The organism is Marivirga sp., from assembly GCF_035704835.1.
GTDB lineage: Bacteria > Bacteroidota > Bacteroidia > Cytophagales > Cyclobacteriaceae > Marivirga.
Genome location: NZ_DASSWQ010000008.1, coordinates 1 through 45,971 on the forward strand (window position 1 = coordinate 1; position 45,971 = coordinate 45,971).

Consider the following 45,971-nt stretch of genomic DNA (forward strand, 5'->3'; position numbering starts at 1 on the left):
GCGGAATTCTAGCTCCCTTTTAAGAAGCTCAATCGTGGTGTTTTTAATTTGATTGTTCATAATGGTAAAAATTTTGTTTACCATTACAATTTAATCATACCTCATTTTACCGTTTCCTCAAAGAAACGGTTTAGTTCAACAATTGTATAAAGTAACAAAGGTTACTTTATACGCTAATATACTGCGAATAAAATAACAAAACTTACTTTATCCGCCATACACCTTTTTCACCTTGACCTCAGAAAATTATTTGAAATTAACATGCAGGTTTTGGCAATTGATGTACTGTAAATATATAGGATTTATTTCAAAATACATCCGAAAAACACAGGAGTTAGTCGAAATGCCTGACGATTGGTATACTAAATGAGTCCAAGCGGACGCTTGAACTATTACCTTAGGTTCAAAACCATTGAAACCAAATAATATTCTTTCCTAAAATTGATTTTTAAGTCCTAAAAAATATTATTCTGTCCTAATTTATTTTAAAACTTCCTAATTTGGTAAATGTAAGTCCTAAATTATATTTTTTGATTCCTAAGACTTAGGAAATAGTTTTTAATGTTTAGGAAGCAGTTTTATTATTTAGGGAGCGGTTTTAATGTTTAGACTTATTGAAATATCGACTGAAATAGCCTTTTCTTTTGTTGTCATTATTAGAAAAAACAAATTTGCCTGTTCTATAGACTTCATCCACCAATTCTTTCAAATGAATATAGGCTTTATCCCTCATGATTTTAAGATTCGATCTTTCTTTTTCCTCTCCCCTAGCTTTAGCTAATAAGAAACTTATTTCAGTAGCCTCATTTGCTGCTTGATCTAATTTGCTTTCATCAAAATTAATGGCTGTCAATAATGGTAAATTGGCTTTTCCAAGAGAGGATAAATCGCTTAAGTCTTGTATCATATCCGCATTTCTAGTGCCCTTTTTGATCTCCTCTACTTTATTTAACAACAATGGCTTTTCATGGAAGGCGAAAAGAAAACTACGTTCTAATTCAATTTTTAACTCCTTTGCTTGCTCACATTTTTTATCCCATTCTACTTCGGAAGGCACTTTGGCAAATCTATTATTGACCCATACTGATTGGGCATAACTCAAGGCACCCATTCGTTGGGTAAATTCCTCAAAATATTTTAAGCCTACCGCTTGTAATTTTTCTTGATCCGCTTTACTCCAACGATATAAATTTCTGGCTTCCTGCAAATAAACATCTATTGGCATTTTGGGAGCTTTGGCCTCAGCTAGTGGTATTGCTTCTATACGGTCTTTTAAACTTTCAAAGTCTTTTTTGGACATCTTGTTTTCTATTTGGTTGACAATTTTTAAATCAGAAAATTAATACCCACATAAGTATATGTCAAGAAATTCAATTGCTTTTTAGTAGGTGAGCTCAAATGCTTGAAATGCAAACGCTATTTCGAAATTCATGAAAATACAGTGTTATAAAAACAAAATACCCGCAAGGTTTAGGAAACCTTGCGGGTATTAAATATAACTAAGCCCAAAATAAATATCTCAGCTATTAGCTCACGAATTCAAATTGTTACAACGATTTAAATTTCTGGCAGTCCACCATGCGTAGCATGGCGGGAACTGGGAAAAAAAAGTCTCATGCAACTCTTGAAACGCTTTAGTTAAATCAACTTAACTAGAAGAATTTATTTCAACCCGGCCCGTTCCAATAAAGCCTCAATTTTAGGTTCTCTGCCTCTGAATCTTTTGTATAATTCCATCGGGTGCTCGCTTCCTCCTTTTGAAAGGATATTGTTTTTAAAGGATTGTGCGACTTCTTTATTGAAAATGCCTTTTTCTTTGAACAATGAGAAAGCATCTGCATCCAACACTTCTGCCCATTTGTAGCTGTAATAACCTGAGGCATAGCCACCGGAAAAAATATGTCCGAATTGGGTGCTCATCAAAGTGCCTTCTACTTTTGGGAATAAATTTGTTTTTGCCATGGCTTTTTCTTCAAAGTCGGCTACATCTTCAATATTTTGTGCTTCTTTTCTGTCTAAACTGAAATACCCCATATCCAATAATGCTAAACTGACTTGCCTTACGGTGGCATAGGCTTCATGATAAGTACTGCTGGCTTTTATTTTTTCAACATACTCCTGTGGAATTTTTTCGCCAGTCTCATAATGTTTAGCAAATAAATCGAGGCATTCTTTTTCATAACACCAGTTTTCAAATATCTGTGACGGGAGTTCTACAAAATCCCAGTAAACATTGGCTCCGGACAAGCTGCCATAGCGGCTGTTCCCTAACATGGCGTGCAGAGCATGACCAAATTCATGAAATAAAGTGGTGACTTCATTGAACGTCAAAAGGCTTGGGTTGCCTGGTGAAGAGGGTGTGAAATTGCAAACATTAGAAACCAATGGTCTATTCTCTTTTCCGTTTTTTCGGTATTGATCCCGATAAGTGGTCATCCAGGCGCCTCCTCTCTTTCCTTCTCTGGGATGGAAATCCGCATAGAAAATGGCTAGGTGCTCCCCTGAAATTGTGCTTACTTCATAAGTAGTCACGTCTTCATGATAAAGCGGAATATTTTTGACTTCCTTAAATCGAATATCATATAATTTTTCAGCTGATTGGAATACGCCATCCAGCACATTTTCTAATTTGAAATAAGGTCTTAGCAGCTCATAGTCAATGGCGTATTTTTTCTTTTTCAGTTTTTCAGAATAATAGGCCCAGTCCCAACGCTGCAAATCAATTTCTTCGCCTAGTTTTTTCACGAAGGCTTTTACTTCGGCTACTTCTTCTTTAGCTTTTGGTAAGGCTTGTTGTAAAAGGTCATCCAAAAAAGCTTGCACTTTATCCTTACTTTCCGCCATTCTTTCTTCCAGCACATAATCTGCGTAAGTGCCATAGCCCAAAAGACTGACTTTCTCACTTCTAAGATTTACGATTTCCTGAATGATGACTTTATTATCTCGCTCATCATTTTTATTGGCTTTGGACATATACGCTTTGTAAAGCTTCTCCCTCAATGAACGATTATCTGCATTTTCCATAAAGGGAACAAAGCTTGGTGCTTGAAGGGTAAAGACCCATTTCCCTTCTTTTCCTTTGCTTAGAGCGGTGGCAGCTGCTTGTCTGATGGCAGAATCAGGTAAACCACTTAAGTCTTTTTCATCCGAAATCACTAATTCATAATCGTTCGTTTCAGCCAGCACATTTTCACCAAAAGTAAGGCTGAGCTGGGATAGCTTTTTGGTGATTTCTTTAAATCGGGCTTTCCCTTTAATATTCAAGTCCGCACCGTTTCTAATAAAGGCTTTATAGGTTTTAGTCAACAGCATTTCTTGTTCATTGTCGAGACCTAGCTTTTCTTTTTGTTTATAAACGTTTTTTACGCGCTCAAATAAATCAGCATTTTGCCAGATGTCATTACCAAATTCAGATAAGATGGGAGAAGCCTCTCTGGCTACTTCTTGAATTTTTTTATTGGTTTCCGCACTATTGAGGTTGAATAATATGGAAGTCACCGAGCTCAATTTTTTGCCCGCAAATTCCATGGTTTCCAAAGTATTTTCGAAAGTAGGTGCTGAACTTTGCGAAGTGATGTCCTCAATTTCTTGCCTGGCTTCTTTAATGGCTGCTTCTATAGCTGGCATAAAATGCTCGGACTTAATTTTATCAAATGGAGGAGTTTGAAAAGGGGTATCAAAGTTTTTTAATAATGGGTTATCCATGGAAAATTTTTCTTGTTAGAATTTCGAATACAAACTTAAGTTGTTTATTACGGAATTGGGGGATGAGAAGATTACTAAAATGAAAAAGCCTTTTATTCATTTCGTAGATTTATTGTTGCTTTATGATTACTGTTTATGCCTTGAGTTTAAATTTTATTCTTTTTTCCACTATACAACAAAACTAGTCCGCAGGCATCCTTGACGCCTTAGTAATCTCGCAAAGTCTCGTAGACGCAAAGTTTTCGCAAAGAAAATATTTTGCTATTTCATTTAAAGTTCAATTCTGAGCCAAAGGCTAACCATCCTTTGGTTGGGAAGACCACGCAGACTTTATAAAAAAGATATCGGCTAGAGCCTGACCAGCCTAAGGCTGGCTTCAACCCTCAAAGCCTTCTTTGGCCTACTTTTCCTGATAGACTAAAGTACAATGGGATTAATGGAGTTATAAAAAACCAAACCCGCAAGGTTTTGAATCTTGCGGGTTTCTATATTTTAAGCATGACTTAAGCTTATTCCTTATGCATCCATTCTTTTTTGGACATTAATTCACCCTCAGATTCTTCGTTGTCTGGGTCATCTACACAACAATCAACAGGGCAAACAGCCGCGCATTGTGGCTCTTCATGGAAGCCAGTGCATTCGGTACACTTACCAGTCACTATATAATAAAATTCATCAGAGATGGGTTCTTGCATCTCTTCTGCATTCACTTCAGTACCATCTATTAACTTTGCTTTTCCAGAAAGGGAAGTTCCTCCAGCCCAATTCCACTCCACTCCGCCTTCATATATTGCTGTATTAGGGCACTCAGGTTCGCAAGCACCACAATTAATACACTCATCTGTTATCATTATCGCCATAACTGAAAAATTTAGCTCTTATTCAAATTAGTTAGTATAACAACAAAGTTAGAGACAATAAGTTTACGGAGCAAAATATTTGATAAGCATTAAATTTAAATTACAGTAATTTAAATAAGTTCTATAATGAGAAATTCATTTAACTATTAAATCAATGTTATTCTTAAATATGGAATAGTTATTCTCAAAATCTATTTTCCTAAATAGCTAGACTGATAAAGTATATAATTCATCTTTTATAAAAAGTAAATGAAATAAATGGTTCCCATCTATTTTTAAAGTAAATTCAATTTAATTCCACCATTAATAACAAAGCCATCAACAGGAGCATAAATGTCACGAAATTGTGGATTATCTATACTGCCTCTGTAGATGGTATCAAAAGCAGTTTGCCTAGTATCGGTGAAATTTTCAAAGTTCAGGAAAACTGAAAACATTTTAGTAAATCTTTTTTCAGACATCAGACCGAAAATCCAATAAGGCTGTCCAGTTTCACCATCATTAAGCTTTTGTGAACTGAAATAATAAGCTTCCAAACCCAACCAAAAATTTCCATGTTTTTCATACATCAACACATTGTTTAATCTATGATTAGCAACTAATGGCATCTCAACTGTGCTATTACTACTGGTCCTATTAACATCTGCAAAAGTATAACCAGTAAAAAGCTTGAAATCTTCATAACCCCATTTTAAGTTTAATTCTATTCCTTTAGAATCGATAAAGCAATCAGACTGAACAAACTCAAATTGATTTTGAACTGGAACTAAATTTAAAGGATTTTGAATCTGGGTGTAGAAAAACAAAGCATTTGATGTCAATGATAATTTCTCTGTAAAGCTATAGCTATAATTCACATCGAAATTTGCTCCATAGGATCGCTCTGAAGTTAATTCCGACCTATTTAAAGGTCTTACATTTTGAAATTGTCTGGTCTCAGCTTCCTCAGAAAACACTGTTGGGGTTTTGTAACCTAAGCCACCTCCCAAGCGCAAGGTTAATTGATTACTGGGAGTATATATAATCCAACCTTAATCCACTTTCAACTGTAATATTTTCAGTAAAATCATAAGTGTTTTGTAAAAATATTCCTGTAGTAAATTCTTGGAAACTGTGGTCAAAAGCCAAACTATCCAGACTTTGGTCAAAATTTTCCGTCCATAAGTTTAAGCCCCCAATCCATTCGGAACTTTCTTTCACATAATTGAAATTCAACTCGCTAAAAGAAGAAAATTGGAGTCCTGAAAAATGGTAGTTAGGTATCGCTATTGCTCTGTCAAAATAACTTAAACTATTTTTAAATGAGGCTTTAAACTCATCTTCAAAAGAATGATCAATTATAATCTGGCTAGATATACGATCTGTTTCATTTAGTTCAAAATATGGATTATTAACATTCTCTCCATTTATAAAGGCAATATTTCCTCCCAGTCGCTCTTCTTTCACCATATTTAAACCAATTTCTACTGTGGTTTCCTCTCTAGGATAAATGAAAAGTTTGGGATTAAGGGTGAAACGATCAAATTCGGGTATAGCGGTTAATCCTATACCTGCTGGGTCATAGGCTGTTCCTTTATTATAGGATGCGAAAATAGTGGTACCCATTTTTTCATTTTTGTTAGCATAAAAACTACTAACATCCAATCCTAAGGCTGATGTCCCATTAAACATCATACTTAACTCAGGTTCACTTTTAGGATCCTTGGATATCAAGTTAACTAATCCGGCTATAGCACCTCCCCCATATAATGTTGAATTGGCACCTTTAATGACCTCTACCTGCTTTAAATCCAAAGGAGCTATTTGCATTAAGCTTAAACTACCCGAAAAACCAGAATAAAGAGGCAATCCATCACGTAGCAGCTGGGTATATTTTCCATCTAATCCCTGAATTCGAATACTTGAATTATAGCTAGTGGCTGATGTTTGCTGTGTTCTGATACCTGTACTTTCATTAAGCAACATTCTAATATCGCCCGGTTTCATATTCCCTTTCTCTGCAAGTTCTTCACCAGCAATCATCTCTATTCTAGTAGGAATATCATCAATAGTTCGGCTAGACCTAGTGGAACTGACCACTACCTCCTCCATTTCATCATGTCCGTGACGAAGCTTAAAGATTAATATATCGGATGAATCCTCCATGGGGAAGGTTAATTTTACGGATTGTGCTTCATAGCCCACGTAACTTATTTTAAATTCGTGCTGCCCAGACGGAATATCGTTTATTTCAGTTTTGCCAGTGGTATCCGTAATCCCACCCAACTTTAATTTATTCGCATAAATAGTGGCTCCTATTAATGGTTCCTCGCTTTCTTCATCTAACACTAAAGCGGTAAATTGAAATTGTGCTTGAACCTCCAACTTGCTGATTGTCAAAATCAATAAGCAAACAAAAATTATCTTTTTAAACATATTGAATACAGGTTAAACTAATAAATTGATTAAAACATTTTACAATGAAGTAAAATTGAATTCTAATTAGGATATCTGCATCGGGGGTTTTAAGAGCTTAAAGAGAAGCTCTTTTTTGTGGTAAACTTCGTGAAAAGGAGAGTACGTATCTAAATTTTCTAAATCATCATTTTGAAATATCACTGGAGCAATTATGATGATGTTACCTGAGCAATTTCCGCATTCAAAAAACGGAGAGCAAGGCGAATCTTCTTTATGCTCTTTGGATTTCACTCCCTCGCATTCAGTCAATTGATTATCTTCAATGCAATATTGCTCCTCATCACAGCAAAATACCATTGAGCTGTACAAGACAATATTGATTAAAAATATAAAACTGAATCGTTTCAAATTATACCTGTTAATTTCGTTTTAATGACTAAATAAACAAACTAAACTAGTTAAATTAAATAATCATAAAATTAAAAATAATCAATCAGATAAAATATTCACATGTAATTTTTATTCTATCAAGCTTTTCTTTTTAAAAAATTAGGAGGAAAATAAATTAACACATTAATAAAATAAAAATATTGAACCTGAATCATGTCCTAAGCTTTTTATAATTTTGTTCTATGGCACAACAATCCATTTCCCAAAATAAACTAATAAATCCACTTCAGCAGTACTTTGAAAAAATTGACTTAAGAACCGATTTTTTCAGAATAGAAATTGACTTTAAAAAGCTTTATGGCCAATACAATATCTATTTCAAGGAAATGGCAGAAGAAATGGAACTAGAATGGGAGCAGTTCTTAAAAGCAGATTTAAAATTTTCATTTGATTTACTACATCTTCAGCCAACAGATTATCATATATTCTTTGAACTTGAATATCATTTCAATCGCTACAGGCTCAAAACTTTAAGGAACAGTTTTTATCAGGAAATACCCTTCTTTGATTTACAAAAATGGAGAACCTTCTGCCGCTCTAAAGAAAAAGAAGCTTTCAAGGGCGGTTTAACCAATGAAATTTGGACTAATCCTATTTCAGAAAAATTATTAGGCAAAGCAGATGAACCAGGCTATTTCGGGGGAAATGGTAGTTCTGGATGGAAATTGCACGCCATTGCCAATTTCTGTTTAGATTTGTATTGCCATCAGCAAAAAATTAAATTTCTTAGATTAACTCCCTACGATAGCTTTATGTCAGCTGGAAAAATTGAATTATTAGGCAATTCCTTAAAGTTAAGGAAGCAAGAGCAATCCATTCAGCAAATGATGAGTCGTAAAATTGGATATGAAATTCCAGGCGCTAAAAATAAAGAGGAAATAATTGACAAATAAATTAACAATCTACCTTTAAATCGTTTATTGATTATATGAACAAATACCTGTTTTCCTCCTGTTTAATTTTCTTTTTATCCTTCCCTAAACTTTTATCGGGCCAATGTCTTGAGCAATCCACCGCTTATCAAGCGGGAGAGGAAATATGGTATGATGTCAAATATAATTGGGGCATAATATGGGTAGATGCTGGAGAAGTGATGTTTTCCGTGGAGGATGCCAAATGGGAAGGTTTTGATACGTATTGGTTCAAAGGCTATGGTCGCTCCATGCCCAAATGGGACTGGGTGTATGAAGTAAGAGATACTTTCGATGCCATTGGGACTCAAGAACAATTAAAACCTCTTTATTTCCACAGAAACACTAGCGAGGGAAGTTACAAAGTCAACAATAAATATTGGTATAATAAGGAAAAGGAAATTATAAAAGCTAAGGTTTATAATTCCGATGATAAGGAGAAAATAGAAAAAAATGTTCCTTATAATGACTGCATTTGGGATGTGCTTACGGCCATATACTATGCGCGAAATTTAGATTTTACAAGTTACGATAAGAATGAAAAAATTCCTTTCAACTTAATAGTAGATGGTAAAATCTATAACTTATATGTTAGATATCTGGGTAAGGAACAATTGGAAATGCCTGATGAAACAGTGTATAATACCATAAAATTCAGCGCTTTGTTGGTGGAAGGCACCATTTTCGATGGTGGCGAGGACATGACTGTCTGGGTTACAGATGATAAAAATAAAATCCCTTTAAAAGTGCAAGCTAAAATTCAGGTGGGTTGGGTAAAAGCCTTTCTAAAAAGCACAAAAGGACTGAAATATGGTGCAATTACTCCGCTCAATCCCTAAATTGCGTGTTGAATATGCAACAAGAAATTATTAACAATATTGCGGAAATATGCTATCAGCAAGGGATTGAGAAAGCCATTATTTCTCCTGGTAGTAGAAATGCCCCGTTAACTTTGGCATTTGCACGTCATTCAAAAATAGAATGCTTTTCTATAAGTGATGAACGGTCTGCAGCATTTATTGGAATGGGAATGGCGCAAGCTAGCCATAAACCAGTTGCTTTGATTTGCACTTCCGGCTCTGCTTCTCTTAATTATGCTCCTGCCATTGCAGAAGCCTTTTTTCAGGAAATCCCTTTGGTAGTCATCACGGCCGACCGACCACCTGAATGGATTGACCAGTGGGACGGACAAACGATTAGGCAGGAAAACATTTATGGAAAGCATGTCAAAAAGAGCTTTAATGTAGCAGTAGATTTATCACATCCTGATGCGCAGTGGCAAACTTACAGAATCATAAATGAAGCAGTGCTGAAAAGTAAAAATGGTGTAAAAGGTCCAATACACATAAATATTCCTTTCCGAGAACCATTCTATCCTGAGAAATCTGAAAATTGGAATTATGATTCAAATGTCAAGATTATAAAAAGTGTTTCTGGAGAAAAAATATTAGCAGAAAGCCAAATCAATGAACTCCAAACAGAATTAAAGCAAAAAGATAAAATAGCTTTCGTTTTAGGACAGGAAGATTACTCCGAAGAGTTTTTAATTTCACTTGACAAGGTTTCTCAAAAGTTAGAAATTCCCATTTTTGCAGATATTATTTCCAATGGACATGGACTTAAAAATGCTATTCATTTACCGGATAGTATTTGCATGAAGATGATGAAAGAAGTCAAAACAGAAGAAATTCCTGATTTGATTATCAGTTTTGGCAAAAGTATTATCTCCAAAAACCTGAAATTATTTTTACGAAAAAATGTAAAATCACAATGGCATGTGCGAAGTCATCATGCTTTTATAGCTGACCCTTTTCAGACTTTAGCTAAGCAAATTGAAGCTGAGCCTGTATCGTTTTTACAACACCTGAACAAGAACTCTTCTTCTAAATTCTTGAATTTGTGGCAGGAGAAAAATACAGAGGCAGAAAGCAAAACTAATAGTTTTTTAAGCGCTCAATCTTTCAGCGAATTTTCTGCTTTGCATGAATTGGTTCAAAATCTACCAAAAAATAGTCATTTGCATTTAGCCAATAGCTTGAGTGTGCGCTATGCGAATTTTATTGGATTGAAGCACAAAGAAGAAGTTAAGGTGTGGGGAAACAGAGGCACAAGTGGAATTGATGGTTCTACTAGTTCAGCCATTGGCCATTCCATAAGTCAAAAAGATAAAAATCATTTCCTTATCACAGGGGATGTAGCATTCTTTTATGACCGAAATGCATTTTGGCATAAATATCCTTATCCAAATTTGAAAATCATCCTGCTCAATAATCAAGGAGGTTCTATTTTCAGAATGATAAAAGGACCGAAAGAGCAGAAAGAATTGCAGGAGTTTTTCGAAACGGAGCAGAGGCTGAATGCCAAAAGTTTATGCAGTGAATTTGGGATAGCTCATTTTTCAGCTCATAATTCTGAAATCTTTAATACCATAAAGGATAAGTTTATGAAATATCCGCAATCAGCCATAATTGAAATTAAAACTGACGCTAAAACCAATCAAACAATATTTGAAGACTTTAAAAATCAATTAATATCATGAGTAAAATCAACTGGACAACCGTAAAAGAATATACTGACATCACCTACAAAAAAGCCAATCATGTGGCTAGAATTGCATTTAATCGCCCTGAAGTGCGTAATGCATTCAGACCAAAAACAACTGCAGAGCTTTTTGATGCTTTATTGCATGCCCGCGAAGATGATGATATCGGAGTCGTTTTATTATCAGCTGAAGGCCCTTCACCTAAGGATGGAAAATATGCCTTTTGCAGTGGCGGAGACCAAAAAGCCAGAGGAGAACAAGGTTATGTGGGAGATGATGGAGTTGCCCGTTTGAATATCCTGGAAGTACAAAGATTGATTCGCTTTATGCCTAAAGTGGTCATAGCAGTGGTTCCAGGATGGGCTGTGGGTGGCGGTCATAGTTTGCATGTAGTTTGCGATATGACCTTAGCCAGTAAAGAACATGCTATTTTTAAACAAACCGATGCGGATGTAACCAGTTTTGATGGTGGTTATGGCTCAGCCTATTTGGCAAAGATGGTCGGACAAAAAAGGGCTCGTGAGATTTTCTTTTTAGGTAGAAATTATTCTGCTCAAGAAGCTTTCGATATGGGAATGGTCAATGCTGTAGTTCCACATGAGGATTTGGAAGATACCGCATTCGATTGGGCTCAGGAAGTATTAGGAAAATCTCCACTATCTATCAGAATGTTGAAATTTGCATTCAATGCCACAGATGATGGTATGGTGGGTCAGCAAGTATTTGCTGGTGAAGCCACTAGGTTAGCCTATATGACTGAAGAAGCCAAAGAAGGTAGAAATGCATTTTTAGAAAAGAGAAAACCTAATTTTGAAAAGTTTAAAAGGGTAAGTAATTGATGAGATTTTAGATTTTAGAATTAAGATTCAAGAATTAAGATAAAAAGGTCTTGGCTTCGTAAGCCAAGACCTTTTTTATAACCTACTTTAATAGGTTCTAAAGCATTTAAATATAAAACATATTGGACAATTCGAATTCAAGCTAATTAACTTATTCTGTGCGTCATACCTGCGAAGGCAGGTATCTCATGATTTTTATCTTTGATTAAAATATCTATTTGAAAATAGCTTTTATACTAATAAAAAACATAGAATTTCTCTTGAAATAGATTATTGAAAATTTGTTTCAATAGGAAATATCCCTGCCTCCGCAGGGATTAGGTTCCGATTTACATTAACAATAAGAATAAACCATAATATAATTTAGATTTCAAGCTAATTTAAACAACTCCTTTACCCTCTTCAATAACTGCTTCTTTACTATCTGATTTCAAATTATACCAATCAATTTTTCGCGTAAAGTACATGGTCAATCCTAAAATGATTACTAATCCTAAGCTTCCAATTAAGAGAGAATAATCAGCTAATTGAAGGGTGACGTATACAAATCCATAAATACCTATTAAAGCCATAATTAGAATGATGATCAATTTCCTTGCTTTGATGATATAAAGAGCATAAAAGGAAATCATTCCTACTATCGCGAATGTGGAAATGACATAAGCCAAATTGAAATTGGAATGCTCTGATATAGAAACCAGTAATATATAAAATAAGCATAAAGCAAGACCAACTAAAATGTACTGAAAAGGGTGAATTCTTTTCTTATTGATGACTTCTACTAAAAAGAAGACCAAAAAGGTAAGCGCTATGGTCATCACAGAATATTTTGCTGAGCGTTGGGCTTTTTTATAATCATCTACTTCATTCAATAGATTGACTCCAAATGCAGAAGCATCAAGTTTATCTTTCATGCTTCTTCCCGACCAGCTTTGAGGATAGTTTCTATTCAGTTCCAAAACATTCCAAACCGCATTAAAACCAGCATCATTTACCTCTCTATTCTTGGGTAAGAAATTGCCTTTAAAACTTGGAGAAGACCATTCCGATTGCAGATTAACTTGCGTAGTCCCTCCTACCGGAATAAAGGTTAAATCCTGACTTCCTTGCAAAGCCACCGAAAAATTAAAGTCTATGTTTTTATCCTTTTGACGATTTATATCTTTAGGATATATGGTGATTCCGGAATTAATTAAATCTGTGATTTTACTACCTGATTCTACTTTTAGGCTTTCCTCACCCCATTTAAAATTGATATTATTCCCTATTCCTCTTAAATCAGAGAAACCTATAGTGAGAAAAGCTTTTTCATATTGAATTTCCTTTAAATGATTTTCATCAAAAGATAAATCCATATTAAATGTACCGTTCACCTTCAAATCTGAATCATAAACCACCACTTCATAAATTCCTCTATTCAAAATTTTGGGTTGAATATTACCATTAATATTAAGTTTTTCTGGTAAAACGTAATGATAAACTATGGATTCTATCATTTCTTCATCTTTTTCATATTCATATAAGAGCGGTATCGTCAAAATTGGGCCATTAATTTCTTGACTCTCCGCCCACTTACTACTGACTTCAGCTATAGCTTCTTGTTGCAATATTTGCCGATCCGTAATGACCTCATTGATCATGGCTGATGGTATCAACAATAGCAACATTAAAATTGTAATGGTTAAAAGCTTTAACATCACTGAATTCTTCAGCCAATTGCTCATTTTCTCGAATAAATTGTTTTCATTTTCCATATTTATATTATTTAAGAGTACTTTGTATTTCAAAGTATAAGCATAAAAAATTTTATTTATTATTTAGTAATTTTTCAATTGCATTTATGTGAGCCTTGAAAGCACGTTTACCAGACTCAGTAGCCTTATAAGTTGTATTGGGTTTTCTGTCCACAAAATCTTTTTCGAATGCTATATATTCTTTCTTTTCAAGATTCTTTAAATGGCTTGCTAAATTTCCATCAGTCACCCCCAATAAATCTTTCAAGGATATGAAATCTGTCTTATCATTTACCATTAAGACAGACATTATTCCCAAGCGCACTTTATTTTCAAATGCCTTATCAAGATTGTTAAGTATATTCTTCACGAGCCGTACTTCAAATGCATTCTTATTCCATATACTATATGCAAAAGTCCAAAGCCTAAAGCCCAAAAGAACAAACCATACTCTATAAAATATAGGCCAGTTAAGCCTAATATGACTTCAGCAATTCCTAGACTTCTGATATCATCCAAAGTGTAGTTACTGGCATTGATCAGAGCCAATCCATAAAAAATTAAGGTTAATGGCGCTAATATGCCGATAAATCCATTTAACATTAAGATTATGCATACAAATCCTCCAGTAAATAATGGGATAGCAAGATTAATAATTAATCTTTGAGATTGCTTGTTCCATAGCTTCTGGCCTTTCTTTTTGCTAGTTCTACGAGTAAGCATGACCACAGAACCTAGCGTCAAAACCAGTGTTGAAATAGCTAAAATTGTTATGTCCAATAATCCTTCAGAAGTTAAGCTAACCATCTTCAAGGTATAATAATCAGACGCTAAGAAAATATATTGATATGCTATAAAAGCTGATGCTAATGCAATTATACCAGCTATAACTCCTGAAATTCCACTGAGTGAAATAAACCGACTTGAGCGATCCATCATTTCACGAATTTCCTTTATGTCTTGAAGATACTTTTCTTGTTTCATCTCTTTACTTTGTAAATCAAAGTACATTGAATTAAATTAAAATAACAAGAAAATATAAAAATAAATTATAGCAGTAGGCCTATCCATTTCTTATCTCATCCCACCACTCTTGTCTGTTTTCTTTTCGTTCTTCCCTTCTTTCCTTTCTCTCCTTGCGTTTTTTACGTCTTTCTCTGTCCTTTTTACGTTTTGCTTTAGTCTCCCGAGTAATAACGTAATGAATAGAAACGGATGCTGGAAAATCAAACCAGTCTTCATTATTAATATGATAGGCTGGTTTGATATCAGCGGCTAATACTATGGGTAATGCTGGAATCTTCCATTCTATTCCACCCATTAAATCAAACCCATAAATTTTTCCATATTCTTTATGACTTCCTGCATGCATTCCAGCACCGAAAAATATATTAAAGCCTTCTCCTGTGATGGGTAAATGATATTTAGGTAAAACCGTAAATTGAAAAGAATTTGTTTTTAGGTCTGTGATTGCTTCTGCACTAAATCTAGGTAAGATTCTTTGCTTAACACTGATACCAAATCTAGCATCTCCTAATCTAACACCAACTGCCGTTCCGTACTTTTGAGCAGAAGCATAATGACTTATCAAAATAATAACCAGTACTAATTTAAAACGCATGATGGGTAAACGAAACTGCAGCATTCTTATTATCATTAAATATTTAACCAAATTATCATTTCAGATAAAGGAATCATTTGTTTAAAATTTGAGTGAAATTCAACATTTGACAAAAAAAAACCCACTTAACTATGAAGTGGGCTAGTAATTTATTGAATAACAGATTACTTATTCAAATTCGGAAGGATAGCATTTCACATCATTACATCTTTCACGAATCATTTCATAAGCTTTTAAATCTCCCAATTCACCTGCTTTGCTTAAATCGAGACAACCCGCAGAAAGTTGTCCATATTCAATTCGTAAAACACCTCTCAAATAGTAAGCATCTACATTATCTTTATCCTTTTCAATGATTTTTGTACAGTCATTAATGGCATCCTGATACGCTTCTAATTGCTGTTTAGCTTGACCTCTTTTATAATAAGCATCTAAATTATTCTCATTTAGTTCAATTGTTTTTGAATAGTCAGTAATGGCACCATAATAATCTTGCAGAAGATACTTTATGTTTCCTCTTTCAAAATAAGCCTCAGAAAAATCAGGCTTTGCTTCTATAGCTTTATTATAATCTTTCATAGCACCATGAACATCCGCGAATTTTTGTTTGATGTTTCCTCTCATATAATAGGCTTGGTGTGCCTCTTCATCAAGCTTTATTGCTTCGTTAAAGCTTACAATAGCCTCCATATATTCTTTCTCTTCAAATTTATTGATGCCATTTTCAATAAATTCGGACGCTTTTTTATTTTGAGCTGATACAAAAGAAATGGAAAAAACCATTGCAAAACTCAATACTAATAATTTTGATAATTGATTCATAATGAAGATTAATATGTTGAATGATGTTTAGTACAATAAGTTTGCCAATATTAAAAGTGCAATCAATGGTATTGTACTATTCAAATGTAAATATAAGTTTAAACAAATCATCAGCCAAAATCAAGCCGATCTTACATCTATTTATTTCTTCAGTGGAAAAATCATTTTGTAATCAGCTGATACTTTTCCTTTGCTAATATTCCCTAATTTTCCTTTCAAAATCCTCTTTTTGAAAGCAGAAACATGGTCTGTAAAAAGAATACCTTCAATATGATCATATTCATGTTGTATTACTCTAGCCACAAAACCATCAAACTCTTGCTCGTGTTCTTTCCAATTTTCATCAAAATATTTAATTCTGATTTTAGGTTTGCGATTCACATCCTCTCTGATGTTAGGAATGCTTAAACATCCTTCTTCAAAAGCCCATTCCTCCCCTACTTCATCCAAAATCTGAGGATTGATAAAGGCTTGTTTTACTTTTGGTTCATCTTCTTCATCATCGATAGGATCCGTATCAATTACAAATACTCTTAAGCTTTTACCTATTTGCGGAGCAGCAAGACCAACACCATTTGCATTGTACATGGTTTCAAACATGTCATCCACCAATGTTTTTACATCTATTTCATCTTTCTCAATATCTTTCCCCTTTGTTTTCAAAACAGGGTGACCATACGCTATTATAGGATAAATCATAATCTAATTTTCATCTAAGAATTGTTGTAAAATAATCGCTGCACTAATTTTATCTATATTACCTGATTTCTTATTTCTTTGTTTTCTTTTGGAACCAGAATGAATCATGGCTTGCATAGCTTCTTGTGAGCTAAAGCTTTCATCTTGCAAATGTAAGGGCATTGTTGGGAACTTCTTTCTAAAAAGATTAATAAATGCATCAACATGACGAGTAGCATCTGTTGCTTCTCCCTCTTCGTTGGTAGGATAGCCACATACTACGGCTTCCACCTCTTCTTTAGCGAAATATTCAGTTAAGTATTGAATCAGATCCTTAGAATGTATCATCTCTAAAGGTGAAGCTATTATCTTTAGCGGATCGGTTACCGCTAATCCAACTCTTTTGGTACCGTAATCAATTGCTAAAACTCTGGGCATTCAATTTAAACGAATAAGGGAATGAAACTTCTTTCTAACTGATTTTTCAAGCATTAATGCTTTGGGGAAAAGCACTTCATTTTCAATTTTAGCATGAATTTTTAATTTCTCTTCAAAACGTTCCAATTCTGAAAAAAGAACTTTCACATTCAAGGAAGAATCCTGATTTATAGGGTATTGATCCATCAAAAAACGAATACCTTTCATTTCATCATCATGAACCTCATGATCAATTGCAAATTTTTGCATATTAAAATTTGGATATTTATAAAAGAAACTCGATGGATTTTTCTTTTTGTCTTCTATTGCTTTCAGCTGGGAAATGTATTCAAAAAGTGTGTCTTCTTCTTCATAAATATGATGGACGAAATCCTCTACAAATAGCGGAAAAACATCCTTAATTTCTCTTTCAACCGATGCAAGGTGAGGCGTAATGCTCTCTAATTTATTTACCAATTTCACTAAAAATGGTAAATCTTTTTTAACAAATATAAAATGTGTATGCTTAAGATAAGTGATGACTAAATCAATGGGAAATGATAATAACCGGATATTCTCAATCTCTTCGTTCTGATTAATTTTTTCTAATTCAGAAACTACATATTTCAAATCAACCTTCTTAGATTTGCATACTTTTTCTAAGGAATCTTCTTCAAATTCATAGTATTCAATACCTAAATAATAAAGAACGGATGCGAATACGTAATTTTCTGCAACTAATTCCTTTATTTTCTTTTGAGAGTATTCCACTTTGACTAATTTAGGTGTTACAAAGGTAAATTAATTTTAAGGCTTTTCAATCCAACGATTTACTTAATTCCTGCGTTATTTGTTAAAATAAAAATATTTAAACGTGCACAACAATAAAAATAGTTCATTCCAAATTAAACTGCCCATCATCATTTTCTCAACTTTGGCTGCAGGAATATTGATTGGTGCCACAATGGCAAATCCATCTTCCAATAAAGATACTGTTTTAGAGGGAATTACAAGGATAAAAGAGATTCTTTTACAGGTTGACCAAAACTATGTTGAAGAAGTTGATACTGATAAGTTGGTGAATAGCGCGATTGAAGGAATCGTAAAAGAATTAGACCCGCATACTTCCTACATTCCAGCAAAGGATTTAGAAATGGTTTCTGCTGATTTGAAAGGCAACTTTGAAGGTATTGGTATTGAATTCAATATTTTCAATGACACTCTTTATGTTGTAGCACCTTTAAGTGGTGGACCGTCAGAGACTGCCGGTTTACAATCTGGAGACAAAATAATTGCTGTTGATGGTAAAAATATTGCTGGAATAGGCTTGACCAATAGACAGGTTCATGAAAACTTGAGAGGCGAAAAAGGAAGTGAAGTGAAATTAAAAGTTATGCGTTCTGGTTCGGATGAGCCTGTTGAGTATACCATTATAAGAGATAAAATTCCTCAATACTCTGTTGATGTGAGCTATATGGTAGATGATGAAATCGGATACATTAAAGTGAGTCGTTTTTCTGCTACTACCTATAATGAATTTATGGATGCTCTAAATAAATTAAAAGATCAAGGCTTACAAAAATTGATTGTGGATTTGCAGGATAATCCTGGAGGTTATATGGATAAGGCCATCAGCATGGCAGATGAGTTTTTGAAAGATAATGCTATGATTGTCTACACCAAAGGAAAAGAGAAAAGATATAACTCCGAAGCTAGGGCAATTAAAGATGGAAAATTTGAGGAAAACCCTTTAATTATATTAATAAATGAAGGGAGTGCTTCGGCTTCTGAAATTGTTTCTGGTGCCATACAAGATAATGACAGAGGCTTGATTGTGGGTAGAAGGTCATTCGGTAAAGGCTTGGTTCAAATGCCGATTCCCTTGAAAGATGGTTCAGAATTGAGATTGACCATTTCCAGATATTACACGCCTTCTGGAAGATCAATACAAAAGCCTTTTGGTGAAGATCCAGATGAATACAGAGATGAAATGAATTATAGATATGAGCATGGGGAATACTTTGTTGCGGATAGCATAGAATTTGATGACTCTTTGAGATATACCACTTCAAACGGTAGAATTGTATATGGTGGAGGGGGCATAATGCCAGATTATTTTGTTCCATTGGATACCTCTAAAACTTCTACTTTTCTGAATAGATTATTTTTGAGCAATACCCTAAGACAGTATACTTTCTACTATTATGAAAAAAATCAAAAAATGTTGGAGAACATGGGACTAGAGCGCTACATAGATAATTTTCAGGTAACTGATAAAATGCTAAAAGAACTAATTAGCATGTCCAAAAAAAATAATGTTGAGTTTGATGAAGAAGGTTTTAACAAATCTAAAGAATTAATAAAGTTGTACAGCAAGGCTTACATTGCTAGAAATATTTGGGATAATGAAGGCTTCTATCCTATTTTCAATAAGCAAAATGAAGTATTCATGGAAGCAATTAAGCTTTTTGATAGGGCTGAATCACTAGCTAAAAAATAACTTTTTAATCAAAATATTTAAATAATAGGAAGTATTAATTAACTACCATTTGTTTTTTTAGAAGATACATAATATGGCATACTACGTTAAAAAAGGGAACATACCCCCTAAAAGACATACACAATTCAGGCAGCCAGATGGAAGTTTGTATGCTGAAGAATTAGTAAGTTCTTTGGGATTTTCAGGTATTTATTCAAATCTGTATCATATTAATCCTCCAACGCGAGTAAAGGAGATCAAAAAATCTGTGGCTTATGGAACCAAGCCTGACAAAGATTTACCACTACAACAAATCCACTTAAATACTTCAGGAGTTAAGAATACAGGTAGTGATTTTCTTAATAGCCGTAAAATATTATTGATGAATGATGATGTTTCCATGGCGCTTTGCATGCCGAGCCGCCAAAGCATGGATTATTATTACAAAAATGCCGAAGCAGATGAGTTGTTATTCATTCACGATGGCAGCGGATATATGTATTCCCAGTTTGGCAAATTAAAAATCAAAGCGGGTGATTATGTAATGATTCCTAGAACTACCATTTATAAATTAGAGTGGGATACAAGTGAAATCAGGTATTTAACCATTGAATCTGCCAGTCCCATCGAAACGGTTAGCAGATACAGAAATGAATTAGGTCAGCTATTGGAACATTCTCCATATTGTGAGCGTGATATTCATCCCCCACAGGAATTGATTACGGAAGAGAGTAAAGGAGATTATCACGTAAAAATCAAAAAAGGCGGTTATATACATCATTATGTTTACGACCACAGTCCATTTGATTTGGTAGGCTGGGATGGATTTTTATATCCTTATACTTTATCTATCCATGATTTTGAGCCAATTACGGGAAGAATTCATCAGCCACCTCCCGTACATCAAACTTTTCAGGCAGCAGGTTATGTGATTTGTTCTTTTGTACCAAGGTTATTTGATTATCATCCAGATGCTATTCCAGCACCGTATAATCACAGCAATATTGATTCTGATGAGGTATTGTATTATGTGGAAGGAAACTTCATGAGTAGAAAAGGAATTGAAAGAGGCTCTTTTACACTTCACCCGGGAGGTTTGCCACATGGGCCACATCCTGGAACAGTAGAAAAAAGCATTGGAGCAAAAGAAACTGAAGAGCTGGCCGTAATGCTAGATACCTTCAGACCACTCTTTGTTACAGAAGAAGGTAAAGAATTTATGGATAAGAAATATCCCATGAGTTGGACGGAGTAATTTTACTTATAGCAATTTAAAAGAAAACCTTGCAGGCTCTATTTTTAGACCTGCAAGGTTTTTTTGTTCAATTGGAACCGAAACCACTGATTTGTGTTTTAATTTTTATCTATTTTTATTGACCAAAAACACTCATTTAGAAATCCATTCATGTACGCCATAGTTGATATTGAAACCACGGGAGGCTATGCAGCCAGAAATAGAATATGCGAAATAGCCATTATTTTGCATGATGGAGAAAAAGTGGTTAAAGAATATCAATCCTTAATTAATCCTGAGCGTCATATCCCACCACAACTTTCAGCAATTCATGGAATTAACGACCAAATGGTGGCAGAAGCTCCTAAATTCTATGAGGAAGCAAAAACCATTCATGAATTATTAGAAGGGAATATTTTTGTAGCGCATAGTGTAAATTTTGATTACTCATTCGTAAAAGCTGCCTTTCAGGATTTAGGCTATGAGCTGAATCTGAAAAAACTCTGCACAGTCCGTTTGAGCAGGAAAATATTTCCGGGATTGAAAAGCTATAGTCTTGGGAATATTTGCGAAAATAGAGGAATCAAAATTAATGACCGACATCGAGCCTTCGGAGATGCTATTGCAACAGCAGAACTTTTTACGCAATTGGTTCAGCACGATAAAGATGACATCATCGAAAAATCTTTAAAGAAAAATGCTTCTGTTGTCAATATTCCTGAAAATTTGGATAGAACAGTCTTTGAAGCTTTGCCTGAATCTCCCGGTGTATATTACTTTCTGAATCAGAAAAGCCAGATTTTATACGTAGGCAAAGCCAAAAATATTAAAAAGAGAGTGAGCAATCATTTTGGTGGCAGTAAACTAGAAGTAGCCAAACAAGCCTTTCAAAGTCAGATTCATCATGTAGATTATTATTTGACTGGAAATGAACTGATTGCGCTCCTGCATGAATCACATGAAATCAGGAAGAACTGGCCCAGATATAACAGAGCTCAAAAAACCAATAATCCAGGCTATTCCATTTATCTCTATGAAGACAGGCAAGGCTATAAAAGATTACAATTGGGCAGAAAACAAGCTGGAATGCAAAGTGTAATGCGTTTCCCAAATCATGCTTCTGGTTTTAGCTTCTTAAATGAAGTCAGTAAAAAACTAAAGATTTGTCCAAAGTTTGCAGGCATCCAATCAAGCCTGGGGACTTGCTTTGCTTATAGCTTGAACCTTTGTGAAGGAGCATGTGCTGGTGAAGAATCAGTGACTCAACATAATGAAAAAATTCAAGCTTTTATTGATTATTGCAAAGCTGAAAAAAGTGATTATATCTTGATTGGAGATGGTAGAAATATCAACGAATCTGCTTTTGTATTAGTAGAAGAAGGTTTTTACAAAGGCTTTGGCTTTTACCCTCAGGAAGATGCTATCGAACATTGGGAAGATTTCAGTAATTACCTGATTCAATATCCTGACCATCCAGAAATTTATAAGATTTTAAGTAGTGAGCATGCTACTAAGAATTATAAAAAAATTAAAAAGGAGGTTTTTTTGAAGAGGAAGGAGTCAGCTTGAAATACACTGGATTAAAACGCTTCGATTTCAAACACTATCATTAATTACCCAAAGAAAAAGGACTGAAATTTAATACAGGATATCATGAAGCTTTTATTTAGGACAAATCAATTTAACAAATAGGACACCCCCCTTCACCCCCCTCAAGGGGGGAGACGCATATAATTATTTTTGACATTTTAATTTGATAATGTTGTTACATCAAACAATTAAAAATAGTGATAAATTTTTTATATTCTACCGACTTAAATCTGTGAGATTGTCCCCTCGAGGGGACTACAGGGGTGTCGATTGCTAGTAATTATTATTTCGTTTCAGTGCATTAATCCCCGCCAGCTGACGGGTTAGGGGGCCTTAAACCTTCTTCATTTTAAACCTCTTCTTCAACTCTTCCATTTCTTCTCTGAATCGTTTATCCACTTGCATCATGTCATTTACTGACTGCACTGCATGGATAACGGTGGAATGGTCTCTGCCACCAAAGTGGTAACCAATTGATTTTAAGGAATGATTGGTGTGTTCCTTGCAGAAATACATAGAAACCTGACGGGCTATCACAATTTCTTTCTTTCTGGTTTTTGCTTTCAAATCATCAATTTTCACAGCGAAATGTTCTGCAATGGTTTTTTGAATAAAATCAATTCCTACTTCAGATTCAATGTCATGAACGATATTTTTCAATGTCTGCTTAGCCAACTCCAAATCAATTTCCTTTCGATTTAAAGAAGCATGAGCAATCAATGAAATCAATACGCCTTCTAATTCTCTGATGTTGGTATCAACTGAATAAGCTAAGTATTCAATCACATCTTCCGGAATGTGAATACCATCACTTTCCATTTTATTCTGGATAATAGCAATTCTAGTTTCCAAATCTGGCTGTTGCAAATCGGCAGTTAATCCCCATTTAAAACGGGAAAGCAATCTATCTTCCAATCCTTTCAAATCTCTTGGAGGACGGTCAGAAGTCATGATAATTTGCTTACCGTTCTGATGTAAATGGTTGAAAATATGGAAAAATATTTCCTGCGTTCTCTCTTTACCCCCTAAAAATTGAACATCATCAATGATTAAAGCATCAATATGTAAATAGTAGTTAGAGAAATCCTGAATTTTATTATTTCTTAAAGCATCTATAAATTGATTGGTAAATTTCTCGGAAGAAACATACAAAACGAATTTACCATTTAACGTATCTTTTATTTCATTCCCAATGGCTTGCACCAAATGGGTTTTTCCTAATCCTACCCCACCATAAATCATCAATGGATTGAAAGAAGTAATTCCTGGCTTTTTGGCCACTGCATATCCAGCCGACCTTGCCAAACGGTTACAATCCCCTTCAATAAAAGTATCGAAAGTATAGTTTGGGTTTAGCTGAGAATTTTGCTGACTTAAATCCACACCATTTAAAGCAAATGGATTTAAAGGCTGTTCTCTTTGTTGCTCTTTAGGTTTATTGGATTTGTTGTTATTGGGTAAATTGATGGTAAACGGTTTGTACTTATCATTTCCCTTGTCAACAATAACTGAATACTCTAATCTGCCCTCAGGTCCTAATTCCTGGTGAATGACTTTCCGCAAAATATGGACATAATGCTCCTCCAACCACTCATAAAAGAACTGACTAGGTACTTGAATCGTTAATACGTTATTTTCAAGCTTTATAGGGTCAATAGGGGAAAACCAAGTATTATAACTCTGCTCTCCAACACCCTCCTTTATGGAGTGAAGACAATTATTCCATACCGATTGACAGTCTTTAACCATTCACACTAATAATTGACGGATTGTTAATTTGAATCCCTGATTTTGTATCAGGGCTGACAAAAATGATAAAAAAATAGTGAAGAAAAAAATGCAATTTTACTTGACAAGCCGTTAAATACAATTCAGTCAATTTATGTTTGAAAAACAGTTGAAATTTCTTTAAAAAATTACATTTTATTATTTAAAACCTTTTCCTTCAACTGATTAAATTGATATAAGATGAGATGATTTCTAATTGCATCCACCATTTATAACTATTACGTTTACCGATAGCAGGAATTATATTAACTTTATGAATTGAAACGACAAAACTGGAAATGAGCGACACTAAATTATTTGAAGATTTTGAAAAAAGTTCTGCCATTGAATGGAAGAATCAAATCTTAAAAGAATTAAAAGATAAACCTTTTGAAAATCTGGTTAGCAAAACACCTGAAGGAATTTCGATTCAGCCCTTTTATCATAAAGATACTGCTGAGGATTCAGAATTAAACATCCAAAATTCAATTCAAAAGGTGAATGAGGCTTTACCACCTCGATATTGGGCAAATCAAGCTAAGGTTGTAGTAAAAAGCGAAAAAAATGCAAATCAAGCTGCCTTAGAAGCTTTAAATGGAGGTGCTGAAGGCATCATTTTCGTAATTGAAAAAGCTGATTTAAATCTAGACACTCTATTAAAAGAAATCCAGCCAGAATATTGCATGATTTCATTTGAATCCAATGAGCCTTTTTATTCTCTTATCTCCCAATATTTTAACTTCTTAAGCGCACACGATATTGACAGTCATAAAATAAGTGGCTTTTATCATTGTGATATTATTGAATGCAGCAATGCTGGTAAAATTGGTTTAAATGACAATGACTTTAAAAGTATAGCCGAATTAATCAGACATGCTGATGATTATCCCAATTTCAAGTCTTTATGCATCAGCAGCAATTTATTCCATAATTCAGGAGCGAATATCACCAATGAATCGGGATTATTGCTTTCCAAATCTGTAGAGTTTTTTGATAAGCTGACGGATTTGAAACTTGAGCTTAATCAAATTCTAAAATCCACAGTTTTCTCAATCGCAGTAGGAAGCAATTACTTTTTTGAAATCGCTAAATTAAAAGCTTTCAAACTGAACCTATTGAAAATTGCAGAAGCTTACAATAGTAAAGTAAAGGCTGATGATATTTTTATTCATTGCAACACCAGTTTCAGGAGTAAATCTGCATTGGATTTTAATGTAAATCTATTAAGAAACACCAATGAAGCCATGGCTTCAGTTTTAGGTGGATGCAATAGTTTATGGGTTCAGCCACATGATGAATCTGCAGGAAAACCACCGAGCAAGACCTTCAAAAGAATTGCTTTAAATATTTCCAATATTTTAAAAGAGGAATCTCATTTAGATAAAGTTGTTGATCCTACAAAAGGCAGCTATTACATAGAAAATTTAATTAAAGAGATTTCTTCATTATCCTGGAAGATATTTATTGAATTGGAGGAAGATGGTTCTTACAGTCATCATTTTGACAATGGAAATGTTCATCAAATAGTGGATACGGACGCTGGAAAAGCTGAACAAAACCTATGGGCTAGAAAAGATTTAATGATTGGTGCTAATACATATCAATTAATAGGCGAAAAAATCAGCGCTTATTTGGATACTGAAGAAAGCGGAAAAAGCCTGGAAGCCAAAAGACTGACTGCCACTATTGAGCACATGCGATATAGGGTGGAGAAATTGGTGGAAGAAAAAGGCGAAAAAGCCAGACCTTTGGCTCAAATCATTTTATTGGGAACTGACCCAGTGAGCAAAGCCAAATCGGATTTTGCCTACAGCTTTTTAGGAATAGCAGGAATTGGCATTTCATCTGAAGAATTCATTAATAAGTTAGATGGAAATATAAAATTAGATGATAATGCAAGCATCACTGTTTTATGTTACCCAGAAACACCTGAAAATTTAGAAGAGTATATTGCTAAACATAAAGGAATCCTGTTAGTAGCCGGACAAGAACCGAATGAAGCGGAATTGCAAAAAGCTGGCTTATATGGATGTATCAACCGAAAAGTTGATACCAAAAGATTTTTAGACCAATTATTAAAAGACTTAGGAATAGCGTTACTATGAAATGAGCATAAATTTTATACATCTCAACTTACTAACCTAAGATGAATAAAATTTGTAACGAATTCCATGTGGCCTATGAAAATAAACTAATACACATGAAACCTGATTTTTCAAAAATACAAAATATAAATTTAGATAAAGCGGATAGCACAGCTAACTCAAGACCAGAGTGGAAAACAGCTGAAAGCATAGTAGTTCCTCCTGTGATTGATGCCTCCACTATAGAAGGTGCTGAACATATTGGTTTTATTGCGGGAAAAGCTCCTTATTTAAGAGGTCCTTACAGTACGATGTATGTGCAAAGGCCCTGGACTATCCGTCAATACGCTGGATTTTCCACAGCGGAAGAATCTAATGAATTTTATAGAAAGAATTTAGCAGCAGGTCAAAAAGGACTTTCCGTAGCTTTTGACCTAGCCACTCACAGAGGTTATGATTCAGACCATCCAAGAGTTGAAGGAGATGTAGGGAAAGCAGGAGTAGCCATTGATAGTATTTTAGATATGAAATTGCTATTCGACCAAATTCCTTTAGATAAAATGTCTGTTTCTATGACCATGAACGGTGCTGTAATTCCGATTATGGCATTTTATATAGTGGCTGCAGAAGAGCAAGGAGTAAAACCTGAGCAACTATCAGGGACCATTCAAAATGACATTTTGAAGGAATTTATGGTAAGGAATACTTATATCTACCCGCCTGCCCCATCTGTTCGAATTATCTCAGATATTTTCGAATACAGCAGTAAAAACATGCCGAAATTTAATTCCATCAGTATCAGTGGATATCACATGCATGAAGCGGGTGCTACAGCAGATTTAGAATTAGCTTATACTTTAGCAGATGGATTGGAATACATCCGAGCCGGATTAAAATCAGGTTTGACCATTGATAAGTTTGCCCCTCGCCTATCCTTTTTCTGGGCAATTGGCATGAACCACTTTATGGAAATTGCCAAAATGAGAGCTGGAAGATTGCTTTGGGCGAAGATTGTAAAACAATTTAATCCTGAAAATCCGAAATCACTGGCTTTGAGAACACACAGTCAAACTTCCGGCTACAGCTTAACAGAGCAAGACCCATATAATAATGTTGCCAGAACCTATATTGAGGCAAAAGCAGCTGTTCTAGGGCATACTCAATCTTTGCACACCAATGCACTGGATGAAGCCATTGCTCTGCCAACAGATTTCTCAGCTCGAATTGCGCGGAATACTCAGCTATTTCTGCAAAATGAAACACAAATTACCAAGACCGTTGATCCTTGGGGAGGTTCCTATTATGTGGAATTTTTGACAGACCAGTTGGTGAAAAAGGCTTGGAAATTGATTGAGGAAGTTGAAGAAATGGGCGGTATGACTAAAGCCATTGAATCAGGACTTCCGAAAATGAGAATTGAAGAAGCTTCTGCCAGAAAGCAAGCTGGAATTGATTCAGGACGGGAAGTTATTGTGGGCATAAACCGCTATCAGACGGATGAAGAAAGTGATATTGAATTGCGTGAGGTTGATAATACTGCCGTTTTAAGATCTCAGGTCAAGCGACTTGAAAAGCTTAAAACTGATAGAAACAACTCTGAAGTACAAACTGCTCTTGATAATTTAGCAAAATGTGCCAAGTCAGGAAAAGGAAATTTATTGGAATTTGCAGTGGAAGCAGCCCGAAAAAGAGCTACATTAGGTGAAATCTCAGATGCTATGGAAAAATCATTTGGCAGACATAAAGCAACCATTCGCTCTATTCAAGGAGTCTATTCAGGTGAAGCAGGAAATAGCGATGACTTCAAAAAAGCACAAAAATTAGCGAATGATTTTGCGGAATTAGAAGGTAGAAGACCCAGGATTCTGATTGCCAAAATGGGGCAAGATGGACACGATAGAGGCGCTAAAGTAATTGCCACTAGCTTTGCCGACTTAGGTTTTGATGTGGACATAGGACCACTTTTTCAAACCCCTGAAGAGTCTGCCATGCAGGCAGCTGAAAACGATGTGCACATAGTAGGCGCATCAAGCTTAGCAGCTGGACATAAAATGCTAATTCCTAAACTGATTAATGAATTAAAAAGAATAGGAAGAGAAGATATTATGGTCATTGCGGGCGGTGTGATTCCACCTAAAGATTATGATTTCTTGTATGAAGCTGGAGTAAGTGCAGTTTTTGGCCCAGGAACAAATATTGCTAAAGCAGCAACTCAAATTTTAGAGAAATTGATGGCTGAGGATGAGGAGGCTAAATGATAAATTTCAACAAATTATTAATTATAAAGTTCTTCTTAAAAAATAAAACAAAAATCTTATACCGATAAAACGATTCCATTAAATCTATAAACATGAAACACCTAAAACTAATATTTCCCATTATTGCTATTGTAGTAATATTTGCCTGTGGAGATGATAAAAAGGAAAATAAACTTTCCACATTAAACCTACCTGAGGGATTTGAAATTTCAATTTATGCAGAGGTTGAAAACGCTCGCTCAATGGCTTTATCTAAAAACGGAACTTTATTCGTGGGGAACAGACAAGAAGATAAAGTTTATGCTGTGCAAGATACGGACGGTGACGGGACTGCAGACAAAAAATACATATTAGCTGATAGCCTAAATATGCCAAATGGAGTAGCTTTTAAGGATGGGGACTTATATGTGGCCGAAGTAAGCCGTATTTTAAAATTTTCTGACATTGAAAATAATTTAGAAAATCCAGAATACGAAGTGATTTATGATGAATATCCAACAGATAAACACCACGGTTGGAAATATATTGCTTTTGGTCCTGACGGTAAATTATACGTAGCGGTAGGTGCGCCATGCAATATTTGCAATAATCCTGACAAGCCAATTTATGCTACTATCACTCGTATGAATCCTGACGGAACGGATATGGAAATTTACGCTGAGGGTATCAGAAATACTGTCGGTTTTACATGGCATCCAGAAACGGAAGACTTATATTTTACCGACAATGGACGAGATATGATGGGCGATAGTATTCCGCCATGCGAGCTAAATGTTGCTACTGAAAAAGGACAGCATTTTGGCTATCCATTTTGCCACGGAGGCTACATTGCTGACCCTGAGTTTGGTGAATTAAGGGATTGTAGCGAATTCAAAAAACCTTATAGAAACCTTGGGGCACACGTTGCACCTTTGGGAATCAAATTTTACACTGCTGATTTATTCCCAGCAAAGTATAAAAACCAAATTTTTATTGCTGAGCATGGTAGCTGGAACCGTTCTAAAAAAATTGGTTATAGAATTCAAATGATAAGCAATACCACAGAAGGGCAGCCTACTTACGAAACTTTTATTGATGGTTGGTTAAATGAAGAAGAGCAAGATGCATGGGGAAGACCAGTAGATGTAATTTTAAATGATAAAGGAGAAATGCTGATTTCTGATGATTTAGCTGGACTGATTTATAAGGTGACTTATAAAGGATAAAAATTAGTGATGAATTGAAAATAGAAAAGGTTGAGTTTTGACAAGCTCAACCTTTTTCAATTCTTTTTTTAATTGTTTGTATCAATATAAAATCTCTAGAGTAAATCTCATTACTTCTATTTTTTACCTTTCTTTTTGCTATTATATAACAAGATTTTATTTTTCCAGTCAACTCCTTTAAATCTCTCTAGCAACACCCCTATAATCCCCTCAAGGGGATAGTCCTCACAGATTTAAATTATTAGGAAATTTTAAGCTTTAAATGTTTTTTTCAATTATTAAAAAAAAATTAACAAAGAGATATGTTAATTCAAATCAAAGAATCAACTGTGATTCCGTGCGGCTCCCCCCTTGAGGGGGGCTACGGGGGGTGTCGCAATCTGCTTTAGTAAACTTCAAGTTATCTCCTTTGAAGTTCAGTTCGAAAAACTGCGATGACTTGAACAAAAAGAAACAAAAATTCAAGAAAGTTTAATGCTTCCACCCTCAATGCCCAAGCTGGCCCGCTAAACTTTCCTCCCTCCCGCTTTTCCGAGTTCCTCGGAAGTGGTCGCATTATTTCATTTCCTACTTTATAGCAAAAGCCCTTCTGTTTGCTATGAAATACTATTTATCCATTGCAATTCAACTTCAACTAATACTAAGGATAATCCACGGCAGAAGTGCAAACTGCCATGGATAAATTGATTCTCAATCATTCTGTGGCGTAATCATTATATGAGCTCTGTGTGTTCCTGGATCCATAATCCAAGCTCCACCAGGTACTAAAGGTCAGGTTGGCAAACCTGTTGATTCTGTTGTAGCAAAAGGAATATAAACCACATATCTCAAATTGGCATTTTCTACTTTACCAGTTTCAGGATTGTACTTTCCTTCAATTCCAGATAAAACATGTAGAGTAGTTGGATTGTCAGGCATTTTCAATTTACCTGATTTTGCTTTTTTCTCTCTTATTTGAAAAATTGCATCTGGCCTTCTGCCTTCAATTAATCTCGCCTTTACATGAAAGGATACAAATCTTTATTTAAACAAGCTACGCTAAATACCTCTTTATAAGACCCTTCTATCATTTAAATTAGTTCTTTATGAAAGTGATAGCTAAATTCCATCTTTATAAAGGTAGTAATTGGTCACCTCTTCATATTCTACTGGTGGAACAGCTTGTACCGCAACAGCAATTTATCCATCACTTTCAAAAATTTGTGCTTGACGTGAAATTAAACTGAAAATAAAAAGGAAATTAAAAAAAGTGACTTCATATTTCTGTTCTTAAATCATGAAAATCTTATAACAAGTTAAACACAGAGAATTTATTCTCTAAATCCTAAATAATCCCAACCAATTTAACTGCTTTCGAGCCATTCATCTTGGCACAGGATAAAGAAATAACTATTATTGTATTTCTAAAAACCATTGAAATATGAATATTAAAAACGTCACTCCTCATATAGTTGCGGTACTATTATTTATCATTATCAATTTAATCATGTATTGGCCTATTTTCATGGAAAATAAAGGGCTCAATCAGAATGATATACTTCAAGGTGCAGGGGCTAATCAAGAAGTAGTTGATTATAGAGCGAAAACAGGAGAAGAAGCACTTTGGACGAATAGCATGTTCAGTGGAATGCCCGCTTACTTGATTAATGTTCAATGGTCAGGTGATCTCACTTATTACATTCAGAAAGCTATCAGCTTATGGTTGCCAAGTCCAGCTAGTCATACTTTTGTGGCCATGCTCAGCTTTTATATTCTGCTAATAGTATTCAGAGTCAAACCATATTTGGCCATTGGAGGAGGATTAGTATATGGTTTAAATACCTTTTTCTTAATTTCAATTGAAGCTGGTCATATTTGGAAAGTAGCTGCTATCAGTTGGATGCCTGCTGTTTTGGGAGGAATCATTTTAGCCTTTAGAAGGAAATACTTATGGGCATTTATCCTCACCTCACTTGCAATGGCAATGGAAATACGTTCAAATCACTTACAAATCACCTACTATTTGCTATTAATTGTATTGGTTTTAGGGCTTTTTCAAATAATTAATGCTATTCGAAACAAAACACTACCTGATTTCTTTAAAGCTATGGGAGTTTTAGTTTTGGCCGTTTTATTAGGTGTAAGTACAAATATTGGTAAAATCTGGACGGCTTACGAATATGGTAAATTCTCAATAAGGGGCCCTGCAGAATTAACCAGTAACACTGAATCATCTGGAGGATTAGATAGAGACTACGCTTTTGCATGGAGCAATGGTATCTGGGAACCATTTACTTTTTTAATTCCAAATTTCTATGGTGGGGCAAGTCAGGAAGAAGTTTCCATGGATTCGGATTTGGCTGAAGGTCTGAAGCAACGAGGTGCTGCAAATGCACAGGTAAGGTCATTTGTGAAAAATGTACCTACCTATTGGGGAGACCAACCATTTACAAGTGGACCATATTACATGGGAGCTATTGTAATCTTTCTTTTTACTTTAGGAATAATCTTGGTTAAGGGGCCAGAAAAGTGGTGGTTAATAACTGCTTCAATTTTAGGAATTATTTTATCATGGGGAAAAAATTTCGAAGCCTTTAATTACTTTATGTTTGATTATTTCCCTGGCTACAACAAATTCAGATCTGTTTCCATGACGGTTGCAATTCCATTCTTAACCATGCCATTATTGGGATTTTTGGGTGTCAAAAAATTAATTGAATCAGATTGGAAAGAAAGTAAAAAGAAGTTATTAACCGCTATAGGTATTACTGCTGGACTTTGTTTATTAATGGTAATTGCATCATTTATGATTCGTTTCAGAGGTGCTGTTGATGCGCAAATGGGTGACCAACAGGCTTGGTTGGTTGAATTGATTCGTGAGCACCGAGCCGGAATGTTCCGTACAGATGCTTTTCGTTCATTTTTCTTTATCATTGTTGGCGGTGGTATTCTATATTTCTGGAAAGCGGGAAAAATCAAACCAAATTTAGCTATTGGATTATTCATCCTTGCTTTATTGGTTGATTATGTACCAGTTGGAAAAAGATATTTGAATGATGAAAATTTCCAAAAAAATGTGAAAAGCAATTTCTTTCAGAAAACAGAAGCTGACCAACGAATTCTTAAAGATAATGGTCACTATAGGGTTTTAAATCTGAATAACCCTTTTAATGAAGCAAAGACTTCATACTATCATTCCAGTATAGGTGGATATCATGGTGCAAAAATGAGACGCTATCAAGACCTCATTAACCTTCATATTCAGCAAGAAATGAATGGCTTGATCGAGAAACTAAGAAGTGGCAATACTGATTTAAGTGAATTTGGAGTATTAAATATGCTAAATACAAAGTATATTAAATTTGGAAATCAGGCTGGTCAAGTCATACAAAACAATAGCAGTTATGGTAATGCATGGTTTGTAGAAGATATTCGGGCAGTAAATAATCCTGATGAAGAAATTGAAACTTTGGGGCAAATCAGTCCAAATGAAACGGCTGTTATCAATAAATCTCGATTTGATATTCCTCAAGGCGATTTTTCTGAAGGTACAATCAACCTGAAAAGCTATGCTCCAAATGAATTGGTTTATCAATCCAATAATCCACAATCAGGTTTTGCGTTATTTTCAGAAATCTACTACCCTAAAGGTTGGAAAGCTTATATAGATGGAAAGGAAGCTGAAATCTTCCAAGCAAATTATGTGCTTAGAGGATTAGAAATTCCAGCTGGTCAGCATGAAATCCGTTTTGAATTTAAGCCTGTTGCTTATTATACTAGTAATACCATAATGTGGATAGGCTCGATTATCTTAATAATAGTAGTCATTGTTGGTGTTATTTATTCATTTATTTCTAAAAGAAAAGAAACTTGATATCCGTAATAGTTTGTACCTATAACAGGCGAGAATATTTACCAGATTGCTTAAAACACTTGGTTAAGCAATCAGCCCAACATGAAGATTATGAGGTATTGATTATTGATAATAACAGTACCGATAATACAGCAACTATTGCACAGGATTTAATAAAGGATCACCCTGATTTGAATGCGCAATATTTTTGCGAAATGAATCAAGGGCACACTTATGCTAGAAACAGAGGGATAAAAGAAGCCAAAGGTGAGATACTTAGTTTTATAGATGATGATGCTTTTGTAGATTACAATTTCATAAAGGAAATCCAATTTTATTTTAAGCAACACGCTGAAGTCAGCGCAATAGGTGGTAAAATTTTACCTGTTTATGAAGGAAAACATCCAAAATGGATGTCGAAATATTTATTAACATTAGTTTCGGCATTGGACATGGGAAATAGTCCCAAGAAATTTAAGGGGAGCAAATTTCCTATTGGAGCCAATATGGCTTTTCGTGCTGATGTATTTGAAAAATATGGCCATTTTAATACTGATTTAGGAAGAAGAGGAAGTGGATTAGAGGGTGGAGATGAAAAAGAAGTATTCCTAAGACTCAAAAAAGAAAATGAAGAAATTCATTACGTACCAAAAGTAAAAGTTGATCATATCATACCCGAAAAAAGATTGACAATGGAATATATTAAAGGCTTGGGAATAGGAGTAGGAAGCAGTGAAAAAAGAAGAGTGACAAATTCAGGGTTCACAGAAACTATGAAAAAAATCATCAGTGAAACCATAAAAGTCTGTGCTACCTTTATACTTTTCTTTTTCTATTTTATTCAAGGTAAATTTGCTCAGGCGAAAATGTTGGTGAAGTTTAGATTTTGGGTTTTACAAGGGTATTTAAAATAAGAGTAGATGTCTTTAATAAAAATAAGAGATTTTATAATTAACATATTTGAGGTACTGATCTCCCTTATTAAGATTATTTTCCTAACTAAAATCACCTTTAATTTCAAATTAAAATCCTATCGAAATCAATCTTTGATAATTTTAGGAAATGGTCCATCTCTGAATACTACCCTATATAACAAAGATTTCATTAGTAAACATAAGCTTCTTTGTGTAAATTATTTCTGTAGAACTGAAGAATACAAAACTTTAAAGCCTTCATTTTATGTAATCACTTCATTAGAATATTTCTTTAATGAAGACAAAAAAGATTTTGCTGTAGAGAGAAAGAAAACATTAGAAAGTATTGCTGAAAGAACTGAATGGCCATTAATTCTTTTTATTCCTGCAAAAGCAAAACAGCAGGATGAATGGAAAAAGATTTTTGCTCATAATTCCAATATCTCGATATACTATTTCAATACCACTCCAGTAGCAGGCTTCGATTTATTCACTAACTTTTGTTACTCCAAAAACTTAGGAATGCCTAGACCCCATAACGTTTTGATTCCATCTCTAATTTTATCAATTAAAATGAGTTTTTCTAAGATATACATAGCAGGTGCCGATCACAGTTGGTTAAAAGAAATCTATGTAGATCAGGACAATGAAGTCTTATTAAGTCAGAAGCACTTCTATGATAAACAAGCAAAACAGCAATCTCAATATAGAGATATGTCAGTTGCACAACCCATGTATCATGGTGGGAGTAGCGAAACAAGGAAGTTACATGAAGTATTAGAAAAGTTTTATTACACCTTTCGCTCTTATTGGAGATTAAAGCCCTATGCTAAATCAAAGAAAGTAGAGATTTATAATATCACACCAATTAGCTATATTGATGCCTTTGAAAGATTAAATATGTCCTCAGATTCAAAATAAATGAACCAACTTCGAAAACATCTAAAATTCACCTGGAAAAACCGTTGGAGAGCATTCCAAGAAAAAAAAAGAATTGGCTTTTTGGGAAATGGAGTTTTCATTGATAAGAATGTAGAATTACAGCGATTTCCAAAAAATATTTCAATTGATAATCATACAGTTTTAAAGGAAGGCAGTAGGATTTGTGCTTGCAATGAAAAGGCTGAAATTAACATAGGAAAAAACACTACAATAGGCTTTCATACTTTCATTTTTGCTTCTGAAAAAATCACAATTGGAGATGATTGCCTAATCGCACCTTTTGTTTATATAGTAGATAGCGATCACACAGCTGAAAAAGGAAAGCTTATTAATCAACAGCCCAATATGACCTCAGCTGTATCCATTGGCAATGATGTATGGATAGGAACGGGAGCAAAAATTTTAAAAGGAACTACGATTGAAGATGGTGCAGTAATTGCAGCAGGAGCTGTAGTTTCTAGTCACGTAAAAAGCTATGAAATATTCGGTGGAATCCCAGCAAAAAAAATCAGTGAGCGAAAATGAAAGTAGGAATTATTGTCATTTGTCGATTTAATTCTTCTAGATTACCAGGTAAAATCCTGAAAGAAATTAATGGAAAACCATTACTCACCTACATTCTTGAAAGACTGAAGCAATCAATCTATCATGAAAATATAGTGATTGCTACTTCAAACGAATTGACCGATCAGCCAATAGTGGAATATTGTCAAAAAAATGATATCCCCTATTTTAGAGGCGATTTAATAAATGTAAGTCAACGATTTGCAGATTGCATGCATCATTTTGATTTCGATTTTGGTGTGAGGATAAATGGCGATAACATTTTTACTGATTCTAAATTAGTAGATAAGGCTATCGACTTGGCAATGGGAAAAAATTATGACTTTGTTTCCAATGTAAAAGGTAGAACTTTTCCTACTGGCATGAGTGTGGAAGTGGTTTCATCTCAATTTTACTATCAACAAATTCAAAATTTCAAAGAAGAACGTCATTTTGAACATGTTACACTCTATTTTTATGAAAATGAAAAAGCGGGAAACTTTCATTTTTTTACGAATGAAGAAATGGATGAAGCAAAAGGTCTAAAAATGGCTGTAGATACCCAAAATGATTTTAACTTTGTTAGTTCAATCATAAAAAGGATGGAAAAACCACACTTTTCATATGATTGGAAAGCAATTACAAAAATTTATTTGAATGAACAATAATTGGAGGGGAAAACACGGGCCATTACTCATAGCAGAAATCGGAGGAAACCATGAAGGTGATTTTGAATATGCTAAAAAATTAACGCAATTAGCCATTGATTCTGGAGCTGATTATGTGAAATTTCAAATATACACTGGAGACAAATTGGTAAGTAAACTAGAAAGTCCTGATCGAAATCAACATTTTAAGAAATTTGAATTAAGTCCCGAGCAACATATTAAGTTGGCAGAAATGTGCCGCAATCAGAATGTTGGTTATACTGCCTCAGTATGGAATTTTGATGCTTTAGATTGGATAAATCCTTATATGGACTTCTTCAAAGTAGGGTCTGGGGATTTAACCGCCTACTCTATGATAAGGGAGTTAGCAAAATTTAAGAAGCCGATTTTGATTTCAACTGGACTAGCCAGCGAAAATGAAGTAGTAGAAGCTATAGCCTTTTTAAGGCAACAAAATCAATTCTACAAAAAAGAGGACAGCATAGCAGTATTGCAATGTACATCCATGTACCCTATCAATAATTCAGATGCAAATTTAAATGTAATGCATCGTTTTAAAGAGATTTTGAATTGTTCTGTTGGCTATTCAGATCATACCGAAGGCAGTTACGCCATGGAAATTGCAGTTGCTATGGGGGCTGAAGTATTAGAGTTTCATTTTACGGATGATAGAAATGGAAAAACATTCAGAGATCATAAAGTATCACTTACCAAAGATGAGGTTCAAGAATTAATTAAGAAAATTAAATTAATCAATACTTTAAAAGGCTCTTCACAGAAGAAAGCCTTGCCTATTGAAATAGATAATGGTCATGACAAATCTTTTCGAAGGGCAGTTTATCCTTTAAAAGATATTAAAAAAGGAGAAATATTAACAGTTGAACATTTAACTGTATTAAGACCAAGTCATGGGATTGACGCTAGGGAATTCGACCAACTAATTGGTAAAAAAGCACTGAAGGATTTAGAGAAATATCAGAAACTAAGCTGGGATTATTTTAAATAATGGTGGTAATCACTCAATATTTTATTAGAAAACTAAGACCTGCATTTTATGCGTTCCTTACTCGTATTTTATACAGTGGAAGAGTGAAAATTGGTAAATACTTTAGAACAGATAGTATCCCGCGTATACTAGTGGACAAAGGGTGCAAGATAGAAATAGGGAATAATGTAGAATTTAGAAGAAATATTGAAATAAGAGCTCATAATAATTCCAATATTATCATTGAGGATGATTGTAGAATAGATAGAGGGGTTAGGTTTTTAAGTACAAATGAATCTACTATTTCAATTGGAAAACGAACAAGAATAGGATTAAATGCTGTTTTCAATGGCGGTGCAAACATAACTGTGGGTGAAAAATGTCTGATATCAGGTTTTGTTTATTTACAAACTAGTATGCATGCTTTCAGTTCACAATATAAAGCTGTTCAAGATCAGGGGTTTGACCATGCACCAGTTATATTAAAAAATGACTGTTGGTTAGGGACTCACGTAGTAATTTTGCCAGGTATTATTTTAGAAAAAGGAGCCGTAGTAGGAAGTAATGCTGTGGTTACAAAAAATGTGGGTGAATACAATATAGTTGGTGGGATTCCGGCAAAAATTATAAAAGAACGAATGCAATGAGAAATCCATTGATTACAATCTACATAACTAATTTTAATTACGAAAAATTTATAAAAAATGCTATTGAGAGTGTTCTAGCACAATCTATTCAAGATTATGAGCTTTTCATAATTGATGATGGCTCAACTGATGATAGCAAATCAATAATTGAAAATTATCGGGATATTGAAAATATTTCCATTATATACCAACAAAACAAAGGTTTAAATATCACTAATAATGTGGCTATGCGCGCTGCAAATGGCAAATATTTGATGCGCTTGGATGCTGATGATTTTCTGGAAAAAGAGGCGCTTGAAAAAATGAGTCAAGCATTAGAGAGTGATAAAGAACTAGGTCTTGTTTTTCCTGATTATTATTATGTGGATGCCGAAGGTAATAGAACAGGGATAGAACAAAGACATAATTTTGAAAAAGAAGTTTCCCTCTATGATCAACCCGCTCACGGTGCCTGCACAATGATAAGGCTTCAATTCTTAAAAGAATTGGGAGGATATAATGAAAGCTTCACCTGCCAAGACGGTTACGATTTATGGATTAAATTTATCACCCACCATAAAGTCAGCAATATTAACATTCCATTATTTTCATATCGCAGACATGGCCAGAATCTGACTACAAATGAAGAAAAAATCCTTAAAACACGTAAGCAAATAAAATCAGTATTTGTAGATGAACACTTTAACTCTCCAGCCACTTTAGCCATTATTCCGGTAAGAAATACTTTTATTTATGGAATTAATCTTCCATTATTTGAAATAGAAGGAAAAAGCCTTCTAGAAAGAAAAATTAAATCTTGTTTAGAAAGCCAAAAACTTAATCAAATAGTTATCTCTAGTGCAGATGAAGATATTTTAAGTTATGCTTCAGAAAAGTTCAGTGGGGACGATAAAATCAGCATTATTGAAAGACCTAAAGCTTTTGCGGAGAAAAATCAAAGTTTGAATGATACAATTGAACAATCATTGAATTTTGAACATGATCATGGTAGAGAGTATAAAGCCATCATGACGATTGCCATTGAATACCCATTTCTAGATGCGGAAACCATAGATGAGGCAATTAATACTTTGACGCTTTTCAAGTCAGATGCAGTTTTAAGTGTCAGGCCTGATAACCGATTATATTACCAACATACTGGAAAAACTCTAGAACCAATCTTAGACCAAGATAAATTCACTAAACTTGAACGAGAAGCTCTTTATAAGGGGGTTGGTGGTATAGTTCTATCTACAATTAAAAACTTTCAAAAACATGGAAAAATGACTGGCGGTAGAATCAGTCATGTAGTAGTCGATCAAAAAACTGCTTTCGGTATTTTTAGTAAATTTGATTTTGAGTTGTTTCAGTCTTTAATTCAGCATAATCAAATTCAATAAATCAATCCAAGTCATCCTTAGAAAAATAAACCTTAGCAGCCTTCATTACTTTTGGTGCTAATATAAAAGCTGAAATCATAGTAGGGAATGCCATCAAGGCATACATTCCATCAATTAATCCGATCACTGCTCCCAAAGAGGCTACTGAGCCCCAAACCACCATTCCGATATAAAAATACTGGTACCAGCGCACATGCTGGGCTCCAAATAAATAGGAAAAACATTTTCCACCGTAATATGAATAACTGAAAAGAGAAGTTATAGCGAAAATGAATAAAGCCAAAACCAACAAATATCTACCGCCCCATAAAGAATCATCAAAAGCCTTGATAGTTAAAGTTACTCCGCTTATGCCTTCCGTATGATCTTGCCATATTCCAGTTATTAAAATGGCTAAAGCAGTCATGGTACAAACGATTATGGTGTCTATTGCGGGCCCCATCATAGCAACTAAACCTTCACGAACCGGTTCATTTGTTTTGGCAGCTCCATGTGCCATTGGAGCAGTTCCTATTCCAGCTTCATTGGAAAATGCAGCTCTCCTGGCTCCTGCTATTACAATTGCTCCAACTGCTCCGCCCAGTACTGAGTTAGCTGTAAAAGCATCTACAAAAATAAGTTTTAAATATTGTGGTACTAATTGATAATTCAATACTAATATAGCAACCACTGCTATTACATAAATACCAACCATAGCAGGTACCATACTTCCAGCCACATTACCAATTCTTTTAATCCCCCCCAGAATTACTAAACCTACTATAATAGCTAAAATGATACCGATAGCTAATTTTATTCCAAAAGTCAATTCAATTCCCATGGGTATTAAAAGCCCTTCTCCTATTGCAGCAGTCAATTGATTGGATTGAAAACTAGGGATAGTTCCAAACATACCTGCCACGCAAAATAAGACAGCCATGGGTTGCCATTTTTTACCTAATCCTTCTCGTATAACATACATTGGTCCACCTTGCAGCTGTCCAAGAGAATCTTTTCCTCTATACATCACCGCTAATGTACAAGTAAAAAATTTTGTAGCCATTCCTACAAAAGCACTTACCCACATCCAAAAAATAGCTCCAGGACCACCCATAGTAATAGCTACCGCCACACCACTGATGTTACCCATTCCCACAGTAGCAGCTAATGCAGTTGAAAGTGCTTGATAATGATTAATATCGCCTTCGCTTTTCTCACCATCATACTTCCCTCTTAAAATTTGAACAGCATGTTTGAAAAATCGAAAAGGAAGAAAACGGGAATACAAGAGGAAAAAGAGGCCTCCGCCCATTAACAATAATAAAAGGGGCGTACCCCACATAGCATTACCAAAACCAACTAAAATTTCTTTTAAAGTCATCTATGTTAAAATATATGAATCGCTAAAGTACTAAAGAATTGAGTATTTGGAAGAAAAGAAGCTTTTAAATATTTAGGAAGCCTTACAATAAATTTATCTCAGCGCGATAAAATATTATATAATTATCATTTCCTGTATTTGTCATTCAACCCAATTCCCTCCAAAATCATAGGTATTATTTTCTCTATCCTACTGACTTTAGTAGCGTCTCTTTTGGCTGAGGAAATATATTCAATGTATTCCTTTTGTTTGAAAGGAGTCAAATTTTCAAAAGTGGATTTTAAGGATTTATCTGCCGTTAAATAATTACTAAAAATTTCAGGAATTTCTAAATCGCTTGATTTTTCAGCTTTCCATTTTAATCCTTTCTTTTCATTTTCGATTGCCTCTTGAATATATTGCAGAATCTTTTCCTCTTCCATCTCATCTAATGAGGTGAATTGCCAATACCGAAGTGCTTTCGTTTTACCTTCTTGAGAATTTCCTAAGACCTGAAATGGGTCTTTTAAAAATACACCATTGAAAAACCATAAACTTACATAATTCTTAAATCCTGCTATTGACAAAACATTACCTTTATTGAAAGTATAAACCTCCCCACCCCATTTAGTTGTTTTCTCTAGTTCAGTCTTACGAATTATTGATCTCAATAATTCAAGTTCTTCTAGCCATTTGCTATTTTTCTCCATTTTTGAAAAAGTAAAAATTCAGTTTTAAAAGTTATTGAAATTAATAATAGGTCGATTAAAATACTAGAAAATATAGCTTTCATGAAGTGACTTTCTCAAATTTAATCTTTCATCAAATTTACACATCTTATTTTAACTACAGCTATACTACTAACTTCTAAAATCAGCTTCTCTCCATGCAAGACACCTTAAGTGAAATAATTTAAAATGAATTAAAACTTTTTTCATTCTCTCAACATCCTAAATTCAAATAAGCTATAAATTGAATAAGTATAAATTTCCAAGTTAAAATGAAGCTGTGGAAATCTGCTAAAATTCACAAATTGGATACCAGTTTTTTTATGTAAATGCCTTAGTGGCTTTATCAAAATGTATGCAGTGCAAAATGAAGATTTAATATCACAAGCTCAAACGGGTGACAGTTTCGCCCAGGGAGAATTGGTTCGTCAGTGGTATCCAAGAATTTATAATTTTGCTTATAAATATTTTGGCAAGGCTGATTTAGCACAAGAGGCGGCTCAGCAAACCTTTATTGCAATGCATCATAAAATCAACCAATTAAACGATTGTAGCAAATTCAAATCGTGGATTTACACAATTGTAACAAATATTTGTCGGCAGGAAAGCAGAAAAGGAAAGCGACATAGATGGTTAAGTTTTGACCAACTTTTACCGCAAAATGATGATGGTAATAGTCCAGATTGGGAAGTTTCGATACCTAATGAAAATAATCCTGAACAAACATATCTTCAGGGAGAATTAGGGGATATTTTGACAAAGTGCCTACAGCAACTTAGCAAGGATCAGCGAGAAGTTTTAATTATGAAAGAATATGAAGGATTAAAATTTAGAGAAATAGCAGAAGCCTTAAGTGTTTCTGAAAACACAGTTAAATCAAGATTGTATTATGCGTTTTCTCATATGAGAAAATTATTAGCGAAAGAAAATATTACTGAAAAAAGTTTAAGATATGAAAACTGAAGATTGGAAAGCGAAAATGATGGATTATCTCTATGATGAATTAAATCCAGATGAAAGAAAAGCTTTTGAAAATGAGTTGGCTTTAAATCCTGAGCTAAAACAAGAATTGGAAGGATTTGAGAATGCACAGCATACTATCCAGAAATGGGAGGATAAGAAAGTGAGTGCTCCACCATTTTTCAATGTTTATAAAAACAAAGAAAAGCATCATTCCCAGTCTTCTTTCAAATGGTTTATATCCATAGCCGCCTCTATTTTGATTCTACTTTTAGCAGCTAGGTTTACAGGCTTAGAAATTAACAATCATAATGGCGAGTTTAGAATTGCTATCGGCCAACAAATTTCAACTGCTAATAAAATTGATGAAGACCAAATTCAGTTAATGGTGAACTCAGCACTTTCAACTTATGAGGAAAAACTTGATGCTAAAAGACAGGAAGACAAACAGGAATTAGAAAATTATTTGACCAAACAGAGCATGGAAAACAAGCAGTTCATCAATAATTATCTCACAGGAATGCAAGAAAGTAATGTAAAAATAATGCAAGCATATTGGAAGGAAAGCAATCAACAACAACAGATTTACACTGAAACACTATTAACAAATTTTGCTGAATATATTGATGAGCAAAGAAAAGAAGATATGAACTACCTATTTGCAAAAATGGAATTAATGGAATCAGACAAAGATTTATTCAAAATTGAAACGGGTCAAATGATTAACAGCTTAGCCAATAATCAAAAGGAAGAAAAAGCTTATTAAATATAAAAGGAAAAAATCAGCGACCACTGGTATGAAGTTGGCAAAAGCTTGCGCTAAAATTTTAAAAACAAAAATATAGAAAAATGAAGAAATATAGATTATTAATAGCATTAAGCCTTTTTGTAGGCACAATTTCAGCTCAAGGAGTTGATAATGAAAGAATGAATAAGGATTTGAAAGTTGCTCAGACAGTTTTAAATAGTTTGGTCAATGAAAATAATGCAATGCACTGGAACTATGAACGCGAACAACAAACTCAGTACATTGAAGATTATGGAGTAATTTTGACTTTACCTAAAAGTAATGTGTTTGCTTTCAATTTTGGACCAACCGCTCCACCAATGCCAGATATTTCTGCAGCAATCGCTAAAGGATTTGGTGTCATAGAAGAAATTCAACTTGATGAATATGAGGAGGAATTGGACGAAGAAGACAAGACTGAAATCGTAGAAATAAGAGAAGTAAGAAGGCAGGAATTGGTGGAGCGGCAAGCCGAATTGGAAAAAAGAGCAGCAATAGCAATAGCAAGAGCGCAATCCAAAATCCAGGATATGGACAGCATGAGAGAACAAAACAGCGTAAAAAGAACTGAAAATGTAATTGATTTCCTATTAGATTACGGTCATTTGATTAGTCAATTAAACCCTTCTGATAAAATACTAGTCATGGAAAAAGGGCACGATATTAGATATTTCAGAGATGCAGGAAGAGTAGAAAGATTAAAAACAAATCGATTATCTGTTGAAGCAAACGTAAAAGATATTCTAGCTTTTCAAGAAGGAAAAATAGATAGAGAGGAAGCAAAAAGTAGAATTGTAGTTAATACAGAAAAGGAAGAGATACCTTTACAAAAGGATCTAACCTTACTTAACACCATCTTAAAACGACTTTATGCTCAGGATTTATCTGAAACCTACTACCTGAATGGCGGAATGCCAACCGAACAGATTGAAGGATTAGGTGTGATTTTTTATATGGATATGGTTTCTTCCATTCGGAATGGAAATGAAAGTTGGAATATCCCTACCCAAAATAAAGAGAATTTAAATCAAGCAGAAAGGGATGATTTAATTAAAAACATATATCCTAAATTTGAGGAAGAGCTTAAAAAGAATATTATTGAATATGGAAAAAACGTAAGTAGCTTAGCTGAGAATGAGCAATTAATCTTTAAGGTAGGTATTACTAAATGTGAGGGATGCAAAATACCGGAAACTTTAGAACTACAGATCAAATCTAAGACCTTAAAAGATTTAAAATCAGGTAAACTAACCGATAAAGAAGCACTAAATGAGATAAAGGTCGTAAAAGGGAATTTGCAGTAAAAGCAACTAAGGTAAATGGAAGAGGTTATTGTTCTAAAACAGCAATAACCTTTTTTTATTTTTTAGAGGCATAAAAAAAGCCGATTGGCGACCAATCAGCTTTACATTCAGAATCTATAAATAGAATTATACTCTTCTGACACCAATGGCATTTAAGCCTTTTTTACCATCTGTAGTTTCGAAGGTAACTTTATCGTTTTTCTCGATATCGTCTTCTAAACCACTTACGTGAACGAAGATTTCGTTCTCTGTTTCGTCTTCTACAATAAATCCAAATCCTTTGTCTTCATTGAAGAACTTTACTGTTCCAGTACTCATAAAATAAATTGTTATTAATTATTATAAATTTAAGGCAATATACGTTTTTTGATTAATTCTGTTACTATTGTTGGAAATTAATTTTATATGAAGAAATTAATAATTATTCGTCACGCTAAATCAAGTTGGGATTATCCCCATTTAAATGATTATAATCGACCATTAAATGAAAGAGGTAAAAGAGATGCTCCAAAAATGGCAAAATGGCTTTCTTCGCAAGTAAGGAAAGTTGATTTAATCATTAGCAGTGGTGCTGAAAGAGCTAAGAATACCGCAATGGCTTTTGAGGCTGTATTACATGCACCAATGGAAATAGATGATAATCTTTATCATGCAAGCCATTCTAAATTAATGAGCCTAGTAAAACAGACTAAAAATGAAGTAGATTGTCTGATATTAGTAAGTCATAATCCTGGTTTAAATGATTTAGCTAATTATTTGCTCTCTGGTTTTCCAGATAATATCCCTACTACTGGAATTGTCAGTATGAAATTGGATATACAAAAATGGAGTGAAGCCTCTCCTGAAAGTGCCTCCCTCCATTTTTTTCAGTATCCTAAGAATTTGTGATTATTTTGCATGTCCTCTCAAGCGGAATCTTTCAATCAGGTGATTGAATTTTAGTTTTTAATTTATCTGTTTTTCTTTCAATTTATCATCTATCATATACTCAAAAACTTCGTCAAAACGTTCTATATATGGTTCATTCATGCTATACCTAATATATTCCTTTGCTACTTTAAAATTATCATAAGCCTTTTCATTATTATTAAGTTTTTTATAGATCAAGCCTAATTGGTAATAGGCTTCTGGAAATCGTTCTGCTAACGCCAAAGATTCTTCAAAATAGAGTATTGCTTTATTATAATCTTCCATTTCTGCGTAACACCTTCCCCATAGCGCGCGTTGCGAAGCAAAACGCGTGCTTAGCACAATAATTCAATATCCAACAACCCTCTTATTGTACCAGAATATTCCTTTGCTGAACTGTATTTATAATCCACTGCTTCTTCTACAATTTCTGCTTCAACAG

At 34.3% G+C, this 45,971-nt stretch carries 42 protein-coding genes; 22 read left to right on the forward strand and 20 right to left on the reverse strand.

Translation table 11 applies throughout. The features are described from left to right. Positions 1-598: 598 nt before the first annotated feature. The 6 genes from VFM92_RS00900 to VFM92_RS00925 all read right to left on the reverse strand — a co-directional run bounded on the left by VFM92_RS00900 (position 599) and on the right by VFM92_RS00925 (position 7,331). Positions 599-1,300 (reverse strand): hypothetical protein, encoded by a 702-nt coding sequence (locus VFM92_RS00900; protein WP_325120309.1) that lies wholly within the window; start codon positions 1,298-1,300, stop codon positions 599-601. A 362-nt stretch (positions 1,301-1,662) separates the two neighbouring features. Continuing rightward, positions 1,663-3,705: a M3 family metallopeptidase gene (locus VFM92_RS00905; protein ID WP_325120310.1), complete on the reverse strand. Its 2,043-nt coding sequence runs from the start codon at positions 3,703-3,705 to the stop codon at positions 1,663-1,665. 509 nt (positions 3,706-4,214) lie between these two features. Further along, entirely contained in the window at positions 4,215-4,565 is a 351-nt protein-coding gene (locus VFM92_RS00910; RefSeq protein WP_325120311.1) for a 4Fe-4S binding protein, read from the reverse strand. 275 nt (positions 4,566-4,840) lie between these two features. Next, positions 4,841-5,560, reverse strand: a complete 720-nt coding sequence (locus tag VFM92_RS00915; protein ID WP_325120312.1) for a TonB-dependent receptor — start codon at positions 5,558-5,560, stop codon at positions 4,841-4,843. Positions 5,561-5,570: 10 nt separating this feature from the next. Beyond that, entirely contained in the window at positions 5,571-6,980 is a 1,410-nt protein-coding gene (locus VFM92_RS00920) for a TonB-dependent receptor (protein WP_325120313.1), read from the reverse strand. A gap of 66 nt (positions 6,981-7,046) precedes the next feature. Further along, a complete protein-coding gene (locus VFM92_RS00925; RefSeq protein ID WP_325120314.1) occupies positions 7,047-7,331 on the reverse strand; it encodes a hypothetical protein in 285 nt (94 codons plus the stop codon). Between the two features lie 263 nt (positions 7,332-7,594). Between VFM92_RS00925 and VFM92_RS00930 the strand changes: the two genes are divergently transcribed. From VFM92_RS00930 to VFM92_RS00945, 4 genes are read left to right on the forward strand one after another with little or no spacing between them, the layout of a single operon-like run. Further along, positions 7,595-8,305, forward strand: coding sequence for a DUF7255 family protein (locus VFM92_RS00930; protein WP_325120315.1), 711 nt, complete (start codon positions 7,595-7,597; stop codon positions 8,303-8,305). A gap of 35 nt (positions 8,306-8,340) precedes the next feature. Next, positions 8,341-9,162: a DUF3108 domain-containing protein gene (locus tag VFM92_RS00935; RefSeq protein WP_325120316.1), complete on the forward strand. Its 822-nt coding sequence runs from the start codon at positions 8,341-8,343 to the stop codon at positions 9,160-9,162. Positions 9,163-9,176: 14 nt separating this feature from the next. Continuing rightward, complete coding sequence (menD, locus tag VFM92_RS00940) at positions 9,177-10,862, forward strand: 2-succinyl-5-enolpyruvyl-6-hydroxy-3-cyclohexene-1-carboxylic-acid synthase (RefSeq protein ID WP_325120317.1); 1,686 nt, start codon at positions 9,177-9,179, stop codon at positions 10,860-10,862. Then, positions 10,859-11,704 (forward strand): 1,4-dihydroxy-2-naphthoyl-CoA synthase, encoded by an 846-nt coding sequence (locus VFM92_RS00945; protein WP_325120318.1) that lies wholly within the window; start codon positions 10,859-10,861, stop codon positions 11,702-11,704. The genes menD and VFM92_RS00945 overlap by 4 nt, the downstream gene beginning before the upstream one ends. A 380-nt stretch (positions 11,705-12,084) precedes the next feature. On the opposite strand, the gene creD is transcribed toward VFM92_RS00945, so the two are convergent. The 8 genes from creD to VFM92_RS00985 form a co-directional block, all read right to left on the reverse strand. Continuing rightward, entirely contained in the window at positions 12,085-13,458 is a 1,374-nt protein-coding gene (gene creD, locus VFM92_RS00950) for a cell envelope integrity protein CreD (protein WP_325120319.1), read from the reverse strand. 52 nt (positions 13,459-13,510) lie between these two features. After that, positions 13,511-13,807 (reverse strand): transcriptional regulator, encoded by a 297-nt coding sequence (locus VFM92_RS00955; RefSeq protein WP_325120320.1) that lies wholly within the window; start codon positions 13,805-13,807, stop codon positions 13,511-13,513. After that, positions 13,804-14,448 (reverse strand): hypothetical protein, encoded by a 645-nt coding sequence (locus VFM92_RS00960; protein WP_325120321.1) that lies wholly within the window; start codon positions 14,446-14,448, stop codon positions 13,804-13,806. Before VFM92_RS00960 ends, VFM92_RS00955 begins: the two co-directional genes overlap by 4 nt. Positions 14,449-14,500: 52 nt before the next feature. Beyond that, positions 14,501-15,082 carry a hypothetical protein gene (locus VFM92_RS00965; RefSeq protein WP_325120322.1) on the reverse strand — a complete coding sequence of 194 codons (582 nt, stop codon included), beginning with the start codon at positions 15,080-15,082 and terminating at the stop codon, positions 14,501-14,503. A 144-nt stretch (positions 15,083-15,226) separates the two neighbouring features. Then, complete coding sequence (locus VFM92_RS00970; protein WP_325120323.1) at positions 15,227-15,880, reverse strand: tetratricopeptide repeat protein; 654 nt, start codon at positions 15,878-15,880, stop codon at positions 15,227-15,229. Between the two features lie 141 nt (positions 15,881-16,021). Then, positions 16,022-16,579 carry a peptide deformylase gene (def, locus tag VFM92_RS00975; RefSeq protein ID WP_325120324.1) on the reverse strand — a complete coding sequence of 186 codons (558 nt, stop codon included), beginning with the start codon at positions 16,577-16,579 and terminating at the stop codon, positions 16,022-16,024. A 3-nt stretch (positions 16,580-16,582) separates the two neighbouring features. Continuing rightward, entirely contained in the window at positions 16,583-16,996 is a 414-nt protein-coding gene (gene ruvX / locus VFM92_RS00980; protein ID WP_325120325.1) for a Holliday junction resolvase RuvX, read from the reverse strand. Continuing rightward, complete coding sequence (locus tag VFM92_RS00985; protein ID WP_325120326.1) at positions 16,997-17,746, reverse strand: iron-sulfur cluster repair di-iron protein; 750 nt, start codon at positions 17,744-17,746, stop codon at positions 16,997-16,999. Positions 17,747-17,849: 103 nt separating this feature from the next. On the opposite strand from VFM92_RS00985, the gene VFM92_RS00990 reads away from it, so the two are divergent. From VFM92_RS00990 to VFM92_RS01000, 3 genes are all read left to right on the forward strand, one after another. Continuing rightward, entirely contained in the window at positions 17,850-19,475 is a 1,626-nt protein-coding gene (locus VFM92_RS00990; RefSeq protein WP_325120327.1) for a S41 family peptidase, read from the forward strand. A 73-nt stretch (positions 19,476-19,548) separates the two neighbouring features. Then, a complete protein-coding gene (locus tag VFM92_RS00995) occupies positions 19,549-20,709 on the forward strand; it encodes a homogentisate 1,2-dioxygenase (RefSeq protein ID WP_325120328.1) in 1,161 nt (386 codons plus the stop codon). A 150-nt stretch (positions 20,710-20,859) separates the two neighbouring features. Continuing rightward, positions 20,860-22,257, forward strand: a complete 1,398-nt coding sequence (locus VFM92_RS01000; RefSeq protein WP_325120329.1) for an exonuclease domain-containing protein — start codon at positions 20,860-20,862, stop codon at positions 22,255-22,257. Positions 22,258-22,611: 354 nt separating this feature from the next. Here the strand turns inward: VFM92_RS01000 and dnaA are convergent, their stop codons facing one another. Beyond that, the gene (gene dnaA, locus VFM92_RS01005) at positions 22,612-24,027 is read right to left on the reverse strand and encodes a chromosomal replication initiator protein DnaA (protein WP_325120330.1); all 1,416 of its coding nucleotides are present in this window, start codon (positions 24,025-24,027) and stop codon (positions 22,612-22,614) included. A gap of 317 nt (positions 24,028-24,344) precedes the next feature. Between dnaA and VFM92_RS01010 the strand changes: the two genes are divergently transcribed. From VFM92_RS01010 to VFM92_RS01020, 3 genes are all read left to right on the forward strand, one after another. Beyond that, positions 24,345-26,150, forward strand: coding sequence for a methylmalonyl-CoA mutase family protein (locus tag VFM92_RS01010; protein WP_325120331.1), 1,806 nt, complete (start codon positions 24,345-24,347; stop codon positions 26,148-26,150). Positions 26,151-26,245: 95 nt separating this feature from the next. Then, a complete protein-coding gene (gene scpA / locus VFM92_RS01015) occupies positions 26,246-28,387 on the forward strand; it encodes a methylmalonyl-CoA mutase (RefSeq protein WP_325120349.1) in 2,142 nt (713 codons plus the stop codon). 92 nt (positions 28,388-28,479) lie between these two features. After that, positions 28,480-29,592 carry a PQQ-dependent sugar dehydrogenase gene (locus VFM92_RS01020; protein ID WP_325120332.1) on the forward strand — a complete coding sequence of 371 codons (1,113 nt, stop codon included), beginning with the start codon at positions 28,480-28,482 and terminating at the stop codon, positions 29,590-29,592. Positions 29,593-30,363: 771 nt separating this feature from the next. On the opposite strand, the gene VFM92_RS01025 is transcribed toward VFM92_RS01020, so the two are convergent. Further along, positions 30,364-30,510, reverse strand: coding sequence for a hypothetical protein (locus VFM92_RS01025; protein WP_325120333.1), 147 nt, complete (start codon positions 30,508-30,510; stop codon positions 30,364-30,366). A 502-nt stretch (positions 30,511-31,012) separates the two neighbouring features. Here VFM92_RS01025 and VFM92_RS01030 point away from each other — a divergent pair. The 8 genes from VFM92_RS01030 to VFM92_RS01065 are packed head-to-tail and all read left to right on the forward strand — an operon-like array spanning position 31,013 to position 39,502. Continuing rightward, complete coding sequence (locus tag VFM92_RS01030) at positions 31,013-33,445, forward strand: YfhO family protein (RefSeq protein WP_325120334.1); 2,433 nt, start codon at positions 31,013-31,015, stop codon at positions 33,443-33,445. Next, positions 33,442-34,338, forward strand: a complete 897-nt coding sequence (locus VFM92_RS01035) for a glycosyltransferase (RefSeq protein ID WP_325120335.1) — start codon at positions 33,442-33,444, stop codon at positions 34,336-34,338. The genes VFM92_RS01030 and VFM92_RS01035 overlap by 4 nt, the downstream gene beginning before the upstream one ends. Before the next feature lie 6 nt (positions 34,339-34,344). Beyond that, complete coding sequence (locus VFM92_RS01040; protein WP_325120336.1) at positions 34,345-35,259, forward strand: hypothetical protein; 915 nt, start codon at positions 34,345-34,347, stop codon at positions 35,257-35,259. Further along, positions 35,260-35,805, forward strand: coding sequence for an acyltransferase (locus tag VFM92_RS01045; protein WP_325120337.1), 546 nt, complete (start codon positions 35,260-35,262; stop codon positions 35,803-35,805). Then, positions 35,802-36,491: a cytidylyltransferase domain-containing protein gene (locus VFM92_RS01050; protein WP_325120338.1), complete on the forward strand. Its 690-nt coding sequence runs from the start codon at positions 35,802-35,804 to the stop codon at positions 36,489-36,491. Before VFM92_RS01045 ends, VFM92_RS01050 begins: the two co-directional genes overlap by 4 nt. Beyond that, entirely contained in the window at positions 36,481-37,497 is a 1,017-nt protein-coding gene (locus tag VFM92_RS01055) for an N-acetylneuraminate synthase family protein (RefSeq protein ID WP_325120339.1), read from the forward strand. Before VFM92_RS01050 ends, VFM92_RS01055 begins: the two co-directional genes overlap by 11 nt. Continuing rightward, positions 37,497-38,123 carry an acyltransferase gene (locus tag VFM92_RS01060; protein WP_325120340.1) on the forward strand — a complete coding sequence of 209 codons (627 nt, stop codon included), beginning with the start codon at positions 37,497-37,499 and terminating at the stop codon, positions 38,121-38,123. The genes VFM92_RS01055 and VFM92_RS01060 overlap by 1 nt, the downstream gene beginning before the upstream one ends. Next, positions 38,120-39,502 carry a glycosyltransferase gene (locus tag VFM92_RS01065; protein WP_325120341.1) on the forward strand — a complete coding sequence of 461 codons (1,383 nt, stop codon included), beginning with the start codon at positions 38,120-38,122 and terminating at the stop codon, positions 39,500-39,502. Before VFM92_RS01060 ends, VFM92_RS01065 begins: the two co-directional genes overlap by 4 nt. A gap of 1 nt (position 39,503) precedes the next feature. Here VFM92_RS01065 and VFM92_RS01070 read toward each other — a convergent pair whose 3' ends face one another. Further along, the gene (locus tag VFM92_RS01070; RefSeq protein WP_325120342.1) at positions 39,504-40,862 is read right to left on the reverse strand and encodes an alanine/glycine:cation symporter family protein; all 1,359 of its coding nucleotides are present in this window, start codon (positions 40,860-40,862) and stop codon (positions 39,504-39,506) included. Positions 40,863-40,987: 125 nt separating this feature from the next. Then, positions 40,988-41,551: a YdeI/OmpD-associated family protein gene (locus VFM92_RS01075; protein WP_325120343.1), complete on the reverse strand. Its 564-nt coding sequence runs from the start codon at positions 41,549-41,551 to the stop codon at positions 40,988-40,990. A 378-nt stretch (positions 41,552-41,929) separates the two neighbouring features. Here VFM92_RS01075 and VFM92_RS01080 point away from each other — a divergent pair, with 378 nt between their 5' ends. The 3 genes from VFM92_RS01080 (at position 41,930) to VFM92_RS01090 (ending at position 44,620) form a co-directional block, all read left to right on the forward strand. Then, a complete protein-coding gene (locus VFM92_RS01080; RefSeq protein WP_325120344.1) occupies positions 41,930-42,532 on the forward strand; it encodes an RNA polymerase sigma factor in 603 nt (200 codons plus the stop codon). Then, on the forward strand, positions 42,522-43,295 hold the full coding sequence (locus VFM92_RS01085; protein WP_325120345.1) for a hypothetical protein: 774 nt from the start codon (positions 42,522-42,524) through the stop codon (positions 43,293-43,295). Before VFM92_RS01080 ends, VFM92_RS01085 begins: the two co-directional genes overlap by 11 nt. An 83-nt stretch (positions 43,296-43,378) precedes the next feature. Beyond that, a complete protein-coding gene (locus VFM92_RS01090) occupies positions 43,379-44,620 on the forward strand; it encodes a hypothetical protein (protein ID WP_325120346.1) in 1,242 nt (413 codons plus the stop codon). A 126-nt stretch (positions 44,621-44,746) separates the two neighbouring features. Here VFM92_RS01090 and VFM92_RS01095 read toward each other — a convergent pair whose 3' ends face one another. Continuing rightward, positions 44,747-44,938, reverse strand: a complete 192-nt coding sequence (locus VFM92_RS01095; protein ID WP_085517016.1) for a cold-shock protein — start codon at positions 44,936-44,938, stop codon at positions 44,747-44,749. 87 nt (positions 44,939-45,025) lie between these two features. On the opposite strand from VFM92_RS01095, the gene VFM92_RS01100 reads away from it, so the two are divergent. Beyond that, positions 45,026-45,508, forward strand: a complete 483-nt coding sequence (locus VFM92_RS01100) for a histidine phosphatase family protein (protein WP_325120347.1) — start codon at positions 45,026-45,028, stop codon at positions 45,506-45,508. Between the two features lie 57 nt (positions 45,509-45,565). Here VFM92_RS01100 and VFM92_RS01105 read toward each other — a convergent pair whose 3' ends face one another. Continuing rightward, positions 45,566-45,871 (reverse strand): tetratricopeptide repeat protein, encoded by a 306-nt coding sequence (locus tag VFM92_RS01105; RefSeq protein WP_349256646.1) that lies wholly within the window; start codon positions 45,869-45,871, stop codon positions 45,566-45,568. Positions 45,872-45,971: the final 100 nt, after the last annotated feature.

Bases quoted from the DNA above. Each gene is read 5' to 3' on its own strand.
- VFM92_RS01045 (WP_325120337.1), top strand. From the start codon at position 35,260: ATGAACCAACTTCGAAAACATCTAAAATTCACCTGGAAAAACCGTTGG.
- VFM92_RS00965 (WP_325120322.1), bottom strand. From the start codon at position 15,082: ATGCTGCAGTTTCGTTTACCCATCATGCGTTTTAAATTAGTACTGGTT.
- VFM92_RS01020 (WP_325120332.1), top strand. From the start codon at position 28,480: ATGAAACACCTAAAACTAATATTTCCCATTATTGCTATTGTAGTAATA.
- VFM92_RS00920 (WP_325120313.1), bottom strand. From the start codon at position 6,980: ATGTTTAAAAAGATAATTTTTGTTTGCTTATTGATTTTGACAATCAGC.
- VFM92_RS01070 (WP_325120342.1), bottom strand. From the start codon at position 40,862: ATGACTTTAAAAGAAATTTTAGTTGGTTTTGGTAATGCTATGTGGGGT.
- VFM92_RS01075 (WP_325120343.1), bottom strand. From the start codon at position 41,551: ATGGAGAAAAATAGCAAATGGCTAGAAGAACTTGAATTATTGAGATCA.
- VFM92_RS01095 (WP_085517016.1), bottom strand. From the start codon at position 44,938: ATGAGTACTGGAACAGTAAAGTTCTTCAATGAAGACAAAGGATTTGGA.
- ruvX (WP_325120325.1), bottom strand. From the start codon at position 16,996: ATGCCCAGAGTTTTAGCAATTGATTACGGTACCAAAAGAGTTGGATTA.
- VFM92_RS01055 (WP_325120339.1), top strand. From the start codon at position 36,481: ATGAACAATAATTGGAGGGGAAAACACGGGCCATTACTCATAGCAGAA.
- VFM92_RS00905 (WP_325120310.1), bottom strand. From the start codon at position 3,705: ATGGATAACCCATTATTAAAAAACTTTGATACCCCTTTTCAAACTCCT.
- VFM92_RS01090 (WP_325120346.1), top strand. From the start codon at position 43,379: ATGAAGAAATATAGATTATTAATAGCATTAAGCCTTTTTGTAGGCACA.
- VFM92_RS00945 (WP_325120318.1), top strand. From the start codon at position 10,859: ATGAGTAAAATCAACTGGACAACCGTAAAAGAATATACTGACATCACC.
- VFM92_RS00970 (WP_325120323.1), bottom strand. From the start codon at position 15,880: ATGAATCAATTATCAAAATTATTAGTATTGAGTTTTGCAATGGTTTTT.
- VFM92_RS00910 (WP_325120311.1), bottom strand. From the start codon at position 4,565: ATGGCGATAATGATAACAGATGAGTGTATTAATTGTGGTGCTTGCGAA.
- scpA (WP_325120349.1), top strand. From the start codon at position 26,246: ATGAAACCTGATTTTTCAAAAATACAAAATATAAATTTAGATAAAGCG.
- menD (WP_325120317.1), top strand. From the start codon at position 9,177: ATGCAACAAGAAATTATTAACAATATTGCGGAAATATGCTATCAGCAA.
- VFM92_RS01060 (WP_325120340.1), top strand. From the start codon at position 37,497: ATGGTGGTAATCACTCAATATTTTATTAGAAAACTAAGACCTGCATTT.
- VFM92_RS01100 (WP_325120347.1), top strand. From the start codon at position 45,026: ATGAAGAAATTAATAATTATTCGTCACGCTAAATCAAGTTGGGATTAT.
- def (WP_325120324.1), bottom strand. From the start codon at position 16,579: ATGATTTATCCTATAATAGCGTATGGTCACCCTGTTTTGAAAACAAAG.
- VFM92_RS01010 (WP_325120331.1), top strand. From the start codon at position 24,345: ATGAGCGACACTAAATTATTTGAAGATTTTGAAAAAAGTTCTGCCATT.
- VFM92_RS00930 (WP_325120315.1), top strand. From the start codon at position 7,595: ATGGCACAACAATCCATTTCCCAAAATAAACTAATAAATCCACTTCAG.
- VFM92_RS00900 (WP_325120309.1), bottom strand. From the start codon at position 1,300: ATGTCCAAAAAAGACTTTGAAAGTTTAAAAGACCGTATAGAAGCAATA.
- VFM92_RS01025 (WP_325120333.1), bottom strand. From the start codon at position 30,510: ATGCCTGACAATCCAACTACTCTACATGTTTTATCTGGAATTGAAGGA.
- VFM92_RS01065 (WP_325120341.1), top strand. From the start codon at position 38,120: ATGAGAAATCCATTGATTACAATCTACATAACTAATTTTAATTACGAA.
- VFM92_RS01050 (WP_325120338.1), top strand. From the start codon at position 35,802: ATGAAAGTAGGAATTATTGTCATTTGTCGATTTAATTCTTCTAGATTA.
- VFM92_RS00995 (WP_325120328.1), top strand. From the start codon at position 19,549: ATGGCATACTACGTTAAAAAAGGGAACATACCCCCTAAAAGACATACA.
- dnaA (WP_325120330.1), bottom strand. From the start codon at position 24,027: ATGGTTAAAGACTGTCAATCGGTATGGAATAATTGTCTTCACTCCATA.
- VFM92_RS01085 (WP_325120345.1), top strand. From the start codon at position 42,522: ATGAAAACTGAAGATTGGAAAGCGAAAATGATGGATTATCTCTATGAT.
- VFM92_RS01000 (WP_325120329.1), top strand. From the start codon at position 20,860: ATGTACGCCATAGTTGATATTGAAACCACGGGAGGCTATGCAGCCAGA.
- VFM92_RS00960 (WP_325120321.1), bottom strand. From the start codon at position 14,448: ATGTACTTTGATTTACAAAGTAAAGAGATGAAACAAGAAAAGTATCTT.
- VFM92_RS01030 (WP_325120334.1), top strand. From the start codon at position 31,013: ATGAATATTAAAAACGTCACTCCTCATATAGTTGCGGTACTATTATTT.
- VFM92_RS01040 (WP_325120336.1), top strand. From the start codon at position 34,345: ATGTCTTTAATAAAAATAAGAGATTTTATAATTAACATATTTGAGGTA.
- VFM92_RS00935 (WP_325120316.1), top strand. From the start codon at position 8,341: ATGAACAAATACCTGTTTTCCTCCTGTTTAATTTTCTTTTTATCCTTC.
- creD (WP_325120319.1), bottom strand. From the start codon at position 13,458: ATGGAAAATGAAAACAATTTATTCGAGAAAATGAGCAATTGGCTGAAG.